Genomic DNA, 57,671 nt, shown 5'->3' with positions numbered 1-57,671 from the left:
ATATCGGAGCGAGAGAAGGAGGAGCGGGATTTTTATTTGGCTATCTTCAAGATAAGATAGTTTTGGAAAATAGCACTTTTATTAACAATAAAGCTGTTAAGGATCTAGCAGGAGTTGGAGGTTCTGGAGGCGGAATTCGTCACGGGAATGTGGATCTTACGGTAACAAACTCCACTTTTGCTAATAACCAAGCTGAAGATAATGGGGGCGGTTTGTGGTCGGGAGGCAATGGAAACATCAGCATTGTCAACAGTACATTTTCCGGCAACAGCGCTGCTAAGCAGGGCGGAGGAATGCTTGTCGCTAACAGAGATTCCTTTTCGACTAACATCGTCAATTCGACTTTTGCTAAGAATACCGCTGAATTTTCGGGAGGTATTGCTACTTTTAACGATCCGGTAAAATCGCCAATTACTGTCAAGAATTCGATTTTTGATAGGAATACGGCAAGTAATTCTTTTAAAACTAGGCAGCACACGGGACGGGAGCTCATCGACGGGGGAAACAATCTTCAATTTCCCGCTAAACTGACGACCGGAGATCCTAATGATAGTAATGTTACGGCAAATGTGAGGATCGCAGACCCCTTACTTGGCCCTTTGGAAAATATTAACGGCGCTTTCGTGCTGCCGCTGCTAACAGGAAGTCCGGCAATTGATACCGGTACTGGTGCGGGCGCGCCGGCTGCTGATCAGCGTGGTGTCATTCGCCCTCAAGATGGTGATAATAACGGAAGTGCGATCGTTGATATTGGCGCTTACGAATTTAACGCTACAGTCACGCCGACTCCCACTCCGACGCCAACTCCCACTCCAACTCCGACGCCAACTCCGACGCCAACTCCGACACCGGAACCAACTCCCACGCCCACACCGGAACCAACTCCCACTCCGACACCGGAACCAACTCCCACGCCTACACCCGAACCGACACCCACGCCCACACCCGAACCGACACCCACGCCCACCCCAACTCCGGCGGTAGATGATTGCCTACTCGATAGCCTCAACGCGCCGCAACTAGATCCTGCCAGCATCACCCCCAACCCCGTCCAACAAACTATCAACGGCGGCGACACTACCGATTTCATCATGGGCGGTGGCATCAACGACTCAATTAACGGACAAGCCGGCAACGATACTCTCTACGGCATGGGCGGCAATGACAACATTGACGGCGCAGCAGATAACGACTCAATCTTCGGCAATGAAGGCAGCGATTTCATCTCTGGCGGCGCTGGCAACGATACCATCTACGCTGGCAAAGATCCTGACACTGTTGTCGGCGCCGATGGCGAGGACTTGTTGAGGGGAGATCTCGGCAATGATACAGTTGCCGGCGGCGTTGGCAACGACAGCATTTTCGGCGGTAAAGATGACGATATCTTGCTGGGTGAAGATGGGGACGACTACATTTTAGGCAACTTAGGAAATGACACAATTAATGCCGGAAACGGCAACGATATTGCCTTTGGCAATGAAGGTGCAGACCTGATGTTTGGTGAGGAGGGACTTGACACGCTGTACGGAGGCAAGGAAAACGACAGTCTCGATGGCGGTGAGGGCAACGACTTGCTGTTTGGCGGCAATGAAAACGATGTGCTCTGTGGCGACATCGGTAACGATACCTTGTACGGCGGTAAAGGTAATGATATTCTCAGCGGTGGCAGCGGTGCCGATTTCCTTTCCGGGGATGTTGGGGACGATACATTGACGGGAGGTTCGGGAAATGATGTGTTTTTCCTCAATCAAAGTGTGGGTAGCGACATCATTAATGATTTCCGCAAGGGAGAGGATTTAATTGGGTTGAATTCTGATTTGAGTTTTAATCAACTCAGTATTACTTCCAGCAACAATCAAACTTTGATTACTGTGACAGACACCAATCAATTGTTGGCGAAGCTTAACAATATTACCCCCGGTATTCTTACCGCTAGCGATTTCATTCCTCTGTAGTTATTATACTAAATCCGGTTTGGCTATATCCTCGATCGTTCTGCGTATCCTTCGGCGGTTGAAACCAGGGCAACCACGGGGAAATTGCCCCTACAAAAACGAAGTCCGCCTCTGCAGACTGAGAGATAAAGGGAGTAGTTAAGCCGGATTTAGTATTATACTATATTTCAATAAAAAGTAGTCAAGCATGATAAATATCCTCTAATCTTCTGATGCTATAGCCACACATATTAATCTATTAATCCTAATAAAGCGAACTTGATATTATTGCGTTTTTATACGATCGCACAATTGTCTATCTTCCTCCTTCACATCGGCATTGGTTCGCAGATAATCTCGCACGCGATCGCACGCATAAGCCAGTTCATCGAGTTTGAGAATGCGCTCCACATCCCACAAAATGACAGTACGATCGTCCCCAACAGAAGCAATCTGTTTGCCATCGGGACTAAACGCCACCGCCCACACATTCCCCTCATGTCGGGTTAGCATCGTTATTTCCGTGCCGTCAATTTTCCAGAGTTTGACTGCGCCAGATGCGCCTCCCGCCACCAGCATTTGACCGTCTGAACTGAAATCAACCGCCATCATGCCTCTAGTATTTCCCTTGATGGTTTTCAGCAACGTGCCATCGATCGTCCAAAGTTTAATCGTGTCATCCATGCTCGCACTTGCCAAAGTCCGACCGTCTGGACTGACAGCCACTTCCCAAATTCCACTGCGATGACCTTTCAAAGTCTTGTTCAAGCGACCGTCCAAACTCCACAACCGAACTGTGCCATCTGCACTGACAGAAACCAGCGTGTTTCCGTCGGGGGTAAAGTCCACATCGTAAACCCTAGCCTGATGTCCTGTGAGCGTTTTCAGCAAAGTGCCGTCTGGCTTCCACAGTTTCACGGTTTTGTCGTCGCTGGCAGAAGCGAGGAACTGACCGTCTGGACTGACGGAGACATCCCAAACGCTCGCCCCATGTCCTGTTATGCTTTTCAGCAGCGTCCCGTCGAACTGCCAGAGTTTAATAGTTTTATCTGTACCAGCAAAAGCGAGTACAGGCGAGATATCTTCTTTGGCAAAGCTAGCAGGAGAGACGAAAGCAACCGAGTAAACGGGAGCCTTGTCTTCCGCCCAAGACTTCAGCAACGTACCGTCTTTTGCCCACACTTTGAAGCTGCCATCCGAACCGGCTGAAGCTAACATCTGACTGTCCTGGCTGAAGTCCACATCCCAAATGATGCCGCTATGTCCGTACAGGACTTTCGAGAAAGGGTTTGTCGGGTTCCATAGCCGGACGGTATTGTCGTCGCTGGCGGAGACAGCGATTTGAGTGTTGGGAATAAAGATAACGCCGCGAATTCCAGATTGATGCCCTTTGAGGACTTTCAAAAGCGTCCCGTCCGGCTTCCAGAGGTTGATAGTTCCGTCTGCGCTGGCAGAAGCAATGACATCGCCTGTATCGCTGACGGTAATTTCCAACACTTCCGAACTGTGATCCCTGAGAGTTCGTAGCAGCGTTCCGTCGAGCTGCCAGATTTTAACCGTGTTGTCAGCGCTGGCAGAGAGAATAGCGAGACGTTTTGTGCCGTCACTGTCTGCGAGGAAGGCGAACTTAACGTCCCAAACGGCAGCCGCGTGCCCTTCCAGAGTTCTCACCAGTTTGCCGTCCTTCGTCCAGACCTTGACCGTACCGTCGGTGCTGCTAGAGGCGAGCAGGTTTCCATCCGAACTGAAGGCAAGACCCCAAACCCCACCTTGATGTCCGCTTAGTGTCTCCAGCAGTTTGCCATTAAAGTCCCACAGGCGAATCGTGCTGTCTTCGCTGGCAGTGGCAATGCGATCGCCGCCGGGACTGACGGCCATATCCCATATCGCAGCGCTGTGTCCCTGAAAGGTTTTGAGGAGCTTGCCGTCCCGATCCCACAGATAAATGCTGCCGTTGAGACTGGATGTAACCAGGCGCTGGCTGTCGGGACTGAATTTAAGCCCGAAGACAGCAGCCGGATGTTGCAGGTTGTGAAGCAGCGCACCGTCCCGCTGCCACACCTTGACTGTTCGATCGCCGCCTCCGGTGGCGATGAGTTGGGCGTCTGGGCTGACATCAAGGCCCAGAACCAGGCTGGAATGCCCCGTCAGGCGATTGAATTCTGCCGTTCCGTAGATGGCCTGTTGCAGCACTTGTCGAACTTGCGATCGCAACTGGGGGTCCGAATTAGGGAGGCTGTCGAGCCTGCGTCTGCCTTTGATGGCAGTGACTAGGGCGTCTAATCGCTGTTGGGAGGCGAATTGCCCTGTGGAGGAGATGCTGAGGGCTTGAACTTCGCTGGTGGCGGCGCGGTAATATTGCCAGAGGGCAAAAATGGCGGATGCGATCGCAACTATCAGCAACCCACTCAACGCTGCAATAAACTTGCGCTGTCGCTGTGCTGTCTTTCTTTGATAAGCTACGCGCTTGCGTTCTTCTACCAGTCGTGCTTCGACTTCTTTTAATCGTTCTGCTTCCAGTGCTTGCTGCATTTCCAACTTGTCTAATTCACCAGAAGCGGCTAAAAATTGATAGTCCAAATCGCTCAAACTTTTACCGGGCGCCCAGGATTGAGCGTCTTTCAGCGCTTGTCCGCGCAACAGTCGCGATTCGTCTTGTTGTTTGGAAGCTATCCAAGCATCAAATAGTTGGGAGTAAGGGCGCAGTTGCCCTAAGTGTTTTTCTACCCATTCGAGATTAAATACTTCTTGATAAATTCTGTTTTTTACCTGCAAATATCCTGGCTTTTTTACCACTAAACCCGATAGCAATAGTTCGATTTGATCTCGGCTGTCATCTGTTGGGACGGGCGGGCACGGGGGCATCGCCCCTACGCTTTGTAAAATTTGCTGATAAATACCTAGCAATCTGCCGGCACGTTGTTCGTTGCGAAGGATGCGATCGCAAATTGTCTTTAAATGCTCTGGCTCATCTTGCGATTCCCAGTTATTGATGATGTTTTCTCTCACCACCGTTTCCACAAAAAATCCCTCGGTTCCCGGTGGTATTTTTAAATCACCGCTGTGGGCTTTCCCCGCCCTTTTTACTACTAATTCACATATTTTTTGGGTTAAAAATGGCTGTCCTCCCGTCCAATATAAGATTTCTTTGAGAACTGCCTGCGGATTGGCTATGACATTTTCTAACCCTTTCGTTAATGGTGGCGCTTCTTCTAAGCTAAATCCTGACAAATCGATCGCCACTCCGATATTAAAAGGTGTCCGATTTTTATCGGCGATTAAATCGCTGGGTGTAGCTACTCCGAAAATCGCGAAGGTAATTCGATTGTATTCTGGATTGATAGCTCGTTGATTGTAGCAGAAACGAATCAAGGCGAAAAAATCATCTACGGCAAAATCTAAACTTAAAATACTATCAATCTCATCGACAAATATAATAATTCGCTCCTCCGCAAATCCGGTCAATAAAATATCTTCAATAAATTGACTCAATCTTTGCAGGAGAGAAACTTCTTCTTGTTCTTGCCACCAAGTTTTTAAATTAACTTTTCCTAATAAATTAAAGCTGCGCCACAAATCGCCAACGATTCCTTTGTACCATTGTAAAGGAGTAATGTTTTCGCTACCGATGCGAGTCATGTCGAGCGTGCTGCATTGAAATCCTTCTGCTTGCAATCGGTGCAGGGTGCGAACGAGAAGGGAAGATTTGCCCATTTGCCGGGAATTGAGGACGTAGCAAAACTCGCCTCGTTTTAAGGCATCATAAAGTTCGATATCTGCTTGTCGTTCGACGTATGTAGGCGCATCAGTTGTGAGACTGCCACCAATTTGGTAAGAGTAATCTTTCATAATTGATAGTTCCTGGTTTCGGATAATTTAGCGATCGCCCACGGCATCGCACAAATGTCTGTCCTCTTCCTTCACCTCGGCATTTGTTCGCAGATAATCTCGCACGCGATCGCACGCATAAGCCAGTTCATCGAGTTTGAGAATTCGTTCCACATCCCACAAAATGACAGTGCAATCGTCCCCAACCGAGGCAATCTGTTTGCCATCGGGACTAAACGCAACTCCCCAAACGTTCCCTTCATGTCCAGTTAGCGTCGTGATTTCTGTCCCGTCGGTTTTCCAGAGTTTGAGTGCGCCAGTTGAGCCTCCCCCCACCAGTATTAGACCATCAGGACTGAAATCAACTGCCATCATGCCTCTAGTATTTCCCTTGATGGTTTTGAGCAACGTACCATCGATCGTCCAGATTTTAATCGTGTCATCCCTGCTGGCAGTTGCCAAAGTGCGACCGTCTGGACTGATGGCAACTTCCCAAACAGGGCTGCGATGACCCTCTAGAGTCTTGGAAAACCTACCGTCAAGACTCCACAACCGAGCAGTGCTGTCGCTACTAGCTGAAAGCAGCCTCTGTCCGTCAGGGGTAAAGTCCACATCGTAAACTCTAGCCCGATGCCCTGTGAAAGTTTTCAGCAAAGAGCCGTCTTTGTTCCACAGTTTCACGGTTTTATCGTTGCTAGCAGAAGCCATTAGCCGACCATCTGGACTTGGGGAGATATCCCAAACTCCAGCTTCATGACCTGTTATGGTTTTCAGCAGCGTCCCGTCGAACTGCCAGAATTTAATTGTTTTATCTTCACTAGCGGTAGCAAGGAAAGGTGCGATCGCAGGATTGGTACCAGAGAGGAAAGCAACGGAGCGAACGGCAGCCTTATCTGCGGCAAAAGACTTCAGCAACGTGCCGTCTCGCGCCCACAGTTTGAAGCTGCCATCCGAACCGGCGGAGGCTAGCATTTGACCGTCCGGGCTGAAATCCACATCCCAAATCGTGCCGCCATGTCCGTACAGGACTTTCGAGAAGGGGTTGGTCGGATTCCAAAGTCGAGCGGTATTGTCGTCGCTGGCAGAGACAACCATTTGACTGTTGGGAATAAAGGTAACGCCTCGAATTCCAGATTGATGACCTTTGAGGACTTTTAACAGCGTCCCGTCCGGTTTCCAGAGGTTGATGGTTCCGTCGGCGCTGGTGGAAGCAATCACATCGCCTGCTGTACTGACGGCGATTTCAAACACTTCCGAACTGTGACCGCTAAGAGTTCGTAGCAGGGTTCCGTCGGGTTGCCAGAGTTTGACAGTGTTGTCAGCGCTGGCAGAGATGATGGCGGGACGTTTGGTGCCGCTATTGTCGGCAATTAAAGCGAACTCAACGTCCCAAACGATTGCGCTGTGACCTTCCAGGGTTCTCACCAGTTCACCGTCTAGAGTCCAAACCTTGACCGTATTATCTGTGCTGCTAGAGGCGAGGAGGTTTCCATCCGGGCTAAAGGCAACACCCCAAACTGCACCTTGATGTCCGCTAAGGGTTTTGAGCGGTTTGCCATTAAAGTCCCACAGGCGAATGGTGCTGTCTTCACTGGCGGAGGCGATGCGCTGACCGTCTGGACTCACGGCGATCGCCCAAATCGCAGCCTTTTGTCCCTGAAAGGTTTTGAGCAGTTTGCCTTCCCGACTCCACAGATAAATGTTGCCGTCCACGCTGGATGTTACCAGGCGCTGGCTGTCGGGACTAAAATGAAGGGCGTAGACGCTGCTGATCGTGTGTTGGAGAGTGTGCAGCAAGGTGCCATCCCGTTGCCAGATCTTGGCTGTTTGGTCGCCGCCTCCGGTGGCGATGAGTTGACCGTCTGGGCTGGCATCAACTGCCAGAACCGGGCTGGAATGCCCCAACAGGCGATTGAATTCTGCCGTTCCATAGATGGCTTGTTGCAGGACTTGTCGAACTTGAGAGGGCAACTGGGGGCTGGAATTAGCTAGGCTATCGATCTTGCGTCTGGCTTTGATGGCGCTCACAAGGGCATCTAATCGCTGTTGGGAGGCGAATTGCCCTGCAGATGAGGAGGATAGAGCTTGAATTTCGCTGATCCGGGCTTGCTGCTCGCTGGTGATGGCGTAATGATATTGCCAAAGGGCGAGAATGCCAAAGGCGATCGCAACTATTAGCGCTCCGCTGAGCGCCCCAAGAAATCTTCGCTGCCGCTTCGCTGTCTCTCGCTCTAAAACCAACCGCTTGCGTTCTTCTGCGAGTCTGGCTTCAACTTCTCTGAGCCTCGCCGCTTCCAGCGCTTGCTGCACTTCCAGCCTGTCTAATTCACCAGAAGCGGCTAAAAAGTGATAATCCAAATCGCTCAAACTTTTTCCCTGGGCCCAGTAGGAAGCGTCTTTTAACGATTGTCCGCGCAACAATCGCGATTCATCGGTTTGTTTTGAAGCGATCCAAGCGTTGAAAGCTTGGGAGTAAGGACGCAGTTGCTCTAACTGTTTTTCTACCCATTGTAGGTGAAACACTGCTTGATAAATCGGGTTGCTGACCTTTAAAAAACCTTGTTGCTTTACTACCAAACCTGATAGCAGCAATTCGATCTGCTCTCGACTATCATCCGCTTCATTTTCACCAGATTGTAAGAGGTGTTGATAGATGCCTAAGCTACGTGCAGTGAGTTTTTCGTTGCCAATAATGCGATCGCGAATTGTCTTTAAATGCTCAGGTTCATCTTGCGATTCCCATTTATTGATGATGTTTTCTCTCACCAACGATTCCACAAAAAAACCCTCGGTTCCCGGTGGTATTTTTAAATCACCGCTGTGGGCTTTCCCCGCCCTTTTTACTACTAATTCACATATTTTTTGGGTTAAAAATGGCTGTCCTCCCGTCCAATATAAGATTTCTTTGAGAACTGCCTGCGGATTGGCTATGACATTTTCTAACCCTTTCGTTAATGGTGGCGCTTCTTCTAAGCTAAATCCTGACAAATCGATCGCCACTCCGATATTAAAAGGTGTCCGATTTTTATCGGCGATTAAATCGCTGGGTGTAGCTACTCCGAAAATCGCGAAGGTAATTCGATTGTATTCTGGATTGATAGCTCGTTGATTGTAGCAGAAACGAATCAAGGCGAAAAAATCATCTACGGCAAAATCTAAACTTAAAATACTATCAATCTCATCGACAAATATAATAATTCGCTCCTCCGCAAATCCGGTCAATAAAATATCTTCAATAAATTGACTCAATCTTTGCAGGAGAGAAACTTCTTCTTGTTCTTGCCACCAAGTTTTTAAATTAACTTTTCCTAATAAATTAAAGCTGCGCCACAAATCGCCAACGATTCCTTTGTACCATTGTAAAGGAGTAATGTTTTCGCTACCGATGCGAGTCATGTCGAGCGTGCTGCATTGAAATCCTTCTGCTTGCAATCGGTGCAGGGTGCGAACGAGAAGGGAAGATTTGCCCATTTGCCGGGAATTGAGGACGTAGCAAAACTCGCCTCGTTTTAAGGCATCATAAAGTTCGATATCTGCTTGTCGTTCGACGTATGTAGGCGCATCAGTTGTGAGACTGCCACCAATTTGGTAAGAGTAATCTTTCATAATTGATAGTTCATTGTTTCGGATAATTTAGCGATCGCCCACGGCATCACACAAATGTCTATCTTCCTCCTTCACATCAGCATTTGTTCGCAAATAATTTCCGACCCAATCGCATCCATACTGGAGGAAATCGAGCTGGAAAATTCGCTCTAGATTCCACACAATTGCTGTGGTATCCTGACTGGCTGAAGCGACTAACTTCCCATCAGGGCTAAATGTCACTCCGAATACCCCATCGCTATGTCCTTTTAAGGTTTCAAGCTCTTGACCATCGTACCTCCAAAGTTTAACAGTGCCGTCAAAACTTGCTGAAGCGAGAGTCTTGCCATCGGGGCTAAATGCCACTCCGAATACCCCATTTTTGTGTCCCTTTAAAGCTCTAATTTCTGTACCATCCAACCGCCAAAGTCTCACCATGCTATCCATACCTGCTGAAGCGAGAGTCTTGCCGTCAGGGCTAAATGCCACTCCAGCTACCTGACGGCGATGGCTTGTTAAAGTGTGTAGAAGCTTGTAGCTGGGCTTTCCAAATGCGATCGCATTATCCCACTGCCAAAGTTTGACAGTGCCGTCCACGCTACCAGAGGCAATAACTTGTCCGTCGGGGCTAAATGCCACTCCGTTAATGTAATCGGTATGTCCTTTGAGAGTTACCAATTGGGTGCCGTCAATCCTCCAGACTTTAACTGTTTTGTCCTCACCCACCGAGGCGAGTGACTGCCCGTCTGGATGGAAATCAACCGCGAAAACTCTACCTTGATGTCCAGTAAAAGTCTTGATTAAGGTTCCATCTAGTCGCCACAATCGAACAGTGCCGTCATAACCGCCTGTAGCAATCGTGTCTCCGTTTGGGCTGAAATCTACTCCGAAAACTTTATCAGATTGTTTGGGAAAAGTGCGAATTAAGCTACCATTAAGCCGCCAAAGTTTAACGGTATTATCACGACTGGCGGTGGCAATTGTCTTACCATCAGGACTAAATTTTATGGTGTAAATTGATGCTTGATGTCCGTTAAGAGTCTTAAGCAAACTATCATCAAGTTTCCAAAGTGCGATCGGGCCATCCCAACTGGATGAGGCAAAGATTTTCCCGTCAGGACTCCAAGCCAATCCAGAGACGACATCTTTAGCGACTAACAGGGTTTTTACCAGAGTCCCGTCAAGTTTCCAAAGTTTGACTGTTCTGTCTAGACTTGCCGAGGCAAGCAAACCACCTTGAGGGTTAAAAGCGATTTTGGTCACGGCATCGCTGTGTCCAGTTAGGGTTTGAATTAAAGTTCCATCAAGGTGCCAAAGTTTGACCGTTTTATCCCAACTCGCCGAGGCGATAAAATTTCCTTGAGGGCTGAAGGCAACATTCTTGACTCTATCCGTATGCCCGGTGAGGGTTCCGATCAGTTTACCGTCTGTATTCCAGAGTTTGATGGTTTGATCTTTAGAAGCAGATGCAATGGTTTGACTGTCAGGGCTAAAGGCAACGCTGTCAACTTCATCTGTATGTCCGGTGAGAGTTCTCAGCAGTTTGCCGTCTGTACTCCAGAGTTTAATTGTTTTATCTTTAGAAGCGGAAGCAATAATCTGGTTGTTAGGAGCGATCGCGACTTGTGAAATATTATTGGTATGTCCTTTTAAAGTCTGCCACAAGGTATAACTCGGCTTGACCTTTGGTGAATTTGTAGTATTTTGGCGCCAAAGTTTAACTGTGTTATCCCCAGAACCAGAAGCAATTAGATCGCCTCTGGGGTTAAATACGACTCCCCAAACTGCATTGTTGTGCCCTTGAAGTATTCCTAGTTTTGTACCGTCTTTTTCCCAAAGATCGATGGTTTTATCGGCAGAAGCTGAGGCTATGAGTTCCCCATCAGGGCTGAAAGTTACATCATTAACCACATTGTTATGCCCCGATAAGTGGTTATAGTCTACTGCTCCATAAACAGCTTGATGCAGAGCTTCTTTAACTGAACGTTCGATCTCTGGGTCTACAGCACCTAACTTTTGCAGTTGTCGCTTTCCTCTGATGGCCTCTATGAATGCGTCTAATTTTTGATTTGAGGCGAATAATGCTTCGGAAGATTTGGCGATCGCTTTGATTTCGCTGACAGCAGTTTGCCGATACTGAAAATACACCGCTACCCCCAATGCACAGGCGATAATTAATGCTATAGTTACTACCAAAAGCAAAAATTTTTGCAGCCTTGAACTTTTTTTCTCTACCGCTAACCTTTTTTGTTCTTCTGTTAGTCTGGCTTGAATTTCTTTAGCCCGTTCGGCTTCCAATCCTATCTGAATTTCTCTTCGGTCTAATTCTTCAGAAGCGCCTAAAAACTGATAATCTAAGTCACTCAAACTTTTACCCTGGGCCCAAGCTTGAGCATTTTTCAAGGCCTGTCCGCGCAAAAGTCGGGATTTATCGGTCTGCTTGGAAGTTATCCAAGCATCAAAGGCTTGAGAGTAGGGACGCAAGGAAGCGAGATTTTTTTCTACCCATTTTGTGTTAAATACTTCTTGATAAATGGGGTTTCTTACCTGTAAAAAACCCTGGTATTTTACTACCAAACCAGACAGCAATAGTTCTACCTGTTCTCGCGAGTCATCGGTGGGTACTTCCACTCCTTGTAAGATTTTTTGATAGATGCCTAGTAGTCTTCCAGCACGTTGCTCATTTCTCAGGATGCGATCGCGGATCGTCTTTAAATGCTCTGGTTCGTCTTGAGATTCCCAATTCTGGATGATGTGCGATCGCACAACCGATTCCACAAAAAATCCTTCAGTTCCCGGTGGAATTGTCAGCAGGTCACTGTGAGATTCTCGCGCCGCTATTACTATCAATTGACACAGCTTTTGGCTCAGGAATGGTTGCCCCGAAGTCCAAGCTAATATTGATTTGATAATTGCCTCGGCATTACTAACTACACTCTCTAGCCCTTGACTTAAAGGAGAGGCTTCTTCCCAGGAAAAACCGGGCAAATCTACTGCTTGTCCGATATTAAAAGGTGTCCGATTTTTATCGGCGATTAAATCGCTGGGTGTAGCCACTCCGAAAATCGCGAATGTAATCCGATTGTAGGCGGGATTAATGGCTCGTTGGTTGTAACAATAACGAATCAAGGCAAAAAAGTCATCGACGGGAAAATCTAAGCTTAAAATACTATCAATCTCATCGACAAATATAAAAATTTGCTCGTTAGGGAATTTCGCTAATAATACATCTTCAATAAATTGACTCAATCTTTGCAGGAGAGAAACTTCTTCTTGTTCTTGCCACCAGGTTTTTAAATTAATTTTTCCTACCAGATTGAAACTGCGCCACAAATCCCCAACAATTCCTTTATACCACTGTAAAGGAGTAATGTTTTCGCTACCGATGCGGGTCATGTCGATCGTGCTGCATAGAAATCCTTCGGCTTGCAGTCGGTGCAGGGTGCGAACGAGAAGGGAAGATTTGCCCATTTGCCGGGAATTGAGAACGTAGCAAAACTCGCGTCGTTTTAAGGCTTCATAAAGTTGGATATCTGCTTGTCGTTCGACATAGGTAGGCGCATCACTGGCGAGACTGCCACCAATTTGGTATGTAACCTTGGTCATGCCGTTTATGGATTAATTTAAATGTAAGTATTTAGTGAGTTTATGGAGAGGTGATGATGTGGTGCCATCGCTTCCTTCTAAAATAATTTACGCAAATAAACTCTCAAACCTCGCTCTAAATCAAGTTGTGCGAACCAAAATAGATGCGGTACAACTCGCAGCTTAGCGTACAGCGGTTGTTATCGATATGAATCAGCCCCATACTAAATAATTTAGAAGCCACTATCGGATCTAATTCCACTCCGTGTTCCGATTTTACCACTTGTTTAAGTGCAACCGCAAGTTCGGGATACTCTTGCAATGTTGCCCAAAAACTCCGCAAGTAATCTTTATAAATCCCCGCTATGGTGGGAGCTTCTTGTAGTAGCTGATCTAGGGTTACACTGTTTTGACAGAGGTTGTAAAGAGCTAGCCGCACCAGATAAGGATGTCCCCCCACCATTGCCATCAGTCGCTCGGCATCGGGGCTATCTGTCCAATCGACTCCGTGACGCTGGGCTAAAGCAAGTATCTGCTCTTCTGTAAAATAGGGCAATTGCAGTGGTAAACCGACATTAAAAGGCGATTCAGTGAGCTTTAAAGGAATATAAATTTCTGTGGAGTGAAGAACGATTAACCGCAGTTTTCCCAAAGTTTCAATCCGCTTTGCTTCTTCATGCCAGCTTCGCAGCAGCGGCAAAAATTCTCGGGCAATTTTTGGATACTCAAAAATTCTATTGACTTCATTTAAAGCTAAGACGATAGGGGTACTGATTTCTGCTAATACATATTGTTGCAAATAGATGGTGCAGCTTACTTTGCTACCCATGTCTTCATCCCAATAATCATCTAATAGAGGTGGTAATTCTAGGTGACGGCTGATGTTGGCACAAAACCAGCGTAAAAATTTATCGAGGTTGTCTAAAACAGCTTCCTCGGCTTGCTGAAAATCTAAACTTACAGTTCGATAGTCAAGAGAAGTCCCGCGCTCTAAAATCCTTAGCAGAAGGGAACTTTTTCCCATCTTCCTGGGAGCTTTAATCCGCAGCACACTTCCAGGTTTAGTAATCTCTCGGTAGGCCAGTTCTTCAATTAGCGGGTGATGGATATAGAATGGCGAACCGAGGGGCACGGGAGAGCCGGGAAATTCTAAAGGTGTTGCGAGGCATTGGCTGCGGGTGAATTCTTCAATTAATTCTCGTTCCTCTGTGGTAAGGGAACGTGATTCTACACAAGAGCGGAAATTTGATTTGCTAATAGATGTCTGGAAGATTTGAGAGAGAGATTGCCACAAGGATGAGGCGATGTTTCTCAGGTAATGCTCTCCGTAATGAGAGGCAGATGCGATACTTGTATAAGTCTTTCCTTCCCAAACTTGGCGGAGTATGATTTCTTGTACTGGATATAAATCTTTTTGTAACCGCACACGAGTTAGCTGTAGTACCTCATCTATCGTCATAACTGGTAATAACCATATAAGTGTATCGTTGATATTATCACTTATGATTGAGTGTAAAGCTCAGAGCGATCGCCTATGGGATTGCGACACGATCCTGTTGCGACATTTTTCATGGGGTAATTGGTCAAATAGGTTAAATCTCCGCGAAGAGTATCACTGTCAATAATAAATAATTCCCTCGCGGGGTGGGGGCGGGTGTATTTAACCTGTCTGCACTCTTCAAGGGTACAAGAGTGAACCCACCTCCACAGGTTTTTGAGAATGGTTCTCTTCATTAAGTTAAATCCGTGACATTCGTTAAATCTGGTGATTACCCCGTTGCGTGACTGAGCACTGAGTGTTATAACCTAATTTCTATGGGCGCTGGCGCTCCTACTGGAAAGGGATTTGCGCTCAGTTTTTCTTGATCGTTGGCCAAAATGTCATGCCGGTGTCACAGTTGATAGTGAAGGCAGAATTAAAAATGTGACAGTTGACTTTGCTAAAGCTGAGTCGATTGATGTTAATTTAATTAACAGTAGTTTCATCTTGCTGCATCTACTCATCACAAGTGTTAAGTCCGAAACTCTAATTCTTATTTTTGTGCCAGCAGTTTTTAAAAGTCTCCTGTAACCAGCTTTAAAAAAGATTAGCAAATAACCGAGTTAATTTGATGCAAATGGTTCATGAAATGTTTTCAAATTATTTTATTCCTCACGGTCATTGCTACTTGTGGAAGCCTGGATTAGTGGGGCTACACGTTTTGTCCGATGGTTTGATAGCCGTCGCTTATTTTTTGATACCGATTACGCTGATTTATATTGTCAAAAAGCGGCAAGACTTGCCTTTTGACTGGGTTTTCATGCTGTTTGGCTCTTTTATTATCTGCTGCGGGGTTACCCATATTATGGAAATATGGACGCTGTGGCATCCTAATTATTGGTTCTCTGGTTTTCTTAAAGGGATTACAGCGCTGATTTCGCTATCTACAGCCGCAGTGCTAGTGGAACTAATCCCAAAAATCTTGGCTATCCCCAGTCCCGCTCAATTAGCGGTGGCAAATTTGGCTTTACAAAAGGAGATTGGTGAGCGCAAACAAGCTCAAGAAGCACTCTCGGAATTAATGCTAGAATTGGAAAAACGGGTGATGGAGAGGACGATCGCTTTAGAATCCACCAATGAACTTTTGCTACAGGAAAATCGCGATCGCTCTTTGGCTGAAAATTTATTGCGGCACTCGGAAGCTAAACTGCTAGAACAAACTCAGCATTTAGAGAACGCTCTGCAACAACTTAAAGGCGCTCAAACTCAACTCGTGCAAACTGAAAAAATGTCCTCTTTGGGTCAAATGGTAGCTGGCGTTGCTCACGAAATCAATAACCCTGTTAACTTCATTTATGGCAATCTGATTCCGGCTGAGGAATACATTAAAGAGATTGTGGAATTGATTAAGGTTTATCAAATTTATTACCCCACTCCTGCGCCGGAAATTGCAGACAAGATTCACACTATCGAACTCGATTTTATTTTAAAAGACTTGCAAAAACTTTTTGGTTCGCTCAAAATTGGAGCAGAGCGAATTAGGGAGATTGTTAAATCTTTACGGACTTTCTCCCGGTTAGACGAAGCTGAAATGAAAAAGGTAAATATCCATGAAGGTCTCGATAGCACTTTAATGATTTTGCAGCACCGCTTGAAAGAACAACCAAACCGTCCTCCTATCCAAGTGATTAAAGAGTATGGAGATTTGCCACTATTAGAATGCTACGCGGGGCAGCTTAACCAAGTATTTATGAATATTTGTTCTAATGCTATTGATGCTTTAGAACAGATGGCACAGCAGGGATATGCGACCAACGGCTATTGGGAAAATAATTGCTGTGACCACTTACAAAACATTTCTTGCCCACTGCTAAAAATTCGCATCCGCACTCTTTTAGTTGATGGCAAGTGGGTGCAGATTCACATTGCTGATAATGGCACTGGCATAGATTATGATGCGATCGCTAAAATTTACGATCCATTTTATACAACGAAACCTATCGGTGCTGGTACCGGGCTGGGTTTGGCGATTTCTTATCAGATTATTCAAGCCCATGAAGGTTATTTGCGCTGCACTTCCGAGGTTGGGAGAGGTACTGAGTTTATCATTGAAATTCCTTTGCGATCGCAATTTAGCGATCGCCATCTAGTACAAAAGCAAGCTGTTATGAACAAGCTGGGTTGAGGCGTTAATAAATAATGCTGAATCCAGCTAAATTTTTCGGTTTCTTTTATTTTTTGTCTAACTTAGGCATCATCAAATCCATATTATCTGCCAATAACAAGTATTATGTGGGAAGCACTCAAAAATATCTTTTCCCCTACTCAGTATATGCCTCACGGCCATTGCTATCTTTGGCAAACGCCTTTAGTGTGGCTGCACGTAACTGGGGACTTTTTAATCGCGATCGCCTACTATTCAATTCCGGCGATGCTAATTTATTTTATCTTCAAGCGGCGCGATGTTCCTTTTTTAGGAATATTTGCTTTATTTGGTGCATTTATTGTTCTCTGCGGCACGGGTCACTTGCTAGAAATTTGGACGTTGTGGCATTCCGCTTATTGGCTGTCGGGGATTGAAAAAGGAATTACTGCACTGGTTTCCTGCTACACAGCCGCCTCGATGGTAACACTATTGCCCCAGTTTTTGTCTTTAAAAACGCCCCAAGAATTAGAGGCCATAAATCGCAAGTTGCAGAGTGAGATTGCGGTGCGTGAAGATGCAGAATTAGCGTTACGCCACGCTTATGATGATTTAGAAGTTAAAGTGCAAGAGCGCACGGCACAGTTGACGGAAATTAATGGTTATTTAGAAGCAGAAATAAGAGAAAGAATAGCCGCTGAATCAGCTTTGCGGGAACGAGAAACTAGGTTAACAGAACAACAAAATGGCTTGCTAGAATTAGCAAAAAATTCTAGTATATACGAGGGAAATATCGGCGAGGCGTTGAGAGAGATTACGCAAATGGCAACTCGTACCCTGAATGTCGATCGGGCAAGTATTTGGTTTTATCACGAAGATAAATCCGCACTGTGCTGTGCGGATATTTACGAACTGACTCCCAATCAACACAGCGCCGGTGCAGAACTGAAAGTTGCTGACTATCCTAGCTATTTCCAAGCTTTGAAGACAGAACAGGCGATCGCAGCGGTTGATGCCACAACCGATCCGCGCACCCGAGAATTTAGCGAATCTTATTTGAGGCCTTTAAACATCTCGTCCATGCTAGATGTTCCTATTACCCATAAAGGGCAAGTTGCGGGTGTAATTTGTTTAGAACATCAGGGAACGACCAGGAATTGGACGCTCGACGAACAAAGCTTCGCTAGCTATGTGGCGCAGGTCGCAGCTTTAGCAATGGAAGCTCGCGATCGCAAGCAAGCCGAGTTAAACTTGCGTTCTGTCACCGAACGCTTGCAATATTTGCTGGCTACTACTCCGGCGGTAATTTTTAGCTGCAAATTAGGGGGAAATTATGACGTAACATTTGTCAGCGATAATGTTGTTTCAATGATTGGTTACGAAGCGCGAGAATTGGTTGATGGTTCCCTTGATTGGCATCACCTGATTCATCCCGAAGATCGAGAGATTGTTGCTACTGCCTACGCTCAGATATTGGAAAAAGAATCGATTTCCTACGAATACCGCGAACGGCACAAAGACGGTAGTTATCGCTGGATTTACGATGAGATCAAGTTAGTCAAAGATGCTGCTGGTCTACCTGTGGAGTGCGTTGGTTATGGAGTAGATGTTACTGCTCGCAAACAGGCGGAAATAGCCTTGAAGCAACAAGTAAAAAGGGAGCGGCTCGTGAATGCTATTCAAGAGCGGATTCGCTCCTCTCTTAACGTCGAAGAAGTAATGACAATGGCTGTGGAAGAAGTGCGCCATTTTTTGTCAACTGATAGAACAGTTATTTACCGCTTTAATCCAGATTGGAGTGGATTTATAGCCGTCGAGTCGGTATCTGTCAGTACGATGCCGATTTTGGGAATTGACATTAATGACCCTTGTTTTCGAGAAAACTACGTCTCTGTTTACGAGGAGGGACACCTGCGCGCGATCGACAATATTTATACGGCAGGTCTTTCAGAGTGCCACGTTAATTTACTGAGCGAGTTTGAAATTAAAGCTAACCTCGTGGTTCCCATTTTGCAAGGTGAAAAACTATGGGGTCTACTCATTGCTCATCACTGCCGCAGTCAAAGGCATTGGACTTCTTCTGAGATAGAATCTCTCCAGCAAATTTCCGTGCAGCTAGCAATTGCCATCAAGCAATCCACCCTTTTTGAACAAGCCAAAACAGAAATTGCCGAGCGCAAATTAGCAGAAACAGCATTACAAAAAGCTGTTGTAGCTGCTGATACAGCTAACCGCGCCAAGAGCGAATTCCTTTCTTCTATGAGCCATGAATTGCGTACTCCTCTAAATGCCATTCTCGGATTTAGTCAGGTGATGGTGCGCGATTCATCTCTCAACAATCAACACCAGCAGCACCTAGAAATTATTAATCGCGCAGGTGAACACTTGCTTGCCCTAATTAATGACATTTTGGAAATGTCCAAAATTGAAGCGGGAAGAAGTCAGCTTAATGAAAGCAGCTTTAATTTAATGCGCTTGCTGAAAACCTTAGAAGAAATGTTTCGATTAAAAGCTAAATCTAAGAAATTGCAGCTAAATTTGGAAGTGGGTGACGGCGTACCACACTTTGTTACTGGAGATGAAGGTAAATTGCGGCAAATTTTGATTAATCTTGTAGGAAATGCGATCAAGTTTACAGAGAGGGGTAGTGTTACTTTGCGAGTAAAAAATCAGGTACAAGAAAGTTTGAGAGCTGAAACCGTAGAGTTTGGAGACACACACACAAAACTTGCCGGCCCGGGTTCTGAAAATTCCGAAATCTTAGCGGTTGAAACCGCAGTTATACAAAAACAACCCGGATGGTACACGGGTTTTAATCAGTCAGAAAGCTTGGCGAACTTTAGTTGTGTAGACGCGAATGACCTTCGTTCGGAATTTTTACGCCTTCAGTTTGAAATTGAAGATACTGGCCTTGGCATTGCCCCAGAAGAGATGAATAAGTTATTTGAACCCTTTGAGCAAACAAAAACAGGTCAAAAATCTCAACAGGGGACTGGATTAGGTTTACCAATTAGTCGCAAATTTGTACAAATGATGGGAGGAGATATTACTGTCAGCAGTACACCTGAGTTGGGAAGTAATTTTGCATTTGATATTCAAATCAGCCTTGCCACTCCCAGCGAGATTAAAATCCTTAAACCGCAGAAAAAAGTAATTGGTTTAGCACCGAATCAACCAGAATACCGGATTTTGGTTGTTGACGATCGCGCCGATAACTGCCTAGTCATAGAAAGATTATTGTCACCACTAGGCCTCATCGTGCGATCAGCTAGAGATGGTGAAGAAGCTATTGCTGTATGGGAGGATTGGCAACCGCACCTGATCTGGATGGATATGCAGATGCCTGTCATGGATGGCTATGAAGCCACCAGAAAAATTAAAGCTCATCCTCTCGGAAAACAAACTGTAATAGTTGCTCTTACGGCTAGCGCTTTTGAAGAGGAACGACAAACTATTTTAGGAGCAGGATGCGATGATTTCATGCGTAAACCCTTCGAGGCAAAGATATTATTTGCGAAAATGGAAGAACTTTTAGGAGTACGTTACATTTACGAGGAATCTGTTGATACACCACTAGAAAATGAAAGCGACATTAGCGGAGTGACTAGCAATCAATCTGTAGAGTCACAACTCGGTCAAATGCCTATTGAGTGGGTAGAAAAGATATCTCATGCTGCTCATGAATGTTGCGACGATAAAATTGTCAATTTGATTGAGGAATTGCCGAGCGAATTTGCTTTAGCTGCACAATATTTAACTACTTTGGTGCAGGATTTCCTATTTGACGATATTATAGATATAGCGCAGTCAGCAGTTGCAACCAGGTAAAAATACCAGTTTTCAACTAATCTCAACTTGGGAGGCTATTTTATTTTAAAAAGACCTAACATTAAGCCCCAATACCGTCTCCTTGTCATCTATTTTTAGGAAGGCAAATCGGAAATTATACTGTTGCGTTTTTTTGAGGTAAACTTCTTAAGTGTTAATATCTTTTAACTTGACAAACTACCGTGAGCGATCGCATGGACAGCCATCAATATCCTACAATTCAAGCCAACATTTTAGTAGTTGATGATAAGCCCGATAATGTGCGGCTTTTATCTACAATCTTGACCGAACAAGGGTATCAGGTTCGTAAAGCGCTGAACGGGCAAAGGGCGATCGCTACAGTGCAAGAGTTTCCGCCGACTCTAATTTTGCTGGACGTGATGATGCCAGACATGAATGGATATGAGGTATGTGCAAAGTTGAAAGCTTCACCAAAAACCAGTTCCATTCCTGTGATTTTCTTAAGCGCCTTAGATGACGTTTTAGATAAGGTGAAAGCTTTTGATGTGGGAGCAGTTGACTATATTACTAAACCTTTTCATGGTAAAGAAGTATTGGCACGAGTGGCAAATCAGTTAACTATTCAAAGTCAACAACAGTTACTGCAACAGCAAACGAAGCAATTCCAAGATCTTGTAGAACGTTTGCAAAACGAAATTAAAGAGCGGCAGGGGGTGGAGCTAGCTTTACGGCTTGCTCAAACAAAGTCGGATCATTTATTGCTGAATATTTTACCAGCAGCGATTGTTGAAAATTTGAAAAAGGGCGAGGGTTCTCCTGCCCAGAGGTTTGATTCAGCAACAGTTCTTTTTGCCGATATAGTCGATTTTACGTCTATTGCTGCTAGAATGTTACCTCTAGAATTGGTAAATGTATTGAACCAAATTTTTTCCAGGTTTGACCAACTAACGGAAAAACACGGTTTGGAAAAAATTAAAACCATTGGAGATGCTTATATGGTAGCGGGGGGGTTGCCGGTGCCGAGGGCAGATCATGCAGAAGCGATCGCGAATATGGCCTTGGATATGCAGGAAGCGATCGCTGATTTTCAAAATGACAGAGGCGAACCATTTCAAATTCGGATTGGCATTCATACAGGGCCAGTAGTTGCTGGCGTAATTGGCACTAAAAAATTTATCTATGACTTGTGGGGAGATACTGTTAATGTTGCTTCTCGGATGGAATGTCAAGGATTACCGGGATATATTCAAGTTACTACGGCTATTTACGAACTGTTAAAAGATCGGTATTTATTTGAGGAAAGAGGTGCGATTACGATTAAAGGAAAAGGAGAGATGAGCGTCTATTGGCTAAAAGGTAAACAAGATAATCCAGCGGTAGAAACCGATGCTTGTCAAACGAAGTCCACTCCTAGCGAACTAATAGATTACCCAAATACCCCACTTATTTAAGAAGTTGGGCATCTAACCTAGGAGCTATGGATGAACGTCGAGCTAATTTTTAAAAAATGAAAATAACTTGCAGTTTCCAATTTGTATTTTCCCGGACGATTTCAATGCGATCGATAAATTCTCGAAAGTAAAACCTGCGTTCTGATTCTGATAAATCGAGCCAAAATTGCGGCAGGGAAACTGTTTGGGCAGTTTCTCGCAAATTTACTGGGGGTAGTTGCGCTAATTTGCTTTGCAGTTCAGCAATTTCGGTGCGGATTTTGTAGGCTCTAAACTCTGCCGTTTCCGTGTCTAATATGCCGCTGTCAATCAGGGCGGGAAGTTGCTCTATGATTTCTTGTTTGGATGCGATCGCCCTGACAATTCCTGCTTTAATTCCATTCATATTCGGCATTTGCAACCCAGCAACAGCATCGGGTAAATCCCGACAAATTCCGGCAATGGTTAATTGCAATACTTCATCGTAGGAAAGGCCGCTACATTTAGGTTGTTTTGGACAGTTAATCGGTCGCAAATAAAGGTATTCTTTTTCTTGGCGGTAGGAGGTGACTTTGGCAACTGTCATGGGCGATTTGCATTCTGCACAAATTGCTAAACCTGCGAGGGAACGTGGGGCGCTAGCGCTGCGAGGAGAAAGGCAGCGGTTGCGGCGCAGTAACCTGTCTATTTGGGCTGCTTCTTCTCTGGAAATAATCGGGACGTGGGTGTTAGAAATTACTTGGCTGCTTTGATATTCCAAATCGCCTCGGTAGGCGGGATTTGTCAGCCAGCGGCGGCCGGTACTTACAGAGATTTTTTTGTTGTATTTCTTGGCTAAATACCGCACGGAACCTCGCAAGGAACCGTAAATTAAAAAGTGTTCAAAAAAGTCTTTGACGGTGGGGGCGGTGGTTTTATCGATCGTATAACAATCTTTGCCGCGCCGGTAGCCGTAGGGAGGCTTACCCGGTGGAATCCGGGATTTGATGCGGTTGCGGGCGTGTCCTTTGCGAATACTCCGGCTGTGTTGGCTGCGCTGGATTTCTGCCAGGATTTGCAGCAAGTTTTTGCGGTTTCGCGGTTCTGTTTCTGCTTGTACGATGATTTCGACGCCGAGGTTTTCGAGTTGGGCGAGGTGGGAACACACTTGCTGTACGGTGTCGCCGAGTTCTTCAAAACGCTGAATTAACAGGTATTTGACTGGTTCTGTTTCGCAGTCTTTTAGGAGTTGTTGCAGTTGTTGTCGCCCTCCTAAGTCTTGATAGGTGCGATCGACTTCTTGACCCCAAATTTCCGGTGCGGGTGCTGTTTCGAGTAGCGGTTCGGTGTAAGAATAAGCGATGATTTTCATCTGTTACTCGCTGAGTTCGATGATGTTGCCGTCGGGATCTTGGGTAAATAATGCCGATCGACCTGACGCGCTCATTTGAAACTGGCAATTGTGAGCGATTAACTGCTGTTTGGCTGCCTCTAAGTTAGCAACAGAAAATGCTAGATGTCGGTTGCGTCCCCATTTGGCATGGTCTACCGCATCTGGGATAATTGTGGCCGCTAAAATTAGGTGGAGCTGGAAGTCTCCGATTTGATACCAGATTCCGGGAAATTTTAAGTCTCGATCGATTTTTTGCAGTCTTAGTACGGTGCTGTAAAAGTGTTGGGATTTTTCTAGGTTGGAGATGAGTATGGCGCTGTGGAGGGAGTTAGTAATTTGCATTTTTTTAAGTATTTATTTTTTTATTGTAACTGCTGATGGAGGCAGATGAGCGCTGATGAACGCAGATTTTTTGATGTTGGTTGAGTTTTTGATATGATAACATTGTGAGTCGCTCTTAATATATCCATTATCAAGTCTTGTAACAAAAAACTGCCCGCTGGGAGTGTTTTTAACAATGGTTTCTCAAAAAAGTGCGATCGTCTCCAGATCGGGCAAATTCCGTCTCCGCAATGTCTTAGTAGTTCCCTTTGTTCTCCAAATTTTGGCTGCTGTTGGCTGCGTTGGCTATCTCTCTTACAGAAATGGAGAGCAGATAGTCAACGATATTGTTAGTCAGTTGCGGCACGAAGTGAGTGCGAGAGTTTACGAACGTGTTCAAACCTATCTGGAAGCTCCGCCATTGGTGAATCAGATCAATCAGGATGCTGTACCTTTGGGGGTGTTGAACTTTGACGATTTGGAGCAAGCACGACCCTATTTTTGGAAACAAGTTCTGCAATTTAATTCGATCGGTCACGCGGGAATTGCCAACGAAAAAGGTCAGTACCTGCGTGTGGGTTGGGTCAATCGGCTGGTTGGACTTGAACAACCTAAGCTTGCCCAGCAACTGATTCCGGGGGGCGGCGACTTGATATATTACAACCTTGACGATAATGGAAACCCGACAACAATCGACAAAAACACGCCCAATTATGACGTTCGCACGCGCCCTTTTTACAGAGTAGCTGTTGAGAAGAAACAGGCAGCTTGGAGTGAAGTTTATATTAATTTTGGCTACGGTACGCTGCAAATTAATGCGAGTCTACCCTATTATGATGCCGAAGGGAAACTAATTGGCGTGCTGACTTGCCAGATGGGACTAGATCAAATTCGCCACTTCCTACAAACCTTAAGGGTGGGTAATTCCGGTCAAGTATTTATCATTGAACCCCAGGGTGAATTAATAGCCACTTCGCTAAAAGAACAGCCTCTATCGGTGGGAAAAGGCAAAGATACAAAGCGGATAAAAGCACAGGAAAGCAGCAACCCATTGATGCGTAAAAGTGTGGTTTATCTGTTCGATCGCTTCAAGCGTTTGGAAGACATCCATCAAACTGTTCAACTTGACTTTAAGCTAAACGGTGAGCGGCAATTTATCCAAGTTTCTCCGCTAACTGACAAGTACGGTCTCAATTGGCTGATTGTAGTAGTAGTTCCTGAAGCCGACTTTATGGCGCAAATTTATGCTAACACTCGCCAGACCTTTGTGCTGTGTATGGTGGCTCTAATTGTCTCTGTTGGAGTGGGTATTTTCACCGCTAGCTGGATTACTCGCCCCCTGAATCAAATTGCTCAAGCTTCAGAATATCTAGCAGGTGGCGCTCTTAACCAGAACGTTGATTCCAGTCGAATTTGGGAAATTGAAACCTTAAGAAATTCCTTTAACAGCATGGCGAGACAACAGCAAGAATCCTTTGAAACGCTAGAAGATAAAGTCAAAGAACGTACCTCTGAACTCGCCACAGCCACTAAACAAATTGCCACTCTCAACCAGCGCCTGAAAGCGGAAAACCTCCGCATGAGCTCCGAGCTGGATATGCTCAAACAAATGCAGCAGTTGATTCTGCCAAAACCTGCTGAACTCGCAGCGATTGAAGATTTAGATATTGCCGGATTTATGGAGCCAGCCTCGGAAGTAGGTGGCGATTACTACGACGTACTTTCTACTAACGGGGTTGTCACGATTTGCATTGGTGATGTCACCGGACACGGATTAGAAAGCGGCATTTTGATGGTGATGACTCAAGCTGCTGTCCGCACTCTTCAGGAAATGCAAGAATCCGATCCGGTGCGTTTTTTAGATACCCTCAACCGCACTATTTATAAAAATGTCCAGCGCATGAACTCCGACAAAAATATGACCCTAGCTTTGCTCAACTACGCTGAGAACACAATTAGTATCAGCGGTCAACATGAGGAAACTCTTGTGGTCAGGAAAGGTGGTCAAATCCAGCGGATAGACACCATAAATTTAGGATTTCCGCTCGCCTTAGATGAGGATATTTCAGATTGGATTAGCCATGTTTTAGTAGACTTAGAGCCGGGGGACGGCGTCGTGCTTTATACTGACGGCATCCCCGAAGCTAGAAACATCCACAAAAAATTCTACGGTATCGAAAGACTCTGTGAAGTGGTTTCTCAAAACTGGCATTTGAGCGCCGAACAAATTAAGGAAGCCACCATCGCTGATTTGCGAAAATTTATTGGAGAACAAAAGGTATTTGATGACATTACTTTGCTAGTATTGAAGCAACAGGGAAATATTGTGCATAATTTATGATTGACGGTCGTCAACCCGGTTTCTACCAGGGGTGTTGGATTTAGTAATCAAGCATCGAAGCAGAAACAAGATTTCGAGTTCCGCGCCTGTAAGTTATAATAATTTACAGCGAGGAAGTCAAACAACTTTGCGCTTCCAGATTCAGAAGTATAAATTATGAAACCACAAATAAATTTAGCACCATCTAAATCTCCAGAAGAACTCCATAACCAGCTCCAGGAGTTGAGCGAAAAACTTGAGGAAGTAGAGGATGAAAAAAACAGCTATGAAACCTTAGTAGAAATTATCACGCAACACTCCACGGATCTGGAAAACCAGATCCGTCATAAAAACAGAGAGATGCAGACTTACATCGAGCAGGTAAAAAAGGTTATAGATGCAGCTATTGCTGTAAAAAACAATAGTTTTCAACCCGATATATTGTCAGATGTGGCAGCGCGCAGTGATGCACTGGGAGAACTGGCACAGGTATTCTCGCATATGGTGCAAACGGTGAAAGCGCGGGAACAAGAATTAGAGAAACTTTTGCAGGCTTACGGACGTTTTGTTCCCGATGAATTTCTCCAATTTCTCGGCAAGCAAAGCATGGTTGATTTCCAGCTTGGAGATCACGTGAGCAAAGAGATGGCAATAATGTTTTCCGATATGCGTTCGTTCACCACGATGGCGGAGCAAATGACTCCTCAAGAAAACTTTGACTTCATCAATAACTATTTACAGCAAATTAGTCCCGAAATTCGCAAGCACAACGGTTTTATTGTCAAGTATATTGGAGATGGAGTCATGGCAGTTTTTCCTGATGGCGTGGATGATGCTATTCAGGCAGGAATTGTGAAACTGGAGCAGTTGCACAAATACAATCAAAGCCGTAAAATAAATGGGGATATACCGCTGAAGATTGGCATTGGTATCCATGTGGGTGATACGATGGTTGGGATTATTGGAGACGCGAATCGGATGCAAGCAGATGCGCTCTCAGATCATGTCAATCTCACCGCTCGTCTGGAAGGTTTGACTAAGTATTATGGCGTATCTTTATTAATTTCTGGAGATGTGGTACAACGTTTGAGTCAACCTGAAAAGTATCATATCCGTTTTTTGGATCGGGCTATTGTCAAAGGTAGACAAGAAGCCATTACAGTTTGTGAGGTGTTAGATGTTGAAGTAGAACCAGTGCGATCGCTCAAAATTCAAACTTTGCCTATATTTGAGGAGGGACTTCAAGAATATTGTCAGGGAAATTTTGCTAAGGCCATAGTTTTTTTTGAACAGATAGTAGCGCTAAATCCAGATGACAAGCCCAGTCAACTTTACCTAAAACGCCTCCAATCGCTGTTAAGAAATAGTATTCCTGCTAACTGGAATGGCGTGTGGAAATTCACCAAGAAGTGAGCTTAATACATCAATTGGAGCGAGAAAAATCATGACATCTGGAAGCTTAAAAACAATGACACAAATCTTTGGAGAATTTATTGAAGAATTTCCTCCTGAACACGACTCCCTAGAACTTACATTTACCCCCAGTTCTCGCCCCATCAAACAGCGCTGGCGCAATAACAGGCTTTCAGCTCATTTTGTAGCCGATTATTTGTCTAGCTTTCTACCGGTGGATGAGGAGGATGCTAGCAGCGAGAAACGGATCAAAGAAAGCAAGGGAGCTGTCAGCTACGTCGCCAACGAACTCCTAGAAAATGCGATAAAATTTAATAAGGATGATATCAATTACAAAGTCAAATTTGGCATACACTTTATTGGGGAAACAGAGGTAATAGCGGTAATTTTTGCCAGTAATAGTGTTAATCCAGAAGGGGCGAATAAGTTGAAGGAGTTTATTGAAGAAATTATGGATTCCGATCCAAATGAACTTTATTTGCAGCAGCTTGAAAAAAATGCGGAATCCGAAAGCGATACCTCGGGGTTGGGCTTGCTGACGATGATTAATGACTATTCAGCTAAGATAGGTTGGAAATTCGAGCCCCGGCCAGATAGTGATACCATCATTGTTACGACTGTGGTTCAAATTAGGGTCTAGTTCCTAGCATTTCAATATTTACTCTCTTGTGCGATCGCAATATTTTAGTCAGGAAACAAAATCACAATGGGCATTCATGAAATTAAAGGTGAAGATTACACCATTCAGTACGATCCAGAATCAGTCACTGTCACTTTCCAAGGCGAACTCAGCCTGAGCGGCCCGGCAGAGTATGCACCAATAGCCCAATTGTTAGATGAGGTCGCTAATGGCGAACCGCCTACTATTACCTTGAGCCTAAAACAATTGGAATTTGTTAACAGTTCTGGTATCAGTATGCTGTCTAAATTTGTGATTAGCGTCAGGAAAAAGAAAACGATTGAACTTGTGGTATTGGGTTCAAATGATATTCCTTGGCAACAGAAATCTCTCAGAAATTTAGAAAAGCTGTTGCCAACTTTGAAGCTCGAATTAGAGTAGGATATGTGTAAATTTTAATTACAGTTAACACAGGCGGGACGCCCGTGCCACACACAGTTAACACAGGCGGGACGCCCGTGCCACACACAGTTAACACAGGCGGGACGCCCGTGCCACACACAGTTAACATAAATAAATTTGGATTTAGTAAATTGCTTAAGTTTGCTGGATCGGGAGTTCAATGATAAACTCGGTTCCCTTGGATGGTTCCGACTCGCACCGGAGCGATCCTCGGTGATTTTCTACTAAGATTTTGTAGACAATAGACAATCCTAAACCGGTACCTTTACCAATTTCCTTGGTGGTAAAAAACTGCTCGAACATTCGCTCTTTTATCTGTGGTGCCATTCCGGTTCCCGTGTCAGCAATTCGCACTCTCACGCGATCGGGCCCAGCTAATTCTGTGGCGATCAAAATTTTTAGCGCAGCATAGGGCTGATTTTGTGATATCTCGTCCAAAGCATCGATCGCGTTGGTAATTAGATTCATAAATACTTGATTTAGCTGTCCTGAATAACACTCTATAAGAGGCAATTTTCCATAATTTTTAATTACTTGAATGTCGCGACGGTCTATTTGAGAATTTAGACGGTTTCGCAAAATTAACACGGTGCTGTCAATGCTGTCGTGCAAATCGCACAAGGTCATGTTACTGTTATCGGTTCGCGAAAAGTTGCCCATAGATTTGACAATTTCGCGAATGCGATTGGAACCCATTTGCATGGAAGAGATAACTTTAGGCAAGTCTTCAACTAGAAAATCAAGATCTATCTCTTCGATTTTAGCTGTGATTTCGGGACAGGGATTGGGATAGCATTCTTGATAGAGACACAGCAGGTGCAGCAAATCTTGAGTATAAATTGCGGCATGGCTCAAGTTGCCGTAAATAAAACTAACTGGGTTATTAATTTCGTGGACGATACTAGCCATTAGCGCCCCCAGCGAAGACATTTTTTCGCTGTGGAGGAGTTGAGCTTGAGTTTGTTTTAGTTCGCATAGTGCGCGATCGAGCTGGGCTGCTTGAGCTTCCGCTTTCGAGGTAGCAGCACAACTTTCTTGATAAAGTTCAACCTGTTTAAGGTCGATTTCAAATTGTTCGATTTCGCTTTCTTGCTGGTATTGACTCACCACGGCATCGAAAGCTTCTAGCAAGTCGCCGCCCGCTGCTTCGATAATGTACAGCAGGTGGGGGTTTTCCAGCATGAGTTCGGCATCGGGAACTTGGACCAATGCTTTTATTCGATCGGTATATGCGCGCACTTGTTTGTCTAAATACAGTGGCGGCTCAAAATACATTGCCTTTAGGGTGGCTGAAGGGGGACTACCTAAGTTAATGCTGCTGCCAATATTAATTAAGTCGCGGTGCGATTTTTCCATAAGCTCGATCGCCTCTAACAAATTTCCCCGCAGTTGGGCTTTTTCTAGGTCATTCTCAGAACAAACTAACCTCATGCAAAAAAAAGCCGTTCGTTGGGAAAGCATTCGCTGACGGCCGCTGATATTAATTACCGCAGCACTAATTTTTCTGGCTGTCGTAATTTCTTCCAGATTAAAATAGTTCCTCATTGCCGCCATTGGTGATATACCCGACTCAACTAAATGTCTGTAGCTCGTGCTGACACAAGATTTAAGAGCCATAAGAAAAAAGTGTACAAGACACTAATCAATATATTCTGTATTTCCTAATAAAGTAGTATACTAAAACACAATTATTTTCAATTGGTGGCATATCACAATTTTTATGATTCGGCTTATTGCACACTTTTTCTTAATTATTCAAAAATTTACAAATCAACTTCGCCATAATTTGAGCTTGAGTTTGTGGCAACCCGCGAGTAGAATTGGGAACAATTGCTAACTCGGCCCCCGGTATCTCATTAGCGTAGGTTTCACAGTGCCATAGAGGAATTGTTTCGTCACTATCTGCGGCGATTACTAAGGTACGAATTTGCAATTTGTAAATTTTTTTTTCTACTGTATCAACTGCATCTTCCGGCCGCATCCGGCTCCTTAAAAATGACCTTGCTACTGGTTGAGACATTAACTCCTTGCGCCACCCTGAAATTTGCTGCAATTTCTCACTTTTTTCCGCTAAACTAGCAAAAGGTTTTGCCAACTGCAAGACCCAATCCACGGCTGGGGTTTCCTACAACAGCAGCCCCAAAGCATCGTATTGACCGCAACAACTATCGTCCAGAATTCCCGCTGGCGCTGCTAACACTAAACTGCTAACAGAATTAGGATATTTGAGGGAATATGCAGATGCTACCCAACCGCCAAAAGAATGTCCGATGATGCAGCATGGTTCGATATGTAGTTGTTCTACAACTTGCCGGACAAAATCAACTTCTACAGCTACGTCATAGCCGATTTCTGGTTTGGTGGATTCTGCAAAACCTAACATATCTAAACTGATGCACCGAAACTGAGATTGCAATAACTCAATTAATGGCAGCCAGCAAGTCTTTTCTCCAAAGAAACCGTGCAGCATCCATAAGGGTCGGCCGCACCCGATGTCGAGGTAGGCTGCTGTTTGGGTGGTGCTATTGACAAATGTACTTGAATGTGATTTGGTCTTAGAAATGCTTGAGACTGCATGGGGATCGACTCCTGAGATGTAAGAAATCTTTGTAAACAATTGTAACAAAACAGCAGTCCAAAGGTTAAACTTCATTACGGAGTACACACTTAGAAATAGACCGTGATATTCTCTATGATTATTAGAAAATTCTACAAACTCAAAGCAGGAGAACACTTTGAACTCTACTTTAAAACAGTACCCGGCTTGCTCTCTTCGCGAAGATGTCAGTGAGTACGTAGCACACCTACAGCTTCACATGACGTTACAAGCTCGCAACTTGCTCCCTACCATTACCACCGCTAAGGATAGTCGCGAACAACTGTTGCAGCAGACTCAGGCTCATTTTGAGAAACGTGTTTCTCGCCAAGCTATTTAAACAAATTTAACGATCGCCCGCGATCGAACTTTCCCACATTTCAGCATCCCAGAAACCCGGTAGCCTCAAAAATACCGGGTTTCTTTTCGGCTAATTATGCAGGGGGCCCGGTTTTGGGTAATATGCGTTGGGTGTGCTTTAAATTTAATGTCTATGCGAATTCCGATTATTGCATTTTTGACTTTGGCTGCGCTGGCTGGCGGCGAATTGGGGGCGCGGGCGATCGATCCGAGTGCCGCACCGACTGAGGCGGAGTTGAGAGAGGGAACCGCAGAGGCGCAGAGGGCGCAGAGAGAGGAGGATGAGGTCATTGGTGACAACTTAACGTCAAACCGACCATCTCTGTTGTTTGTAGCGAAGTCTAGATCCCCCCTAACTCCCCTTAATAAGCGGGGGACAAGAAATATGCTCAAAGTCCCCCTTATTAACGGGGATTTAGGGGGATCTAGACTCGATGACAAGCGACATTTGTTATCGGTTCCAGTCTTAAATAGTCACCAATCGGATGAGGTGAACCCAACTGTGCAGGATTTGCCGGCATCCGATGAGATCGTAACTTCTCCAGAAGTACGCGCAGCGCAGCTATCCCCTAGGGAATCGCCCTCACTCAAGTCCAGCCACAATAAAGATTTTACATCTCTGTTAAAAACTCCGGCGACGATCGCGGCCAACGCCGAAATCCCCGAAGCAGTAAACAGCAACGCCCGACAGCTAGGGGGTACTCTACAAATCAGTCAAGCGGGCAATGCTGAGGGCGTTTACGTTGCAGAGGTGAAAATTCGCTTTGTCAATTCCAGAGGCGAAGCTGTTGATAAAAAAGGGGATCCGGTTGAGGGCAGAATTTCGGAAGATTTTATCCGAGGTGAGCTCAAACTCAAGGCGGGGGATAACTACAGCCGGGAAGTTGTACGATCGGATTTACAGCAGTTGCAGCAATTGGGATTGTTTGACAAAGTGACGGTTTCGATTGAAGAAGTTGGCACGGATGTTAATGTAATCTACAACGTTCAAGAGCGATCGGCTCGCTCTTTTAGCGTGAGTGCCAGTCTTAGTGATGATGTTGGCGTTGCTGTTCCTCTTTCCTATACCGATCGAACTTTCGGCACCAACCCCCAGCGGCTAGCGGTGGAACTTGAACCCAGCCTCCGAGGTATCCAGTACGATGTCGAGTTTGTCAGCCCTTACGTTGCCGCCGAAGACCGTTTGGGATACAGTGTGAGAGCTTTTGGCGATCGCAGAATATCGGAAATTTTCAACAAAGATATTGATTTGCCCAACGGGAACCGAGTTCGGGAAATTCGGATGGGGGGAAATCTCAGGTTTACCAGACCTTTGGGCGATTGGCAATCGACTTTGGGACTGAATTATACAAATATCAGTACGCGCGATCGCAACTTAAATATCGCCCGCCGCGACGAACTCGGCAATCCTCTCACATTCAGCGGCACGGGCGTTGACGAGTTATACACTGTTTCTTTGGGTGCGGTGCTCGATCGGCGGGACAATCCCTTTAACCCCACCAGCGGCTCGATTCTCAGCCTCAGCACCGAGCAGTCGATACCTCTGGGGCGAGGGAACATTGTGAGTAACAGACTGTTAGCGAATTATATACAGTATGTACCAGTAAGTTTGTTGGGCATCAGCGAGTCCGAAGCCTTGCCCGAAATGCTGGCTTTTAACTTGCAAGCGGGGACGGTAATCGGGGATTTGCCACCAACGGAAGCTTTTCGCCTCGGCGGCCGCAATTCTGTGCGGGGTTACGATAGCGGCGATATTGGCAGCGGCCGGAGTTATTTTTTGGCTTCCGGCGAATATCGGTTTCCTGTGGGTCAGGATGTCGGCGGCGTGATATTTGTTGATTTTGCGTCGGATTTGGGCACAGGAGATAGCGTACTCGGAAAACCGGCGGTAGTCAGGGACAAACCAGGGACTGGGGCGGGTGTTGGGGTAGGTGTGAGGGTGCGATCGCGCTTTGGATTAATTCGCTTAGATGTGGGTGTTAGCGACTCTGGCGACCTCAAATTTATACTCGGTACAAAACAACGATTTTAACAGTAGTACAACAGATCGGTTAAACCACAATCTTAAACAAATTTTGCGCGACTCAATTGCCGCCAAAGCCGTTGGCAGGGTATCATCAAACCTACCGGCCTCGGCTGGCGGGGTGTCGGTAATTGCTGCTAAGGATTGGGCGAGTTGTCGATCGAAATTGAGTGCTATACAGCACCTCGGTAAGGACACAACAATGTTGTATCCCTACTGTGTTGTAGGCAATTGACAATTGCTATATTTATTTAGGCTCGTAAATGCTTAACGCTTTGGTTTCTTCACATCAACAGTTTTCGGCTTAGCCGGCGGAGTGCGCGGATAAAACTTAAACTTATTGAGCGCAGCACTTGCCGATTTAGCCACACCGCTATCTATATCTCGCAAAGCTTTTTGTAGCAGGGGAATTACTTTTTCAGACTTAATCATTGCTAGTGCTTCCACAGCAGCTTCACGCACCTCCGGCTGAATATCTTGAGCTAATTTTCCCAAGGTTTCTATTGCTCGCTGACCTTCGGCTCTCAGAGCATTAGCAGCAGCCATTTTACCTAAAGCAGACGCTGCAAACTTGCGGGTTTCTTTGTCCTGACTTTGAACACATCCCATCAACTGCGGTAGGGAATAGGTTGGTGCTTGTCTGGTAATTGGAAGCTGTTGTTCGACTGCTGGTTGATGTAAATCAATTGGTTGTGGTTCCGAAAAATCTGTGTAATTTAACTCTTCTTCAACTTCTGTTTGATTTAACTCACTTGACAGTTCCTGCCAAACTTCTTCTTGTGATAAACCTTCGGCAAATTCTGTTGAATTTAACTGACTGAACTGCTGCTCCGGGACTTCTTGTTGTACATTACTTTCGTACTGCTCTTGCAAAGACCTGATAGTAGCTTGCATCTGAGCTTCGTGCTCTCTCAACTGCTCGTGAGCCGCTTGCAACTGACTCTCGTATTGCTCTTGCAAAGCCTCCATATTTAACTGCATCTCAACCTCGCGGTTCTCATATTCCTCGGCAATTTGCCTCAATCGAGTTTCGTGTTCATTTTGCAAGTTTTGCAAATGTTGCTCCATCTGAGCTTGATAATTTATATGCAATTCGTCAGCAACTCTGAGTAAATGATGTTCGTGTTCTGCTTGCAAAGATTGGATATTTTGCTGCATCCTAGCATTGTTAGCGGCTTCTAATTCCTCGCTGATTTGTTGCCGCAGCTCATGCTCGTCTATGCTGGTAAGTGGTTGGAGCTGACTGTCGCGTTCTGCCAAAACTTGTTGGAGCTGACTGTCGCGTTCTGCCCGAACTTGTTGGAGCTGATTTTCGTATTGAGCGGCAACTTGTTTGAGCTGATTTTCGTATTGGGTAGTAACTTGTCTGAGTAAATTTTCGTGTTCGATAGTAGCTTTTCTAAGCTGATTTTCCCGTTCTCCTTGCTGAGATTCGACAGCTTGTTGCACCCGAGACATCTGAGCTAATTCTATTTCCTCACTAATTCTGCGAGTTTGCTGCAAGTATTCTTGCTTTTGCTTCTTTAAGCGCTTTTCCACTAACCAGTAAGCAACTGCTACCCCTGCCAAAAAACCTACGATCGCTCCTATGATACCCACAACTGAGATCCTCCCGACAAAATAGTGATGCTGGACTTTTTACATTTAACCATACAGCCTCCTGTAACCGCCCAGTAGCAACAGCCAGCCTGTCACTGCCAGCCAGTGAACCGCCACCGCAGGCCAGATAGAACCGCTTTGCAGGTATGCGATGGAGCACGCAACTCCCAAAATTGCCGCCAGTAGCAAAAACACTGGATTCATAAAGGTCGATCGACCAACCGGGTAAAAAGTCAGCGCGTTCAGCGGGTGGTAAACTACAAAAACCGCCAAACTCGCGCATCCCCAAAACCACAGCATTAAGCCAGAAGCATTCTCGAACGGATGTGGCAGCATTAACACGCGGAACAATAATTCCTCGGTGATGCCCGGACTTAACAAACAGCCAATGAGCACTCCCACAATTGTACGCCGAGAGGTTTGCACGTCTACTTTTAGAAATCCCGACCAAAAACCGACGGAAAGAGCGATCGAAGTGTAAACCAGGGCGAGCATAGCTGCAACCAGCCAATCAGTGAAATCGGGAATAGTTGAAAAAGCTAGGGTGATTCGGCGTATCAGGAATCCCGGCAGCGCCATCGCACTAAAATTTAACATAATCAAACTGATCCTTAAAATTTTCAAACAGATGTTAACAGTAAGTTGAGCCGTTTATTATGCAAAACCAATCATTGCCACCCGTCAGAGTCCGCGTTTTTGTTTCCGGATTAGTTCAAGGAGTAGGATACCGATATTCAACGAGGAATCAAGCAAAGTATTTCGACCTGGGCGGCTGGGTAAGAAATCTCCCCGATGGGCGCGTCGAGGCTGTCTTTGAAGGCTCCAAACAAGCTGTGGAAGAAATGATTAGTTGGTGCCGCCGCGGCCCCACCGGTGCTAGGGTTAGTGAGTTGGTTTTGGAATACGAAGAGCCGGAGGGCGAGCGCACTTTTGAGATCCGCCGATAAAACAATAAACGGCATAAACTGCGGTTGAAACCGCTACTATACAAACGAAGTCTGCCTAGTCTACAGCAGGCTTCGCCCAAGCAGACTAAAGAATAAATCCGATAAAAAGTGCGAACTTGGTATTGCCAATTTATCAATGATGAGCAAGTTGACTTAAGTTAGCAAACAACTGAGAAACTTTGGTCAAATCTTTATCTCCCGGCGATATTTCTACGCCGCTAGAAAGATCAACACCGCTGAAGTTATTGCCGATCGCCCTATCAATTGCATTTAAAATATTATCGGGTGTTAAACCGCCCGCCAGCAGCCAAGGACACTGCGGTCTAAACTCTGATAACATCATCCAGTCGATCGTTTTACCAGTACCGCCCAATTGCTGTGGATGGTAAGCATCCAGCAGTAAAGTATCGACACGAACAGCATAAATAGCCGCCGTCTCTAGAGTTTCAGGAGTCTTAACTCTCAGGGCTTTGATAATTTCAATTCCCGGCAAAAACTCCCGCAGTCGATCGCAATATTCCGCTGTTTCATCTCCATGCAACTGCACCCCGCTTAAATTTGACTCTGCCGCTACTTGACAGATATTTTCTATTGTGGTGTTGGCAAAAACGCCGATGCGATCGACATTTTCCGGCAACTGCTCGACAATCAGGCGAATTGTTTCTGGGCTGACATAGCGGGGGGACGCGGGCACGCAGATAAACCCTAAAGCCTGGGCTCCCAAACGGGCGATCGCAATTCCTTGGTCTAATTTAGTGATTCCGCAAATTTTAACCCGCACTCTTCCTCCTCGGTTCCGCAGTTGTATCAAAATATCAACGAATTGTTAACTATTAAAACAAATCTTAGTTTAATGCAAACCGCTTTTTATAATCTTGGAAATCAATTTATCTGTGAAATCAGGAGATAAGAACATGATCAACTCATCTTTGCTGTTAGCCGTACAATCTACCGCTCCCTCAACACCGGAGTGGTCGCCACTGGTAGGACTGACAATGATTTTATGTAATTTGCTGGCGATCACGATCGGCTACTACGGCATCTCCAAGCAAAACCGAGGCAAGGGCCCAGCTTTACCCGTTGCACTCCCTGGAATGTTCAAAGGCTTCGGCGTACCAGAATTGCTGGCAACAGCCAGCTTCGGTCACTTGCTCGGAGCCGGAGTAATCTTGGGCTTGGGTAACGCCGGAGTTCTGTAAAAATCAGGGGAAAGGCAAAGGCAAGGAGTAGAAAAGATATAATAGAAACTCTTTCTTGCTCTCCTTTCCCAGGAAACTTCATGCAGACAGGTTGGCGAATCGGCTCTTTATTTGGCATCCCCCTAGTTATAGATTATTCGTGGTTTATAATTTTAGCTTTAGCAACCCGCGAATACGCCAGCAGTTACCGCCTGTGGGGGCCTGCGCTCTCTTGGAGTGCGGGGTTAGCAATAGCTCTGCTACTGTTTGCTTCCGTGCTCTTGCACGAACTCGGACACAGCTTGGCGGCGATATCGCAAGGCATTAAAGTTAATTCTATTACCTTATTCTTATTTGGCGGAGTAGCTTCGATCGACTCGGAATCAAAAACTCCCGGTCAAGCTTTTCAAGTAGCCATTGCCGGCCCTCTAGTCAGCTTTGCGCTGTTTTTAATCCTCGGTTTGGGCTCTCAAGTTCTTCCCCCGAAAAGTTTGCTAGCAATTGTCACCGAAAGGGTAGCACTAATCAACCTCGTTTTGGGATTATTTAACTTAATTCCCGGTCTGCCTTTGGATGGAGGACAAGTTTTAAAAGCAGCAATTTGGAAAATCACCGGCTCTCGATTTACCGGCGTTCGCTGGGCGGCAAAAACAGGACAAGTTTTAGGTTGGCTGGCGGTTGCTTTGGGTCTGAGTTTATGCTTTTTAGCGCGCGAGTACGGCGGCTTGTGGATTGCGCTGATCGGCTGGTTTGGCATTCGCAATGCCACTGCTTATAGCCAAGTTACTTCGCTGCAAGAAGCCCTGCTCAAAATTAAAGCCAGCGATGCGATGAGTCGCGAGTTTCGAGTTGTAGATGCAGACTTGACTCTGCGAGAATTTGCCGATCGCTATTTGTTAGAAGTCAATCCGTTTCCATTTTACATTGCTGCGACCAACGGTCGGGATTTGGGGTTAGTGTCGATCGACGATATCCGCTTCACAGAACGCAGTCAATGGCAAGTTCAGACTTTGCACAACATTTTGAAACCCCTGGGAAAAACCCCCACAGTTTCCGAAAAAGCATCCATCGCAGAAGTAATTAACAGCATGGAAGCCCGTCAACTCCCCCGAATCATCGTCCTCTCGCCGATTGGTTCAGTAGCGGGGACGATCGATCGGGGTGACGTGGTTAAAGTTTTAGCAAAATACCTCAAACCCCAGATTTCAATCGCCGACATCAAGCGCAGCAAAGAAGAAAACAGCTATCCGCAGGGATTGCAGTTAAGTGCGATCGCCAAAACCGCACAGGAAAATTAAAAATTTGGCAATTTAAGATGGGGTGCATTTTTTCAAGGAGAGTTGAAAAAATAATTATCAATATGCCCAAATTCTTTCATCAATTTCATCGTCAGTTGAAGGATAGAGGCTGGAGTTGGAAAAACTTAACTCATTCCTTCCCCTTCCCTGACTTGCAACCTCTTACTATTATCTGCATTACCGTGACAGGAGCTCTATTAGGAGTGCGGCATTTAGGCTGGTTGCAGCCACTGGAATTAAATGCTTTCGACGTGATGGTGCAGTTGCGACCTGATCCGGGTCCTGACCCCAGGCTGCTGGTAGTAACAATCACAGATCGGGACATTAATATTATTGAAAAATGGCCAATTTCAGATCGCACTTTAGCAAAAGCGATCGCAGAAATAGCTCGTCTTGAACCCACAGCTATTGGCATAGATATAATTCGCCCGACTCCCTATGAACCGGGAAATGCAGAATTAGCAACTCAACTGAAAAACCCCAAAGTATTTCCCATTACCTTCATCGGCAACTCAGAGTACGATCGAGCTCCGCCACCTCCCAATATACAAAAAGAACGGATAGGATTTAACGATTTAGTCCTAGATCCCGATGGTAGAGTGCGTCGAAATTTGATGTTTGCTGGCGATGGTAAAACCACACATACTTCATTGTCAATGCGGCTAGCTTTTGCATATTTGGATAGCAAAAAAATAGATTCTAAATTGACAGAAAAACAAGAAATTCAGGCGAATAAAACAGTATTTTCAAAATTGCAATCGGACTCAGGAGGTTATCAAAACATTAATGCCCGAGGCTATCAAGTCTTACTCAACTACCGCTCTGCTGAAAATATAGCAAATATCGTGACACTAACTCAAGTTTTGGAGCAAAAAGTTGATCCTAAATTGGTGAAGGGTAAAATAGTGCTAATAGGCGTTACAGCCCGAACTGTCAAAGATTTATTCTCCAGCCCTTACAGCGCTACTGCCAGCGGAAACCGCCTGATGCCTGGGGTATTAATTCACGCCACTGCCACCAGCCAAATTCTCAGTGCAGCTTTAGACGGCAAAGGGCTATTTTGGTATTGGGACGAAGGGCAAGAAATTCTCTGGATCGCTGTTTGGAGTGCAGTGGGCGGCTGTTTAGCTTGGCGGCTAGAAAAATCCCTGAATTTGATGGCAAGTGCGATCGCAGGTTGCGGTTCATTATTCGGATTCACCTTTTTCCTCTTCATGCAACAAGGGTGGATACCTCTAATGGCCCCTACCCTGGCACTTTTAATCACCGCAGCAGTTGCAGTTACCTATAAGTACGAGCAGTCGAGGCAACAGGAAGGGATTGTGATGAAATTATTAGGACAACAAACTTCACCCGCGATCGCAAATGCCCTGTGGAAAGAGCGCGTCCATCTGCTCGAATCAGGGTTATTGCCAGGGCAAAAAGTTACTGCAACGATCGTCCTCACCGACTTGCAGGGTTTTAGTACAATCTGCGAAAAACTACCGCCAGAAGTAGTAATGAGTTGGTTAAATGAGTATTTATCAGCAATGGCCCAAGAAGTCCAAGAACATCAAGGCGTGATTAATAAATTTACCGGAGATGGAATGCTGGCAGTATTTGGCGTACCCATTCCCCGCACAACTCCCGAAGAAATAGCAGAAGATGCTCGCTGCGCCGTATCTTGCGCTCTAGCCATCAGTTCCCGCTTGCCACAAATGAATCAAAATTGGCTCGATCGGGGTTTGCCGTCCGCAAAAATGCGAGTAGGCATCTTTACAGGGCCTTTGATGGTTGGTAGTCTGGGAGGCTCAACCCGTTTAGAATATGGAGTGATCGGCGACAGCGTAAATATTGCCTCTCGGCTCGAAAGCTGTGAAAAGGATCGGCAAGACGACACTTGCCGGATATTGATTGCAGAAGAAACCTTCCTGCATCTGGCCGACAAATTTGAAGTAGAATCTTGGGGAGCTTTACCATTAAAAGGCAGGGAACAAAAAGTTAATGTCTACCGCGTCTTGGGAGAAGCAAGACCGGGAAAGTAAAAAGAGACAAAATAACTTTAAAAATTCAGGGAACTACTATGAAAAAAATGACTAATTTTTGGCTAAAATTGCTCGCATTTGTTTCCCTATTATTAATAGGAGCATTTAACGCTTGCCAATTTGCAGGTCTGGGACAGCCAATACCAAGGGAGCCGGGCAAGCCAGGCACTGAATCGGGAGGGCCGCGCTTCGGTCCGCCGATTCCAAGCACAGATGGCAAGCCATCCACTGAATCGGGAGGACCGCGCTTCATTCAGCCCCGTGAAGATATCGACGACGATCGCCCCCCCACTCAACCGAGACGGCCTATACGCGGTGGCTGCGCGAGCATTAGTCAGCAAGGTCTCACAGCCTTAGTGCCTAAAAATAAGCTGGGACGGACTGTTTCCGAGTATCCAACTTTCTTTTTCTACTTGCCTCAAACAGAGGCAGAATTAGCCACATTTACCCTAGAAGATGAAAGCGGCAACCAGATTTATAAACAGGATGTCACAATTAGAAATTTATCAGGGGTGATCGGCGTTAATATCCCCGCTAACCAAAATGTGCCACCCTTGGAAGTAGGCAAAAGTTACCGTTGGAATTTGACAGTGATTTGCGACTCTCAAGACAGATCGAGCGATCAGATCGAAAGCGGTACTGTACGGCGAGTTGAAATCAGTGCAGATATCCGCCGTCAATTAGATCAGGCAGATCCGCGCCAGAAAACGGTTATTTATGCTGAAAATGGGATTTGGCAAGATGCCCTCAGCACCTTAGCTGCGGCTCGCCAAGCCAATCCTAACGATGCAGAATTAGCTGCTGATTGGGAAAGCTTGCTAGATTCAGTGACACTGAGTAAAATTGCCAAAGAGCCGATCGTTCAAACTCAGCCACAGCCATAACAAAATACCCAGAGCCCCTACTTCTTGAAGAAGTCGGGGCTCTAATATATTAATTTTCTTACAGTTTCAATCAAATCATTTCTATCTTCAGATAGAGGTAAATTCACAGAAATTAATTCCTTTCCAAAAAAATGAAAAAAAACCTCTAAATCCGGCTGTAAACGCATAGAACCCTAATTAAAATAATGTTTTAAAAAATGAAAAAAATCACTAAGTTTTTCCTAAATTTGACATCAGTTAGCTCAATATTATCGATCGCCACACTTAACGCTTTCCAATTAACCGTTGTGGGACAGCCGACTCCAAACGTAGATGGTCAGCCAATCACTCAACCGGGAAGGGTGCGCTTCGTTGGGCCTACTGAAGATAATTTGTCGTCACCAAACTATCGACGACGAGGGCAGACCAAGGCAAGACCTAAATGCGACGATAACAGAAAGCTAAAAGCCTTAGTACCAGAAAGTCAAATCGGGCGGACTGTTTCGGAATATCCTGTATTCTTTTTCTACTTGCCTAAAACAGACGCGCTCCTAGCTGAGTTTGCCCTGGAAGATGAAAAGGGGAATTTTATATATGAAACTACCCTAAAAATTAACAATGCATCAGGAGTCATGAGCGTTAGTATTCCCGCCAATAAGAATGTGCCGCCCTTGGAAGCAGGCAAAAGTTACCGTGGGTTTATTGCATTGATTTGCGACCATGAGGACAGATCCGGAGATTCGGTAGCAACAGGTATTGTGCGTCGAGTTGAACTGAGTGCAGATATCCTCCGTGAATTAGATGTGGCAGATCCGCGCCAGAAAACTGTTATTTATGCTGAAAATGGGATTTGGCAAGATGCTCTCAGCACTTTAGCTGCTGCTCGTCGCGCTAATCCTAACGATGCAGGATTAGCTGCTGATTGGGAAAGCTTGCTGGATTCAGTGACATTGGGCCAAATTGCCAAAGAGCCGATCGTTGAAATTGAGCAGCAGCCATAGATGAGTTTTCCGATTTTAGATTGGCGATTTTAGCGAGATACCCGACTTCTTCAAGAAGTTAGGTATCTAGTATCTAATATATTTTCCTTCTTCCATCTTCCTTCAATATCTGCTATATCCTGCCATTCCCGATCCGAAAGTGGCTGCACTTTCAAATCAATTTCAAAACAGCGACAAGCGGCCGCACTCAAAACATCAATTACAGTTGCAATCAAATCATCTCCCCCTTCAGATAGAGGTAATTGCACAGGAATTAATTCCTCTCCAAACACTTGAGAAAACAATTTAACATCTGGCTGCAAACGCATCGAACCGTGCTGCAAAATAGCATCACCCCGTCGCAATTGCGCGCTACCAATTAATTTGTGACCATCAAGTGTAACTAAATCCGCACCCGTCGCAGTACCAAAACAATTCGGATTGTGAATATAACTCCTTCCAGCTTCCCCGTATTGCAAATCCAAACCCATCGCCCTCCAACCCTCAATCAAAAACTCGCAAATAGTCTGATAAGCTTTCATACGGCTGCTTCCAAATCCCGACGCCACAACTGCATAAGTTAAATCCCCTTGGTGCAGCACGGCGCGCCCGCCGCTGGGCCTCCTCACCAACTCCACAGGCATTCCCTGCCAAGACAAATGCTGCCAAAACTCCGGCCACCTGCGCTGGTGGTAGCCCAAGGAAATCGTCGCCGGTTGCCAAGTGTAAAATCGCAGAGTTGGCGGATGTTTGCCCGCTAGATGCTGTTCCAGCAGCCATTGGTCGATCGCCATCTGCACCCTACCAAGCGCCGACAACAGTGGAATTAAACGCCATACAGAATTAGCCATCAGTCCCCAGTCCTGAGTTTGCACTCAATAATTCGCAGAATGTTTTAAAATTAGTAACAGTTTTTTGGGCCTGTCTTCTAAGTTGGTGCAAGTTTCACGCCCGCCGGTGCTTTAGAAATAAATAGAAAAAATAATCGCAGAACCATGAGCAACAGTGTAATTGTCATTAACGACGAAAAATTTGAAACAGAAGTCCTGAAAGCTGAGCAACCAGTGCTTGCCTATTTTTGGGCTAGTTGGTGCGGGCCTTGCAAACTGATCGCGCCTTCGGTAGACTGGGTGGCGGCCAACTACAGCGATCGCCTGAAAGTCGTTAAAATGGAAATTGACCCCAATCCTAATACTGTCAAGCAGTATAAAGTAGAAGGAGTCCCAGCTCTCAGGCTGTTTAAAAATGCCGAAGTAGTGCTTTCTCACGAGGGTGCTATTACTAAACAAACTTTGATCGGTTTGCTCGACGCTCACTTATAAAGTTTGGAAATGATTCGGGAGTTTCCAACTCCCAATTCACAATTCTAGCAATCGCAATTTTATTTTAACATCTCTCTTTTATCCTCAATGTTCATCTCTGACTCTGCGCCCTCTGCGCTCTCTGCGGTTAGTAAAAAAATAATTAATTCACAAAGCCAATAAAAAGGCAACATAAAAAATAATTTAGCTCATATAAAAAGATTCATTAAAATCCCCCAAAATTACAGAAAATATGCAATTTGCTAAACGTTTAGATCCACTGCAATTTAATGTATTTGCCGATATGGATCGGGCAAAAGCTCAAGCTAGAGCAGCGGGGCAAAATGTGATTGACTTGTCTCTGGGTTCTTCGGATTTGCCGGCGGCTGCTCACATTACAGATGCGATCGCACATTCTCTTTCCGACACCAGCACTCACGGCTATTTGCTATTTAACGGCACAAGAGATTTTCGGGAAGCAGCAGCTATTTGGTACGAGCAAAAATTTGGAATTGCAGTCAATCCAGAAACAGAAGTGCTGCCGTTAATTGGTTCCCAAGAAGGCACGGCGCATATGCCTTTAGCTGTACTCAACCCTGGAGATTTTGCTTTGTTGCTCGATCCAGGCTATCCTTCCCACGCGGGCGGTGTGCATTTAGCCGGCGGTCAAATTTATCCGATGCCGCTATTAGCGGAAAATGCGTTTTTGCCGATATTTGAAGATATTCCGACAGCAGTGTTGGCTCAGTCGAAGATGATGGTTTTGAGCTATCCTCACAATCCTACAACTGCGATCGCCCCGGTAGCTTTTTTTGAGAAAGCCGTGGCTTTTTGTCGAGAACATCAACTTGTTTTAGTTCACGATTTCCCTTATGTGGATTTGGTATTTGACGATCGCAATTCTCTCATAGAGGCAGAGTCTGGTAATGAGGAAGAATATCGAAAATTGATGGCGCCGTCAATATTTCAGGCAGATCGAGATAAGAGTGTGGCGATCGAGTTTTTTACACTATCCAAATCGTACAGTATGGGAGGTTTTCGGGTGGGATATGCGATCGGCAATTCCGAACTAATTGCAGCGCTGCGCCAGGTAAAAGCCGCAGTGGACTTCAACCAATACCGAGGGATTTTGAACGGAGCGATCTCCGCATTAACAGGCCCCCAAGATACCGTCAGAAGCAGCGTAGAAACCTTCAGAAAACGGCGCGATGCCTTTGTAAACGCGCTACAGGGCATCGGCTGGCAAGTACCCGTACCCCCCGCCACCATGTACGTCTGGGCGAAACTGCCGGAACCTTGGGCCCAAGATTCCGTAAAATTTTGCACTCAGTTAGTACAGAGTACAGGAGTCGCAGCTTCCCCCGGTGCCGGTTTCGGGAAATCAGGAGAAGGCTACGTGCGATTTGCCTTAGTCGAGTCGCCAGCAATTTTGGAAACAGCAGTTAGAAAAATTGCTGAGTTTCTAAATTGAGCGATGCAATCTGTGTCAAATTAACCTCAAACACCCTTGTGATACTTAAGCCCACCCGACTTGAGCTTTGAGGCAGGGGTTAAAACCCCTGCCACACTGGGGGTTTTGGCATTTTTGGAGATAGGATGAAGGACACGGCGTCTAAGTGCTTACCCGTAGCTCAAGATGGATGCAATTGCTAAAATATTGTGATTTATACCTAAAGGAATAGATATTTGCACGCAGTATCTGTCACAATCTTTTTTAAGAAATGTTAACGTGAGACATCTTGGGAATTACCAGTTCCGCTCACCCACTCTAAAAATCCTTGAAGTGAATTCTGTCGGGGTAGCGATTGTTCCGTAGCGGCTAGCGCACACCCGAAAAAGACCACACTGCCCAAAATTGCAATCAGCGGAAAAGGCTTACCCAGCCCAAAATCCCGCTGAAGGCGAGCTAACGGTCTGCTCTCGCGCCTGAGCATCTTTCCCACCGTCAGTTGTTTGAGACTAAAAGGATCGCGCACAAAATGACCGCTCCAGCTAATTACCATATGAGAATGGCAGTGGGGACAAGTGAATAGTCCACTTACCATCCCGACTGGGCCTACGACGCTAGAACGGTTGCAGATCGGGCAAGTGACAGAATGAGTGTTATAGGTGGGAGCGTTCATAACTGTTTTTCTTGATTAAAAAAAACTAACAAGTAATTGGGAGCCTGTGTTAACGCTTAAGGTATAGACCTTGAGAGGCACTTTTCCTTAATTCCTAGTTTACCGCTCCGATCGGGTCGATCGGAGCTCACTGCTTGGGAAAACCTTCAAAATGCCAACCCCCCAACGAGTGCAAGTCTGGAGCACAGGTGAGATTATATTGCAAGGGAGTTACGGTTATTCTGTTGTCGCGAATAGCTTGTACGTCTGTAGGAATATCATGTGGCACCGCCGAATCAGCGATTTCTTCTACATCTTCTAACAATTCCCCAGCCAGCCAATAATAAGTTTTGCCGCGCGGATCTGTGCGCTTTTGAAATATGTCGAAATAGCGGCGAATGCCTTGACGGGCGATCGCAACTCCGGTAATTTCTGCTTGTGTGACTGCTGGTATGTTGACATTCAACAGCATCGGTTTCGCCATTGGCTGTTTTTCCAACTGTGCCAGCAAGGTGACAGCGAAATCCACCGCCGGTCCAAATTCCTGCGAAGTAAAGCTGGCGAGGCTGAAAGCAATGCTGGGAATTCCTTCCATAATTCCTTCCATTGCTGCCGAAACCGTACCCGAACAGATGATATCCGTGCCTAAATTGGGCCCGTGGTTGATACCGGAAAGAACAAAATCCGGCGGTTTGTCAAGTAAAGCCCACAAAGCAAGTTTCACGCAGTCGGCGGGAGTACCCGAACAGGCCCAAGCTTGGACTGCAGGCTCAAAAATAGATTCGACAATTTCAGCGCGGATGGGTTGGTGCAGGGTAAGGCCGTGGCCGGTAGCAGAACGCTCTCTGTCGGGACAAACTACGCTCACGTCGTGGCCAGCGTCGGCGAGAGCGTTGGCGAGGCTGCGGATGCCTTGTGCAAAGATGCCGTCGTCGTTGCTAATTAAAAGTTTCATTGAAATTTTTATAGGCCTTATAACAATACTAAACTAGATTTAACTAGCGCGATCGCTCTAACATCGAATTACCTATTACAAATTATCCGTAACTGCCGAAAATCTCAAATCTCAAATCTCAAATCTAAAATCAACAAGACTGTAGAGCCAAAATTGCGCTAAACTCAACTTGGCCCAAAACTGCCATCAATCTAAAATCTAAAATCTAAAATCTAAAATCAAAATGACTGTCCAGCTAAGCGACATTGAAACTCAACTAGAAATTCTCGGTCAAGAGTCCAAAAGTGCGATCGCCACTGCCAATACCCTCGAACAACTCGAACAGTTGCGCGTCGGCTACCTCGGCAAAAAAGGTCAACTCTCTCAAATTTTAGGGATGATGGGCAAACTGTCGCCAGACCAGCGGCCCAAAGTAGGTGCGATCGCCAATACAGTCAAAGAAGCCCTGCAAGCCGATTTAGAGGACAAGCGCGCCGCCCTCCAAACCGCCCAAATTCAAGCCAAATTAGCCTCAGAAACCATCGATGTCACCATGCCGGGGATTTTTCGCCCCCAAGGCCGCGTTCACCCCTTAAACGCCGTCATAGACCGCGCTCTCGATATCTTTGTCGGCCTCGGCTACACTGTCGCCAACGGCCCGGAAATGGAAACAGATTATTATAACTTCGAGGCGCTGAACACACCGCCAGACCACCCAGCGCGGGATATGCAAGATACATTTTACCTACCAGGGGGCGACTTGCTGCGGACTCAGACATCATCAGTGCAAATTCGCTACATGGAACAGCACAAACCACCGATTCGGATTGTCTCTCCCGGTCGCGTTTATCGCCGCGATACTGTCGATGCTACTCACGCAGCAGTCTTCCACCAAATTGAACTATTAGCAATTGATGAAGGTCTGACATTTACTGACTTGAAAGGCACAATTAAAGAGTTTTTGCGGCAAATGTTCGGGCAAGATTTGCCTATCCGTTTCCGCACGAGTTACTTTCCGTTTACGGAACCTTCTGCCGAAGTTGATTTGCAGTGGAACGGCAAATGGCTGGAAGTTTTGGGCTGCGGAACTGTCGATCCTAACGTTCTGAAAGGAGTCGGTTTAGATCCAGAAAAATATACTGGGTTTGCGGCCGGTTTTGGTGTCGAGCGGTTCGCAATGGTACTTTATGAAATCGACGATATTCGCCGGGTTTATGCTAGCGATTTGCGCTTTTTGCGCCAATTTTAAACAAGGGCTTGGGGTCGCTTACACGAGCCGTAAAGAGGTCTTGGTCAATGTACATCAATCTTTCAGTTTGAAGTAAGTAAGTACAAATAAACATTACTTGGGGAGAGGGCGGGTTCTGCAACGATCGACTCGCCCTTACTGTAGATAAGCCCTAAAGCCACCCCTACAAGCCCCTGCAAGATATTATTGTTTTTTTGCGCTTACCTACTTATTTATTGTCTACTTGCCAAAAACACCCTTGATGCTGTCAACAGCGCTCTCGACAGCATTCTTGGTATTATCTACTGCTTTCTGAGTCCGAGCTGAATCTTCCGATGCTCTTTTCTCAATTGTGGCCGCATCTTTCTTAGCTTTGCGCTCTACTACACTACCATCCTCCGATGAGCGATCGACTTTAGCAGCATTTGTCTTGGCAGTTTCCTTAACCTTCTCTTCTGTATCTCGGATGAAGTTCTTGGCTCGTCCAGCATCTTTGCTGGCTTTTTCTTGAACCGCATCGCCCGCATCTGCGTCTGCTGCCATCGAGTTTACAGCAGGAGAAGCCATTGCTGCGGTGTTCGAGAAGAACGCACCAGACCAGACAAAGGCCATCGCACAGACGCAAAGCACAGTTGCAGCCATCAAGCGCCCTAAAGTCGAAAGCCGTTTCGTAAAATAATTCAGTTTCATAGAATACAAAGCAAGATATGACACTCTATTTTTACTCTATCGGAGCGATCGGCGTAACCGTTCTCTAGATAGAGGTTATCCGCCGACGAGCGGTTAAAAAAGTTCACTCTTTTGATAGATTCAAGCCAGGAATGTCAGTCACTTTGAGATTTGAGATTTGAGATTTGAGATTTGAGATTTGACTCCCAAGCCGCCATTGGGAAGCTTGAACTTTGGTGAGTCGATTGTAGATTTTAGATTAAAGATTAAACAATTGACATCAAATCTGTTAGCAGGGGAATTATTCATATATCTCTGCTGCATCTGCGTGAATCAGCGTCAATCCCTTGTCATCTGCGACCAGAGAAATTGTCTTTTTTTAACCGCAGATGAGGGCAGATGCAACATAGATTAATGCAGATGAATTAGATCAATTCCGGTTGCAACATCTATCCGTGATTGTTGACTGTTGACTAGATTTTACCAAAACGATGCAGCCGGATTTGATATGAGTCCACAACCTGAGCGCATATTCGCGCGCTTAAGTAAGTACGCGGGAAAAATAATCTTGATGCAACTCAACATTAACTAGCGTGATTAAAGTTAAATTTAACACATTGTTTACGGTCAGTAGGTGCGACTGTAAAGCTATCATCAATCGGGCGATTGTTTTCATAAAATATCGCTTCTAAGGATTATTTCACGGACTGACTATCGCTTTGAACTACATACATATTTTGCCGCTCATCTACTTAGTTAGGAATAGGTTGTTCCCGAAATTGTGCGTGAGATATCAACATATAATACTTATAATGACTAATCACAGTTTAGTAAAAAAGTCAATACCGTTTCATCAATTCCCTTTAGTTTCAAAGGCTTATATTTAACAATGCGATTTTCCTCAACATAGTCTGCCACCGCTGCCGAAATTAGCACCGTGTTTGGTTCCGTCACTTCTTGCAAGCGGGCGGCAATATTCACGCTCGGCCCGATCGCAGTATAATCCGATCGGTCGGGGCCACCAAACATCCCGACCACCGCAGTACCTTGGTGAATTCCGCAGCGAAACCGCACCGGAGGCACCCCATTTTCCCCAACAATTCCCTGCTCCAACCAGCCCTTGTTAAGCTCCTTCAGAGCTTGCAGCATTTGGCCAGCAGCAGCCACAGCGCGGCGTACTTGCTCATTAGGGGTTAGTTCCTCCGGCGCGCCAAAGAAAGCCATTACCGCATCTCCAACAAACTTGTCCACCGTACCGCCACTGTCAAAAATAGCCTTAGTCATTGCCGCCAAATATTCATTCAACAGCTCAGCTACCCGGCGCGATCGCAGCGTATTTGCCATTTGAGTAAAACCGACAATATCGCTAAACAAAATAGTAATCAATCGCGGTTCCGGGCGCAAATCCAGGGCCAAATCTCCAGCCGCTGCGGCCTTCACCATCGCCGGTGGCAAAAATCTGCGTAGCACCGACTCAGTTAAATAACTGTTCAACTGCTGCACTCGGCGCTCGTTTTGTTTGAGGGCGATCAAATTCCGCACTTCTGCCAACAATTCTCGATCATTAAAAGGCTTGGACAAATAAGCATCCGCACCCCTTTCTACTCCTTCAATTCGAGTGTCTTCATCGGCTTTAGCAGTCAGCAAAATTGCCGGAGTTCCCTGCAATTCCTCATCCTCTCGAATCATCTTAATCAAATCCAAGCCCGAAATCAAAGGCATCATCAAATCAGTTATAATTAAATTAGGGTGACGTTTTTTAGCCACGGCAAATCCTTCTTCTCCGTTGCGCGCCAGCAAAACTGCAAAGCCGGAATCTCGGAGAATTGCCGACACATAAAAGCGCAAATCGGGATTGTCGTCAACCACCAAAACCGTTCCCACTGCTGTTTCCGATCTGACCGGTTGGATCGGCTCAAAGTTATGATTTTCAGCCTCATTTTCTGACAGCTCCGCCTCCACATCTGCCAGTTCCACCGCAGCTTTGGATGAGTGAAACTCAGCAGGTATTTCTAGTACCTGTTCCGGGGGCAAGTGAGTCGAACCGAAGTGCAGCCAAACTGTAAAAGTAGTACCTTCACCGTAAACTGACTCAACTGAAATTTGACCGCCGTGGAGTTCGACTAATTCTTTGACAAGTGCCAAACCTAAGCCGCTGCCTTCATAGGAACGGCTAGCTGAACCTTCGGCTTGGTGAAACCGCTCGAATAAATAGGGAATTTGTTCCGTGCGAATGCCGATACCCGTGTCTTTTACTTGCAACAAGCAGTGAGCGCCGGCCGATTCAACTTTCAGGGTGATAGTTCCGCCTTCAGGGGTGAATTTGACAGCATTTGATAGCAGGTTGTAAATAACTTTGTCAAATCTTTCCAGATCCAAATAAAGTAGAGGACATTCTTGCAGTTGGGTAATTAAGTGCAGTCCTTTTTTCTCGCAGTAGGCGCGGAACGACTCTGCGGTAGAGTAACAGAAACCGACTAAATCGCAGGGGCGGAAACTCGGCTGCATCCGTCCGGCATCGAGCCGCTGCAAGTCCAGCAGTTGATTTACCAAGCGCAGGAGGCGGCGGGAATTACGCAAAGCGATTACGGCTTGTTCGTAGGGCAAGTCTTCTTGGCGCCTGCAAGCTGATTCTAGAGGGCCGATAGTTAGAGTTAAAGGGGTGCGGAACTCGTGGGAGATATTTTGGAAAAATTCGGTTTTGAGCCGATCGGCTTCCAGAAGCCGTTCTGCCTGCTGTCTGGTAGTCTGGTAGAGACGCGACTGCTGCACGGCCAGAGCCGCTTGAGTTGCGACTATTTGAGCCAGGTCAATGTCTGAGATGTTCCAGTGGCGGATGCTGTGATTTTGGCGCAGGGAAATGCTGCCGATGATTTTACCTTCTGAGAGCAAGGGAACGACTAACAGGGCGCGGGCTGGCGATCGAACTTGCAGTTCTGTAACATTTAACTCGGGGTGTTCGTGCAGATCTTCGATCGCCACCGGTTCTTTTGATACCATAACTTGCAATAACACCGGATTGCCCCGAATCGGCACCAAAGACTGTGGCAAAGAAGGATGGGCAAAAACCCAGCCGCGAGTGTTCTCACCAGCATCACCCGAAGCCGTGTCGTAGCCCAGAGGGTTCGCAACTACCTCTGGATTGTCAATAAAACCCGGTTCTACAGCAACGGTATCCCTATGTGTGTCGTATAGCCCCACGCATTGGACGTATTCATCATCTTCTGTCCACAGAGATAGGGCGCAGCCGTCAACTTGCAAAGCTTGGCCAAGTTGTTGAGTAATGGCTGCAAAAATATTTTGGGGATCGAGACTGGATCGAATTGCCGTAGTAATAGTATTGACTAATGCCTCGCGCTTTGCCAGCGCCCGCACCTGTTCGTAAGCCCGGGCTTGAGAAAGCGCCAAAGCCGCTTGGTCTGCCACCGTAATTACCAACTGTACCTCGTGGTCTTGCCACTGGCGCGGTTCCTCAAACTGGTGCAGCGCCAAAACTGCCATCAGTTCGATTTTGTAAAACAGCGGTACGATCAAGCTCGATCGAATATTCGCAGCTTCGTAAGCCTGCTGTCGTTGCTGATTATCCCAGTTTAAAACTCGATCGTCAGTTTGGGCATCTTGAATCACCTCCACATCCAGAGTTTCCCAAACCAAATCCGGCAGCAAATCTGGGGAGAGTTCTGCTGCACAAGCATCTCCGGGCGTGACTTCCTCATCGCCCCCCAAACCTTTAGTTCCGGCTTTCTGGTAAACGAACCACTCATCGGCCACCCGGCCGTCTTGGAACGGCCGCAGCAGACAGCAACTCACCTCAAACATCTGCCCGACAGTTTCCACAATTCTTTGCAGCATTTGCTGGTAATTGGGAGCCGATCGGATAGTATTGGTAACGGCATAAAGCAGCGATTCTTGGCTCAAAGCACGGCGCAGTTCATTGGTGCGCGTTTTCAGAAGATTGTGAGTCTCAACAGCTTGACTGACAAGATTTATCAGCTCTTGAGCATCCCAAGGCTTGGTAACGTATTTGAATACTTTGCCAGCGTTAATAGCTTCAACTAAATCTTCAACATCCGTATAGCCAGTTAAAATAATTCGGATCACGTCGGGGTACTGAGCCGCCGTCAGGCTGAGAAACTCCGTACCGCTCATTTTTGGCATTCGCTGGTCGGAGATGATCACCGCAACTTCTCCCTCTTTTGCCAAAATTTCGAGAGCAGCGGGACCAGATTCGGCTCTGAGCACTTTGTAGTCTCGATGGAAGGTGCGGTAAAGCAAGTCGAGGTTATCCGGTTCGTCATCGACGATCAGAATTTTTAGCTTAGGATTTTCTTGGGAATTCATGCACCGTTCTCCTGTGCCCCAGGGCTGTTCGATTTAATAAGTCTAATTAAAGGAAGAATTCGCCGATTTAAATTGCTGAAGTCATACCATTTTCGATTTTCGATTTTCGTTTTTCGATTGCGAATGACTGATGACATAAGGGTTGGTATTTTGCCTAGAGTGCCATTATTTTTGGAAAATGGTATCACAATAATTCGTGGATATGAAGTTGTTGTGAGTATACGAGGCAATCATCAACCTTGATTTTTGATGTCTGGGTTTTCAATTCGGAATTCTTCTGAGCCACAGTTATCTGTCGTGCACCCCAATTTTATTATTTAATGTATATTCACATAAACTCGTCTCCCGATAATTTACTTTCACCCCTTATCTTTATGCAGCAGGAGAGCAAACACAAATCTGGCCATTTTAACTGCCGTCTGGATATCTCAGAATACATAGGAATAACCGTCCTGATTGTGAGTTGATTTGCCAAATTTATGTTTGAGCCTGGCTCTTGGGACTATTTTATTTGGTATGTGAAAGCTGCCCGCAGCAAGATACAATAGACAACCAACATCTTCGCCTGTGTTTTTTCCCAGAAGTAACAGCAACTTTAACAGTCAGCCAAGGATACCGACCACAATCCGGCGCCGAGCCCCTGACTGATATTCGCGGGTGGCCCACAGACCACAGAGGTGTCTGTGAGAGTGACGCAATTGCTGTACCATTTTAGTTAGACTTGCACTTTTTTCCCCGATATCGGCATTTTTTGTGCCTCCTGCAGACCAACACCCAAGCCAATTACTGTGGCGAAACACCGCAAGAGCGAGCATCCATCTGTTAATCTTAGCTAGGGATGTACTCTGTGGAAACCTATCAGTCGATTTTAGATTTTAGATTTTAGATTTACTCCACAGATGAATCGCGGAGCTTGAACTAGGGTCTAAAATTTTGATCTCTCCACGACCAGTGTCGGTGGCGTATATCATCGGTTTTTGGGCGGGGTCCATCAGCTCGATCGAGGTTTTGAAGGTCTCGCTCGCGCGCAGCAGAGTATCGAACCGACGGGGAAAACCCCTGCAGACTGTTTTCAGGCATCCAAATTTAAATTAGGAGGTTGGAAAAGTACCCCCTAGCTCAACAGGTAAAGCCGGTTCGATCGAGGACGGGCGATGGATTGCCCAGAACTGCTGAAAGCTGGGGTGCCAGGCCGGGGGGCGGCGGGGAACATCCGACACGCCAGCGCGCCCGGTGTTAGTCTGATAAGTCGTTGAGTTTTTCAACTACCGCTTGACGGATAAATTATATTCGATCGGGTATTTCCGTAAGCAGAGAGCGGTAGGATTCCGGGAACCTGACCTTAAAACCTTTGTGATTGTTTTTAATACCTTGCCCCCTAAGCTGTCGCGAATTTAATTTGTAAGCTACTGTTTACTTAAACTCTTGTGATGCCGGCCCAAAGCCAGGGATTAAGCTTCAAGTTAAAGCCCAAATAGCTGATCCAAAAATCTAGTATTATCGGATGAGTTTGATTCTTTCCGAACTAGAGTATTAAAGGCTCAAAAATTTCCATCTACCTCAAATACTACTTAAAGTCAAACACAAAAAAATGTAATTTAATCTGGATAATAAACTATGCCTATAAGTTACGTTATAAGATCAGTATAACATCAGTAAATTTTCTAAGAGGGTAGCTTAGAAACCAGCGTAAAAAAATTAATATAGTGGCCTGGCATTGTGAATCCTTCATTTTTTTCCTCACCATCTCACCAACAACAAACTCCCGGACTTTCTGGTTTTTCGATCCGGGTGGCTGCGCCCAACGACTTAACGCAGCTAGCTGATATTTTAGCCATGAGCTTTCACTCCCGCGAGGGGTTTGTAGAATGGGTGTATCCAGTGTTACGTTTGGGCATTTACGAAGATTTAAAAAATCGACTGCGTTCTAAGGCCGAACATTACATTTGTCTGGTTGCTGAGCTAGTCTCGCGCGACGAGGGAACGCAGAATTATCGATCGCACCGAGCTCAGCGCATGGCAGGAACAGTAGAAATGGCTCTGCGTTCTCGCTTTCCTTGGCAAATCCCTAATTCTGACTATCCTTATTTGTCGAATTTAGCTGTTCACCCCGACTATCGGCGGCAGGGGGTTGCTCAACAATTGCTCAGCAACTGCGAGGAGACAGCCAGAGAATGGGGATTTTCTGAGATTTACCTCCACGTTCTGGAAAATAATCACGCGGCGCGACAGTTGTACTATCAGGCCGGCTATCGCTTGCAACAGGTGGATTGGAATTGGACTGGTTGGCTGTTCGGCCAGCCGCGCCGGCTGTTTTTACGTAAGCAGATTTCACTATCTTAAGCTAAGTATTGGAATTGATCGTGGGGAATTGGGTCGAAGCAGGAAAAAGGAAAAACTAGCTATCCGTGTATTTTTGACTTCCGAATTGTGAATCAATAAAATGGGTATGAGGAATTAGTGATGAATTTTAGTTTGCTCTTAAGCCCGATCGCACAACACACTAAAATTATTTGGTAGTAAACACTTGAGCTACTAACCCTTGTGTACCTGGGAACACCTGAAAACCCCATATAAAGTTAGATAAACTCCGGTAGCCTCGTCGGGCTTAAAAACTCGTCAATAATCATAGAGAGTGCAACAGTAATTTATCTAATTTATCTGCGTAAATCTGTGTTGCATCTGCCCTCATCTGCGGTTAAAAAAAGAGAATTTATCGAACCGCAGATGACAAGGAATTGAGGCAACTTTACGCAGAGAAAGATAATAGACTTATGAAGAATTCAAGGCTAAAAAACTTGATTTTATACCAAATCCGGCTTGAATAAACCTTAATTTTTTAGCATTTTAGAGAGGGGAAAAAGGCAACCGTAAGAGCGATGTCAAGGGCCGAGTGCTACACAGTTTCTAACCCAGATTGAGTATTGTGAGGAACGCCACAGAAGTTCTGCTCTGCTGTGGCGTTTTGTTCGTCAGAACAGGAGACTTTCGCCGCCAATTCTAGAGTTCCGAGAGATTTGGTAAGAAATCCGAGGAGCCGATCGCCCCCTGAACCCCAACCAGATTCGCTAAAACCCGATCGGTGCCTGCTACTTGCAGCAACGTACCGTTCGGAGTGGCGCTAAATTGCAACTGCTGGGAACTCAGCCCGTCGGTCAAAACAAACTTATCGACCCCTACCTCGAAGTTAATCACAGTATCAGTGCCGCCCTCACCATTCAACAAAAATTGATCGCTCCCAATACCTCCAATTAAAGTATCGTCGCCCAAGTCGCCAAACAGCCAGTCATCTCCAGCGCCCCCATTGAGCAGGTCGTTATCTTTACCCCCAATCAGGGTATCGCTGCCAGCATCTCCGTTGATAGTATCTTGGCCTTCGTTGCCGTAAAGCAAGTCATCGCCATCACCGCCGTTGATGCAGTCTTGCTGGTCGTTTGCGCCCACCGAGACACCCCGGTTATCAGCACGATCGCCATAGATGGTATCGTTGCCCTCGCCACCGCAGAGTTCATCGCTGCCGTCACCACCGTAAATAAAGTCGTCGCCCCGATCTCCCTGTATGAGGTCGTTAGCTTTACCGCCGTAAATCAAGTCGTTGTCTTGACCACCACTGATGGTATCGTCACCCTCATCCCCGAGCAGCACATCAGCACCGATGCCACCAAAGAGCAAGTCCTCGCCGCCAACATCTTTAGCTCGACTGCGAGCACCGCCGTACATGGTGTCGTCGCCGCTGTCGCCGACAAGGGTATCAGAGCCTAGTTCGCCCCAAATCAGGTCATTATCTTTGCCACCCCAAACACAATCATTGCCTTTACCTGCTTGCACGGTATCATTACCGTGGCCACCGCCGATGATGTCGTTGCCACTGTCCCCAAAGATTAAGTCTTGTTCGCCGAGATCCCCGATGGACTGGGAACTTCCACTGTCGCCGAGCAGAGTATCGGCTCCTTCGCCGCCGTAGAGGGTATCGGAGCCTAATTGACCGTAGATGATGTCATTGCCTTTACCTCCGTAAGCGCGATCGTTATCTTTGCCTGCAACCAGCGTATCGTTGGCTTGTTGGCCGTTGAGGAAGTCGTTACCGAAGCCTCCGTACAGCAAGTCAAGTCCCTGCGAGTCGCTGACCCTTTGGTCGCGGATGCCCCCAAACAAGCTGTCGGAGCCGATGCCACCAAACAACGTATCGGAGCCGAGTTCGCCCCAAATCAGGTCATTTTCTTTACCTCCAAGGGCAATATCGCCACCTTTGCCGGTATGGATGGTATCGTCGCCCTCGTTGCCGTTAATGATGTCTGCACCCTCGCCTCCGAAAATCAAATCGCGAGCATCGTCAGGACTCTGGGAGTTGTTCTGGCCGGTGTCTCCGAGAATCGTATCTGCACCTCGATCTCCAAACAGGTTGTCAGAGCCTAAGTCGCCGGCAATCCAGTCGTTCTGTTTGCCTGCGAATACGATATCGTTGCCCTCGTCTCCGTAAACAATATCGGTGTCAATGCCCCCAAAAATCCTGTCATTGCCTTCGTTGCCGTAAATTTCGTCCGCGCCATTTTCACCTAAAAGCAAATCGTTGCCTTCAAAACCGACAATTTTTTGGTTGCCTTTGGTGTCTACGATCAAGTCATCGCCATCAGTTCCTTTGGTGGTTTGTGCCTCTGAAAATTGTGAAATAGGCCGGACAAATCCAATTGCGGGTGGTTGCTGCGGGGGCGCAAAGTTAATTCCCGGTTTTTCAATAATGGGCTGACACAAACAGTCGGTATCTGTTTCTCCAATCGGATTTGAGATGATCGGCGATGGCGGCGTTGGTGTGGGAGTTGGCGCAACTGGCCGCAAGATAGCGACAACAGTAGCGGGTGCGGGACTGGTGGCGCCGCTGTTGTCTGTGGCGCTGTAGGTGAAATTGGCTCCTGTAAAGTTGCCAGTTGTTTGGAAAAATAGTTGCTG

Annotated in this window: 38 protein-coding genes (1 of these 38 running past the window's edge); 20 read left to right on the top strand and 18 right to left on the bottom strand. The window is 46.0% G+C overall.

Annotation, left to right across the window (positions count from 1 at the left end; all coding sequences use genetic code 11):
- Positions 1–1,955 carry the 3' portion of a DUF4347 domain-containing protein gene (locus tag QUA23_RS25110; RefSeq protein ID WP_333110564.1) on the top strand. It extends 1,315 nt beyond the left edge of the window, so 1,955 of the gene's 3,270 nt are visible here — the last part of the coding sequence; its start codon lies beyond the left edge, outside the window; it ends in the stop codon at positions 1,953–1,955.
- A 264-nt stretch (positions 1,956–2,219) separates the two neighbouring features.
- On the opposite strand, the gene QUA23_RS25105 is transcribed toward QUA23_RS25110, so the two are convergent.
- The 4 genes from QUA23_RS25105 to QUA23_RS25090 form a co-directional block, all read right to left on the bottom strand.
- Positions 2,220–5,783 carry an AAA-like domain-containing protein gene (locus QUA23_RS25105; RefSeq protein WP_333110561.1) on the bottom strand — a complete coding sequence of 1,188 codons (3,564 nt, stop codon included), beginning with the start codon at positions 5,781–5,783 and terminating at the stop codon, positions 2,220–2,222.
- 27 nt (positions 5,784–5,810) lie between these two features.
- Positions 5,811–9,368 carry an AAA-like domain-containing protein gene (locus QUA23_RS25100; protein WP_333110558.1) on the bottom strand — a complete coding sequence of 1,186 codons (3,558 nt, stop codon included), beginning with the start codon at positions 9,366–9,368 and terminating at the stop codon, positions 5,811–5,813.
- 27 nt (positions 9,369–9,395) lie between these two features.
- Positions 9,396–12,953 carry a WD40 domain-containing protein gene (locus QUA23_RS25095; RefSeq protein ID WP_333076896.1) on the bottom strand — a complete coding sequence of 1,186 codons (3,558 nt, stop codon included), beginning with the start codon at positions 12,951–12,953 and terminating at the stop codon, positions 9,396–9,398.
- 115 nt (positions 12,954–13,068) lie between these two features.
- The gene (locus QUA23_RS25090) at positions 13,069–14,391 is read right to left on the bottom strand and encodes an AAA-like domain-containing protein (protein ID WP_333076895.1); all 1,323 of its coding nucleotides are present in this window, start codon (positions 14,389–14,391) and stop codon (positions 13,069–13,071) included.
- Between the two features lie 652 nt (positions 14,392–15,043).
- On the opposite strand from QUA23_RS25090, the gene QUA23_RS25085 reads away from it, so the two are divergent.
- From QUA23_RS25085 to QUA23_RS25075, 3 genes are all read left to right on the top strand, one after another.
- A complete protein-coding gene (locus QUA23_RS25085) occupies positions 15,044–16,597 on the top strand; it encodes an ATP-binding protein (RefSeq protein ID WP_333076894.1) in 1,554 nt (517 codons plus the stop codon).
- A gap of 105 nt (positions 16,598–16,702) precedes the next feature.
- Positions 16,703–20,383, top strand: a complete 3,681-nt coding sequence (locus QUA23_RS25080) for a GAF domain-containing protein (RefSeq protein WP_333076893.1) — start codon at positions 16,703–16,705, stop codon at positions 20,381–20,383.
- A 194-nt stretch (positions 20,384–20,577) separates the two neighbouring features.
- Positions 20,578–21,795, top strand: coding sequence for an adenylate/guanylate cyclase domain-containing protein (locus QUA23_RS25075; protein WP_333076899.1), 1,218 nt, complete (start codon positions 20,578–20,580; stop codon positions 21,793–21,795).
- A gap of 49 nt (positions 21,796–21,844) precedes the next feature.
- On the opposite strand, the gene QUA23_RS25070 is transcribed toward QUA23_RS25075, so the two are convergent.
- Positions 21,845–23,125, bottom strand: a complete 1,281-nt coding sequence (locus QUA23_RS25070) for a recombinase family protein (RefSeq protein WP_333076892.1) — start codon at positions 23,123–23,125, stop codon at positions 21,845–21,847.
- A 3-nt stretch (positions 23,126–23,128) separates the two neighbouring features.
- Positions 23,129–23,488, bottom strand: a complete 360-nt coding sequence (locus QUA23_RS25065; protein WP_333076891.1) for a VOC family protein — start codon at positions 23,486–23,488, stop codon at positions 23,129–23,131.
- Between the two features lie 175 nt (positions 23,489–23,663).
- Between QUA23_RS25065 and QUA23_RS25060 the strand changes: the two genes are divergently transcribed.
- From QUA23_RS25060 to QUA23_RS25045, 4 genes are all read left to right on the top strand, one after another.
- Complete coding sequence (locus tag QUA23_RS25060) at positions 23,664–25,808, top strand: SpoIIE family protein phosphatase (protein WP_333076889.1); 2,145 nt, start codon at positions 23,664–23,666, stop codon at positions 25,806–25,808.
- 156 nt (positions 25,809–25,964) lie between these two features.
- On the top strand, positions 25,965–27,200 hold the full coding sequence (locus tag QUA23_RS25055; protein ID WP_333076888.1) for an adenylate/guanylate cyclase domain-containing protein: 1,236 nt from the start codon (positions 25,965–25,967) through the stop codon (positions 27,198–27,200).
- Between the two features lie 31 nt (positions 27,201–27,231).
- Positions 27,232–27,840, top strand: coding sequence for a DUF6272 family protein (locus tag QUA23_RS25050; RefSeq protein WP_333076887.1), 609 nt, complete (start codon positions 27,232–27,234; stop codon positions 27,838–27,840).
- Positions 27,841–27,906: 66 nt separating this feature from the next.
- Positions 27,907–28,260 (top strand): slr1659 superfamily regulator, encoded by a 354-nt coding sequence (locus tag QUA23_RS25045; RefSeq protein WP_333076885.1) that lies wholly within the window; start codon positions 27,907–27,909, stop codon positions 28,258–28,260.
- A gap of 156 nt (positions 28,261–28,416) precedes the next feature.
- Here the strand turns inward: QUA23_RS25045 and QUA23_RS25040 are convergent, their stop codons facing one another.
- From QUA23_RS25040 to QUA23_RS25030, 3 genes are all read right to left on the bottom strand, one after another.
- Entirely contained in the window at positions 28,417–29,826 is a 1,410-nt protein-coding gene (locus tag QUA23_RS25040) for an ATP-binding protein (protein WP_333076883.1), read from the bottom strand.
- Between the two features lie 202 nt (positions 29,827–30,028).
- Positions 30,029–30,394 (bottom strand): hypothetical protein, encoded by a 366-nt coding sequence (locus QUA23_RS25035; protein WP_333076881.1) that lies wholly within the window; start codon positions 30,392–30,394, stop codon positions 30,029–30,031.
- 12 nt (positions 30,395–30,406) lie between these two features.
- The gene (locus tag QUA23_RS25030) at positions 30,407–30,934 is read right to left on the bottom strand and encodes an alpha/beta hydrolase (protein WP_333076880.1); all 528 of its coding nucleotides are present in this window, start codon (positions 30,932–30,934) and stop codon (positions 30,407–30,409) included.
- 82 nt (positions 30,935–31,016) lie between these two features.
- On the opposite strand from QUA23_RS25030, the gene QUA23_RS25025 reads away from it, so the two are divergent.
- Both QUA23_RS25025 and QUA23_RS25020 read left to right on the top strand, forming a co-directional pair.
- Entirely contained in the window at positions 31,017–31,217 is a 201-nt protein-coding gene (locus QUA23_RS25025) for a hypothetical protein (protein ID WP_006634481.1), read from the top strand.
- 147 nt (positions 31,218–31,364) lie between these two features.
- Positions 31,365–33,269: a BamA/TamA family outer membrane protein gene (locus tag QUA23_RS25020; protein WP_333076878.1), complete on the top strand. Its 1,905-nt coding sequence runs from the start codon at positions 31,365–31,367 to the stop codon at positions 33,267–33,269.
- Positions 33,270–33,527: 258 nt separating this feature from the next.
- Here the strand turns inward: QUA23_RS25020 and QUA23_RS25015 are convergent, their stop codons facing one another.
- Positions 33,528–34,859 carry a HEAT repeat domain-containing protein gene (locus QUA23_RS25015; protein ID WP_333076876.1) on the bottom strand — a complete coding sequence of 444 codons (1,332 nt, stop codon included), beginning with the start codon at positions 34,857–34,859 and terminating at the stop codon, positions 33,528–33,530.
- A 45-nt stretch (positions 34,860–34,904) separates the two neighbouring features.
- Positions 34,905–35,456, bottom strand: coding sequence for a CPBP family glutamic-type intramembrane protease (locus QUA23_RS25010; protein ID WP_333076875.1), 552 nt, complete (start codon positions 35,454–35,456; stop codon positions 34,905–34,907).
- A gap of 59 nt (positions 35,457–35,515) precedes the next feature.
- On the opposite strand from QUA23_RS25010, the gene QUA23_RS25005 reads away from it, so the two are divergent.
- Positions 35,516–35,806: an acylphosphatase gene (locus tag QUA23_RS25005; protein ID WP_333076874.1), complete on the top strand. Its 291-nt coding sequence runs from the start codon at positions 35,516–35,518 to the stop codon at positions 35,804–35,806.
- A 133-nt stretch (positions 35,807–35,939) separates the two neighbouring features.
- Here the strand turns inward: QUA23_RS25005 and QUA23_RS25000 are convergent, their stop codons facing one another.
- Positions 35,940–36,587, bottom strand: a complete 648-nt coding sequence (locus tag QUA23_RS25000) for a phosphoribosylanthranilate isomerase (protein ID WP_333076873.1) — start codon at positions 36,585–36,587, stop codon at positions 35,940–35,942.
- 133 nt (positions 36,588–36,720) lie between these two features.
- Between QUA23_RS25000 and psaK the strand changes: the two genes are divergently transcribed.
- From psaK to QUA23_RS24975, 5 genes are all read left to right on the top strand, one after another.
- A complete protein-coding gene (gene psaK, locus QUA23_RS24995; protein WP_333070476.1) occupies positions 36,721–37,005 on the top strand; it encodes a photosystem I reaction center subunit PsaK in 285 nt (94 codons plus the stop codon).
- Between the two features lie 80 nt (positions 37,006–37,085).
- Positions 37,086–38,282: a site-2 protease family protein gene (locus QUA23_RS24990; protein WP_333076872.1), complete on the top strand. Its 1,197-nt coding sequence runs from the start codon at positions 37,086–37,088 to the stop codon at positions 38,280–38,282.
- Positions 38,283–38,344: 62 nt separating this feature from the next.
- Positions 38,345–40,306 (top strand): adenylate/guanylate cyclase domain-containing protein, encoded by a 1,962-nt coding sequence (locus tag QUA23_RS24985; RefSeq protein ID WP_333076871.1) that lies wholly within the window; start codon positions 38,345–38,347, stop codon positions 40,304–40,306.
- Positions 40,307–40,344: 38 nt separating this feature from the next.
- Positions 40,345–41,190 carry a DUF928 domain-containing protein gene (locus tag QUA23_RS24980; protein WP_333076870.1) on the top strand — a complete coding sequence of 282 codons (846 nt, stop codon included), beginning with the start codon at positions 40,345–40,347 and terminating at the stop codon, positions 41,188–41,190.
- A gap of 197 nt (positions 41,191–41,387) precedes the next feature.
- Positions 41,388–42,170, top strand: a complete 783-nt coding sequence (locus QUA23_RS24975) for a DUF928 domain-containing protein (RefSeq protein WP_333076869.1) — start codon at positions 41,388–41,390, stop codon at positions 42,168–42,170.
- A gap of 50 nt (positions 42,171–42,220) precedes the next feature.
- Here QUA23_RS24975 and QUA23_RS24970 read toward each other — a convergent pair whose 3' ends face one another.
- Positions 42,221–43,000, bottom strand: coding sequence for a biotin/lipoate A/B protein ligase family protein (locus tag QUA23_RS24970; protein WP_333076868.1), 780 nt, complete (start codon positions 42,998–43,000; stop codon positions 42,221–42,223).
- Positions 43,001–43,144: 144 nt separating this feature from the next.
- Here QUA23_RS24970 and QUA23_RS24965 point away from each other — a divergent pair, with 144 nt between their 5' ends.
- Both QUA23_RS24965 and QUA23_RS24960 read left to right on the top strand, forming a co-directional pair.
- Positions 43,145–43,471, top strand: coding sequence for a thioredoxin family protein (locus QUA23_RS24965; RefSeq protein WP_172188562.1), 327 nt, complete (start codon positions 43,145–43,147; stop codon positions 43,469–43,471).
- 232 nt (positions 43,472–43,703) lie between these two features.
- Positions 43,704–44,921 carry an LL-diaminopimelate aminotransferase gene (locus QUA23_RS24960; protein WP_333076867.1) on the top strand — a complete coding sequence of 406 codons (1,218 nt, stop codon included), beginning with the start codon at positions 43,704–43,706 and terminating at the stop codon, positions 44,919–44,921.
- A 253-nt stretch (positions 44,922–45,174) separates the two neighbouring features.
- On the opposite strand, the gene QUA23_RS24955 is transcribed toward QUA23_RS24960, so the two are convergent.
- A complete protein-coding gene (locus QUA23_RS24955; protein ID WP_333070462.1) occupies positions 45,175–45,573 on the bottom strand; it encodes a hypothetical protein in 399 nt (132 codons plus the stop codon).
- A gap of 127 nt (positions 45,574–45,700) precedes the next feature.
- A complete protein-coding gene (gene surE, locus QUA23_RS24950) occupies positions 45,701–46,507 on the bottom strand; it encodes a 5'/3'-nucleotidase SurE (protein ID WP_333076866.1) in 807 nt (268 codons plus the stop codon).
- A 223-nt stretch (positions 46,508–46,730) separates the two neighbouring features.
- On the opposite strand from surE, the gene pheS reads away from it, so the two are divergent.
- A complete protein-coding gene (gene pheS, locus QUA23_RS24945) occupies positions 46,731–47,735 on the top strand; it encodes a phenylalanine--tRNA ligase subunit alpha (protein ID WP_333076865.1) in 1,005 nt (334 codons plus the stop codon).
- Positions 47,736–47,954: 219 nt separating this feature from the next.
- Here the strand turns inward: pheS and QUA23_RS24940 are convergent, their stop codons facing one another.
- Positions 47,955–48,404, bottom strand: a complete 450-nt coding sequence (locus QUA23_RS24940) for a hypothetical protein (RefSeq protein WP_333076864.1) — start codon at positions 48,402–48,404, stop codon at positions 47,955–47,957.
- A 795-nt stretch (positions 48,405–49,199) separates the two neighbouring features.
- Positions 49,200–52,724 carry a response regulator gene (locus QUA23_RS24935; protein ID WP_333076862.1) on the bottom strand — a complete coding sequence of 1,175 codons (3,525 nt, stop codon included), beginning with the start codon at positions 52,722–52,724 and terminating at the stop codon, positions 49,200–49,202.
- Positions 52,725–54,443: 1,719 nt separating this feature from the next.
- On the opposite strand from QUA23_RS24935, the gene QUA23_RS24930 reads away from it, so the two are divergent.
- Positions 54,444–55,067: a GNAT family N-acetyltransferase gene (locus QUA23_RS24930; RefSeq protein ID WP_333069860.1), complete on the top strand. Its 624-nt coding sequence runs from the start codon at positions 54,444–54,446 to the stop codon at positions 55,065–55,067.
- 657 nt (positions 55,068–55,724) lie between these two features.
- On the opposite strand, the gene QUA23_RS24925 is transcribed toward QUA23_RS24930, so the two are convergent.
- A partial coding sequence (locus QUA23_RS24925) for a calcium-binding protein (RefSeq protein WP_333110557.1) occupies positions 55,725–57,671 on the bottom strand: 1,947 nt, incomplete at its 5' end.

Origin of the sequence: Microcoleus sp. Pol1C5 (genome assembly GCF_036701115.1) — a bacterium.
GTDB lineage: Bacteria > Cyanobacteriota > Cyanobacteriia > Cyanobacteriales > Microcoleaceae > Microcoleus.
The sequence above is the reverse complement of the archived record's forward strand: the minus strand, read 5'-3'. Positions and strand labels throughout refer to the sequence as shown.

Coding starts and splice junctions, on each gene's coding strand:
- QUA23_RS25065 (WP_333076891.1), bottom strand. CDS start 23,488: ATGCAAATTACTAACTCCCTCCACAGCGCCATACTCATCTCCAACCTA.
- QUA23_RS25030 (WP_333076880.1), bottom strand. CDS start 30,934: ATGAAGTTTAACCTTTGGACTGCTGTTTTGTTACAATTGTTTACAAAG.
- QUA23_RS25070 (WP_333076892.1), bottom strand. CDS start 23,125: ATGAAAATCATCGCTTATTCTTACACCGAACCGCTACTCGAAACAGCA.
- QUA23_RS24940 (WP_333076864.1), bottom strand. CDS start 48,404: ATGAAACTGAATTATTTTACGAAACGGCTTTCGACTTTAGGGCGCTTG.
- QUA23_RS24965 (WP_172188562.1), top strand. CDS start 43,145: ATGAGCAACAGTGTAATTGTCATTAACGACGAAAAATTTGAAACAGAA.
- QUA23_RS25040 (WP_333076883.1), bottom strand. CDS start 29,826: ATGAGGAACTATTTTAATCTGGAAGAAATTACGACAGCCAGAAAAATT.
- QUA23_RS25090 (WP_333076895.1), bottom strand. CDS start 14,391: ATGACGATAGATGAGGTACTACAGCTAACTCGTGTGCGGTTACAAAAA.
- QUA23_RS25080 (WP_333076893.1), top strand. CDS start 16,703: ATGTGGGAAGCACTCAAAAATATCTTTTCCCCTACTCAGTATATGCCT.
- pheS (WP_333076865.1), top strand. CDS start 46,731: ATGACTGTCCAGCTAAGCGACATTGAAACTCAACTAGAAATTCTCGGT.
- QUA23_RS24935 (WP_333076862.1), bottom strand. CDS start 52,724: ATGAATTCCCAAGAAAATCCTAAGCTAAAAATTCTGATCGTCGATGAC.
- QUA23_RS25005 (WP_333076874.1), top strand. CDS start 35,516: ATGCAAAACCAATCATTGCCACCCGTCAGAGTCCGCGTTTTTGTTTCC.
- QUA23_RS24980 (WP_333076870.1), top strand. CDS start 40,345: ATGAAAAAAATGACTAATTTTTGGCTAAAATTGCTCGCATTTGTTTCC.
- QUA23_RS24970 (WP_333076868.1), bottom strand. CDS start 43,000: ATGGCTAATTCTGTATGGCGTTTAATTCCACTGTTGTCGGCGCTTGGT.
- QUA23_RS24985 (WP_333076871.1), top strand. CDS start 38,345: ATGCCCAAATTCTTTCATCAATTTCATCGTCAGTTGAAGGATAGAGGC.
- QUA23_RS25075 (WP_333076899.1), top strand. CDS start 20,578: ATGGACAGCCATCAATATCCTACAATTCAAGCCAACATTTTAGTAGTT.
- QUA23_RS24955 (WP_333070462.1), bottom strand. CDS start 45,573: ATGAACGCTCCCACCTATAACACTCATTCTGTCACTTGCCCGATCTGC.
- psaK (WP_333070476.1), top strand. CDS start 36,721: ATGATCAACTCATCTTTGCTGTTAGCCGTACAATCTACCGCTCCCTCA.
- QUA23_RS24960 (WP_333076867.1), top strand. CDS start 43,704: ATGCAATTTGCTAAACGTTTAGATCCACTGCAATTTAATGTATTTGCC.
- QUA23_RS25085 (WP_333076894.1), top strand. CDS start 15,044: ATGCAAATGGTTCATGAAATGTTTTCAAATTATTTTATTCCTCACGGT.
- QUA23_RS25010 (WP_333076875.1), bottom strand. CDS start 35,456: ATGTTAAATTTTAGTGCGATGGCGCTGCCGGGATTCCTGATACGCCGA.
- QUA23_RS25020 (WP_333076878.1), top strand. CDS start 31,365: ATGTCTATGCGAATTCCGATTATTGCATTTTTGACTTTGGCTGCGCTG.
- QUA23_RS25055 (WP_333076888.1), top strand. CDS start 25,965: ATGAAACCACAAATAAATTTAGCACCATCTAAATCTCCAGAAGAACTC.
- QUA23_RS25045 (WP_333076885.1), top strand. CDS start 27,907: ATGGGCATTCATGAAATTAAAGGTGAAGATTACACCATTCAGTACGAT.
- QUA23_RS25095 (WP_333076896.1), bottom strand. CDS start 12,953: ATGACCAAGGTTACATACCAAATTGGTGGCAGTCTCGCCAGTGATGCG.
- QUA23_RS25050 (WP_333076887.1), top strand. CDS start 27,232: ATGACATCTGGAAGCTTAAAAACAATGACACAAATCTTTGGAGAATTT.
- QUA23_RS25060 (WP_333076889.1), top strand. CDS start 23,664: ATGGTTTCTCAAAAAAGTGCGATCGTCTCCAGATCGGGCAAATTCCGT.
- QUA23_RS24990 (WP_333076872.1), top strand. CDS start 37,086: ATGCAGACAGGTTGGCGAATCGGCTCTTTATTTGGCATCCCCCTAGTT.
- QUA23_RS25105 (WP_333110561.1), bottom strand. CDS start 5,783: ATGAAAGATTACTCTTACCAAATTGGTGGCAGTCTCACAACTGATGCG.
- surE (WP_333076866.1), bottom strand. CDS start 46,507: ATGAAACTTTTAATTAGCAACGACGACGGCATCTTTGCACAAGGCATC.
- QUA23_RS25100 (WP_333110558.1), bottom strand. CDS start 9,368: ATGAAAGATTACTCTTACCAAATTGGTGGCAGTCTCACAACTGATGCG.
- QUA23_RS24975 (WP_333076869.1), top strand. CDS start 41,388: ATGAAAAAAATCACTAAGTTTTTCCTAAATTTGACATCAGTTAGCTCA.